The following is a 40,895-nucleotide window of genomic DNA, read 5'->3' on the forward strand; positions in this document are numbered from 1 at the left end:
CCCGCTCCCCGACCTGTCCGCCACGGCGCGGCTGGTCGCCGCCGCCCGCGCCCAAGGCATCCTGCTCGACGACCTGTCCCACCACACGGCGGGCGAGGATCCGCGGCCCGCCGTCGTCCTGGGCTACGGCTCCACGCCGCTGCCCGCGCTCCGCCACGCCTGCCGGACCCTCGCCGCCCTCTACGCGGCGGTCGTTCCGTGAGCCGGCGTCAGCAGCACTGGCCGGTCTTGTAGGAGCCGTCGAAGCCGCCGAGGATCCAGATGTAGGGCCGGTAGGTGGTGCGGTTGCCCGTGTAGTAGAACTTGCCCTGCCCGATGGCGGTGACGGAGGAGACTCCGCTGGAGCCGCCCTTCTCGTTCAGCTTCTTCTCGGCCCAGCCGCGCCAGCGCCACACCCGCTTGTTCGACGTGTAGTACGTGTAGGTGCCCTTGGACGACATGACGCTGATCGCGTCGTACTCGTCGTAGCACCAGTGCAGCCGCACCTTGATCCAGATCAGCCAGCGCCCCTTGGCCCCGTTCCGCTTGATGACGCGCCGCCCCCGCTTGCGCTCCACCCACCGGCACGGATACTTCTTGATCGCCGCCGCCTCCCGAGCGCTGTACCGAACCCCCGCCTTCGCCGCGAACGCCGGCAGCTCGGCCCCCGAGATCGCCCCGCCGACCTCGACCACATCCTCCACCCCGACCTCGGCACTCCTGGCCGAGGCAGGCCCCGCAACAAGCACTTCCGTCACCAACGCACCGCAAAGCGCAGCAGCAAGGACCGTTTTCCGCATCATCACTCCCAGGGGGACGTCCACCGTGATCAGTCACGCAGACACTACCGGCTATAAGTCCGCCTCGCCCGGATTAGTCCACGAATCCAGCGCCGCGCACTGTCCGGTGAGCCGGAAATCCCGCCGTCTGTCGCGCAACCGCCGCCGCGCCTCCTCCAGCAGCGCCTCGTCGCCGGGTCCGACGAGTTCCGCCCTCTTTCAGTCTCGGGTGCCGCGCCAGGTGGCCGACGGGTCGCGTTCCAGGCGGCTGAGGATCTCCACTCGGTCGCCGGGGATGCGTACGACGGTCACTTCGACGGGACGTTCGGTTCTGGCGGAGTAGCCGATCCGCAGGATCTCGAGGACGGGGATTCGGGTCGGAATCTGGAGCGCGTCCGCCTCCTCCTTGGCGGGCATCCGCACCCGCTGCACCTCAAGCCATTGAATCGGCCCGTGCCCGGCCTCCTCGAGCCGGTCGATCCACGCCCCGGGCCCCGCTCCGTTCTCCGCGACCTCGGGGACCTCCGCGACCGCGTCCGGATGAATCCAGGTGTCGCTGAGCTGGAACGGCTGCTCGCCTTCCGGCCCCGTCACCCGCCGTCGCCGAAGCACCGCGGTTCCGGGCAGCACCTTCAGCTTGTTGGCGGGCCGCTCCGGAATCGGCACGAGCTCAGCGCTCGGCTTGATGTGGTGCACCCACACCTCGTCACCGCTCTGCGCCGCCGGAAAGTTGTAGCCCCCGGTGACCCGCCCCCCGTCAGGCGCCACATGCTGGGTGTTGCGCCGCACCAGATTGCCGCGCTGAATCGTCCGCCGCTCCCCGGGCCGCAGCACGACCGTCCCGCGCCGCCGTGTGGCCCACAGCAACCGCTCGTCCTCGAGCAACGCGACGGCCGCCGCCACCGTGTTCCGCGCGGCCCCATAACCCTTCGCCAACTCGGCCATCGCCGGCAGATACTCCCCGGCCCCCCACTCGCCCGCCTGAATCCTCCGCCGAAGATCCTCGGCGATCTCCTCGGAACGCTGCATCACCGCGATACCCTCCACCAATTTGCTTAAGCTTATTGACGCCCCAAGCCTAGCCCGGCACGATGGCATTTGCTTGAGCATATGGCTGGGGCGATGCCGTCTGAAGTCAGGTCATCACTCTTCACCTTGCTCGGGCAAGAAGTCCTCGCATCCGAGTCAGAGGTCAGGAGAAGCCGTCGTGTCCGACCAGGTCCGGGAAGTGGAAGCCTCCTGCGTGACGTCGCGGACGTGGATTCCGCCGCGCGCCGAGTGGGTGCAGTACGGCCGGGTGACGGCCGCGATCGTCCTGGGCGAGGAGTGCCGGGGGAGCGACGACGTGCAGACGGTTCTCTCTGAGCTGTTGGGCAACGCCGTCCGGTATGGCGGCGACGGCATGGTCTATGTCGAACTGGCGCACCGTGGCGGCGTCGTCACGGGAATGGTCCTCCAGATCGGGGCGGACGGGGCTGGCGCGGTGGAGATTCCCGCGGTGAACCTGGCAGAGCTGGCGCGGCTGGACGCCGATGGCCTGGAGGACCTGTCGGAGCTACTGGAAGGCGGCCGGGGACTGCTGGTCCTCGATGCCCTCGCGCCCGGATGGCAGGCGGTGCGGCTGCGGATCGGGCTGGCCGTCAGCTGGATGATCACTTGTGGGTGTGGGGTGGGTTAGAGGTCCAGGACGCACATGGTGAAGGTGCAGGGGGTGGGGGAGGTGTTGGCGTAGCCGTGGGGGCGGTCGCCTAGGAGGACGGCGGCGGAAGGGGAGGGGACGGGGTGGGGGTGGCCGTCGACGCGGACGGTGAGGGTGCCCGTGGTGACGTGGACGATCTCGCGGGTGCCGGGAGGGTGGGGGTCGCTTTCGCGGGACTCGCCGGGCAGGAGATGCCAGGTCCACAGTTCGATGGTGGGTTTGCCGTCGCTGCCGGCCAGGAGGGTGCCGGAGCCGCCGTGCGGGCCGTGCCAGAGGGTCGGCTGACGGGCCTGGGGGAAGAGTTTGACGGCCGGTTCGTCCTCCGTGGACACCAGGCGCGTCAAAGGGACGCCGAGGGCCTCGGAGATTTTGATCAAGGTGCTGAGGCTGGGATTACCGCGGGCCTGTTCGAGGTTGACCAGGACGCCCTTGCTCACGCCCGACCGGGCCGCCAGCAGGTCAAGGCTCCAGCCGTGCGCGGCCCGCGCGGTCCGGACCGTGCGGGCCACCGCCTCGGCCACCGCGTCATCGTTCATGGGAGCCCAGCCTATCCGGCCACCCCGGTCGTTCTAGTGCACCACGGAGTTCGGTAGAATGACCGTCATGTCCGCCCCCATCATCCCTTCCGCGTCATGGTGACCCTGCTGGCGCTCAGCGCCGCCCTCGTCTTCGGAGTGGCCGACTTCCTCGGCGGCGCCGCGTCCCGGCGCGCGTCGGCCCTGTCGGTGCTGCTGGTCAGCATCCCGATCGGGCTGACCGTGCTGGCCGTCGGCGCGCTGCTCCTCGGCGACGGGCCGACCGTCCAGGGCGTCGCCTGGGGCCTGGGTTCCGGGCTGCTGAGCGGGCTGGGGTTCCTCTGCTTCTACCGCGCGCTCGCCAAGGGGCCGATGAGCGTGGTCGCACCGGTGTCGGCGCTGGCCGGGGCGCTCGTCCCGGTGATCGTCGGGGTCGGGCGCGGCGAGCAGCTCGACGGCCGCGTCCTGATCGGCGTGCTGCTCTGCATGGGGGCGATCGGCCTGGTCTCGATGGAGCCGGCCAAGCCCGCCGCCACGGTCCGCGGCCCCTGGTTCACCAGCGGCCCGGCGCTCGCGGCGTTCTCCGGCACGATGTTCGGCCTGTTCTTCGTGCTGATCCGCGAGGCGGGCGACCAGAGCGGGCTGTGGCCGCTGGTGGCGTCCCGGGTGGGCGTCCTGGCGGCGATCCTGGCGGCGGTGCTGCTGCTGGCGGTGCGCGGCGTGCAGCGCGTCGACTTCCGGCCCCTCCGCGACCGGGTGACGATCTGGATGGTGATCGGCGCGGGCGCCCTGGACGTCGTCGCGAACATGGCGTACTTCAAGGCCACCAACGCGGGCCTGCTCAGCGTGGTCGCGGTCCTGACCTCCCTCTACCCGGCGATCACGGTGCTGCTGGCGAGGATCGTGTACGGGGAGCGGCTCCAGGCCGTCCAGCGGATCGGGATGGTCGTCGCGCTGACGGGTGTGGCGCTCGTCACCACGGGCTGACTCCTGCCCCTGCACCGTAAGCGATGATTTACTACGGCGGAGGCGTGCGAAGGAGACTCCCCGGGATGTATCAGTTCGAATTGGACGGCCTGTTCGAGGCCGTCGCGGCCGCCGTGCCGGACCGGACGGCCCTGGTCTGGCGCGGCCTGCGCCGCACCTTCGCCGACGAGGCCGACCGGATCGCCCGGTTCGCCGCCTTCCTGACCGCGCAGGGCCTGGGCAGGCACGGCGAACCCGGCGCCCCCTGGACGTCCAACCACGACCATCTCGCCCTCTACCTGCACAACGGCCCCGCATATCTGGAGGGCCTGATCGGCGCGCACCGCGCCCGCGTCGCCCCGTTCAACGTCAACTACCGGTACGTGGACGACGAACTCGTCGGCCTGTTCCACGACGCCCGCCCCGCCGCGATCCTCTACCACGCGACGTTCGCCCCGACCCTGCGCCGGATCCTCCCCCTCCTCCCCGGCCACCCGCTCCTGATCCAGGTCGCCGACGACTCCGGCCACCCCCTGCTCCCCGGCGCGTTCCCCTACGAATCCGCGACGGCCGGAGCGGCCCCGTCCGCCGCCCACCCCGACGACCTGCACATCCTGTACACCGGCGGCACCACGGGACGGCCGAAGGGAGTCCTGTGGCGGATCGGCGACCTGGTCGCTGGCCCCCTCGGCGTCCGCCATCCGAGCCCTGCGGCGGCCGCCGAAGCCGCCCGCGGAACCGACGCCCGCATCCTGATCCTGCCGCCGATGATGCACGGCTCCGGCACCTGGACGGCTCTGGGCGGCTGGCTCGCCGGCGTGACGGTCGTCCTACCGGACCGGGTCGACGCCCTCGACCCCGCCGGCGTCTGGACGGTCGCCGAACGCGAACGCGTCACCCGCATCCCCCTGGTCGGCGACGCCTTCGCCCGCCCCCTCATGGCCGAACTCGCCGCCCGCCCCTACGACACCTCGTCCGTCCGCCACCTCCTCAACTCGGGCGCCGCGATCAACCCGGCGACCCGCGCCCGGATCGCGGAACTCCTTCCCGACGTCCGGCTGATCGACGTGGTCGGCTCCTCGGAGAGCGGTTTCCAGATCAGCCGTTCGGGCGACGCCCCGTTCCGTCCTGCCGAAGGCGGCGGCGTCCTGTCGGCCGACCGCACCCGCCTCCTGCAGCCCGGCGAGGACGAGCTGGGCTGGCTGATCAAGTCCGACGGCGTCCCGCGCGGCTATCTCGGCGACCCCGCCAAGACCGCTGCCACCTTCGTCACCCTCGACGGACGTCCGTGCGTGATCCCCGGCGACCGCGCCAGGCTCCGCGCCGACGGCACCGTCGAACTCCACGGCCGTGACTCCATGACCATCAACACCGGCGGTGAGAAGGTGTTTGTGGAGGAGGTCGAGGCCGTGGTCCGGGCGCTGCCGGCCGTCGCCGAGGCCCTGGTGGTGGGGCGTCCGAGCGAACGCTGGGGCACCGAGATCGTCGCGGTCGTCCGGCTCGCGCACCCCGCGGACGACGCCGAGCTGCGCGCCGCCTGCGCCGCCCACCTGGCCCGCTACAAGATCCCCAAGGTCTTCGTCCGCACGGCCGAGGACCTGCGCCTGCCCAACGGGAAGGCCGACTACGCGACCGCCCGGCGGCTGGTCGGCGCAGCACTTCGCCCCTGACGGAAAGTCAGGGCCGCGACATCCTGGACAAGCCCCCTCATCCAGGGTTGTACTGCGCCATGGCGTCGGTGGTCCTGGAAGCGGTCAGCAAGATCTATCCCAACGGTCATCTCGCCGTCGAGCACCTCGATCTCCAGGTGGCCGACGGGGAGTTCGTCGTCCTGCTGGGGCCGTCGGGGTGCGGGAAGTCCACGGTCCTGCGGATGGTCGCCGGGCTGGAGGAGGTCACCCGCGGGCAGGTCCTGCTCGACGGGCGGCCCGCGAACGATCTGACGCCCGCGCAACGCGACATCGCCATGGTGTTCCAGCACGGCGCGCTCTACCCGCACTTCTCGGTGCGCGAGAACCTCGCCTTCCCGCTGCGGATCGCCAGGGAGGACCACGGCGAGATCCGCGCGAAGGTCACCGAGCTGGCCCGCGCGCTCGGCATCGACCAGACCCTCGACCGCAGGCCGCAGACCCTCTCCGGCGGGCAGCGGCAGCGCGTCGCGATGGGCCGGGCGATCATCCGCAGGCCGTCGGTGTTCCTGATGGACGAGCCGCTGTCCAGCCTCGACGCCGCCCTGCGCACCGAACTCCGGCTGGAGATCGGCGCGATGACCCGCGAACTCGGCATCACCACCCTGTACGTCACCCACGACCAGGTCGAGGCGCTGACGCTCGCCGACCGCGTCGCCCTGCTCCGCGACGGGGTCCTCGAAGATCTCGGCACCCCGAAACGGCTCTACGACGATCCGGCGACCGCGTTCGCCGCCGGGTTCCTCGGCACCACCCAGCTCAACCTGGTCGTCGCGGTCGTCGAACGCTGCCCGGACGGCGTCCTGCTCGACCTCGGCACGCAGCGGCTGCTCGTCCCGTGGACCGACCCGCGCGCCCGTCCGCTGCTCGGCCACTACCAGCAGCACGTCACCGTGGGGATCAGGGTCGACGATCTGGTGCCGACGGACCGTCCGCTGCCCGGCCGGTTCATCGACGGACGGATCATCACGCTGGAGTACCAGGGCTCGGCCTGGACGGCCCTGGTCGACGCCGGGATCACCACGCACGAGTTCGTCGCACGGCCCCGCCCAAGACCGCGCAAACGGGCGGGCGGTTTCTTCCGAAGACCTGGCTTGGAGGGCGCAGCCCCAGCTCAGGAGCATGTCGGCATCCACCGTCGGTCGCATCTGCTGGCGCGGATGCCGTCGGGGATGCGGTGGCAGCGGTCCACTCCCGTCCGGCTCGCGGTCGATCCGTCGCATTTGCTGTTCTTCGGCGGGGACGGCAGGCGTGTCGATCCCGCAATCCGCTGAACTGATCATTACTCATCGTGTACGAATTGCCGCATGACTTACACGCAGCGTCAGCGTTCGAGCCTCGCGTACCAGCTCCGCTACGCGGTGAAGAACCCCGCGAAGATCGGGCCCTACCTCAGCCGGTACGCGCGCGACACCATGCTGCGCGCCGCGTCCACCGACCATGTCGCCTACTACCGCGAGGTCATGCGGTCGGACGTCAAGGAGAAGAGCCCGTACGACGCGGTCGGCAGCCGCAGCCACGACCACTGGCTGAAGAACGGCCAGCGGCAGTTCGAGTACCTGGTCAAGCACGGGCTCCGCCCCCACCACACCGTCCTGGAGATCGGCTGCGGCAATCTGCGCGCCGGCTGGCGGATCATCGACCTGGTCGAGCCCGGCCACTACCACGGCATCGACATCTCGCCCGACATCCTGCTCGCGGCCACCGACACGCTCGTCCAGTACGGGCTCCAGGACAGGCTGCCGCATCTGATGCTCGTCAACGACCTGACCTTCTCGGGCCTGCCCGACGCGCGGTTCGACGTCATCCACGCCCACAGCGTCTTCTCCCACACCCCGCTGGAGGTGATCGAGGAGTGTTTCGCGCACGTCGGACGGATCCTGCGGCCGACCGGCTTCTTCGACCTGACCTTCGACCGGACGGAGCGGGACGAGCACCAGGTGCTCCGCGAGGACTTCTACTACCGCACCGAGACCCTCCAGGAGCTGGCCGCCGCGCACGGTCTTTCGGCGACGTTCATGGAGGACTGGGAGGCGTCGCCCCACAAGCAGTCGAAGCTCCGCCTCTGCCTCTCCTAAGCAGCTTCGGTCTTCCGTCCGGCGGCTTCGAGCCCGCGGATGAAGGCGCCGATCTCGCCGATCGCGGTGAGCCCTTCGGGGCAGGCGTCGGCGAACGCCTGGAAGACGTGCGGCTGCCCTTCCCAGACCGTCACCGTGCAGGGGACTCCCGCCGCGCCGAGCCTGCGCGCCATCAGTTCGGCGTCGCAGCGCAGGATCTCGGTCGAGCCGACCTGGATGAGGACGGGCGGGAACTTGGTGAGGTCGCCGTTGACGGGCGAGTGCAGCGGGTCGATCGCCATGTCCTTGAGCAGGTGCTCGGCGATGATCCCGAGCCGGTGCCCGGGGATATAGGCGTCGATCTTGAGGTTCTCGTGGGCGAGCTTCGCGGCGTCGTCGAGATCGGTGAGCGGCGACAGCGCGACGATCGCACCAGGCGCGGGCAGCCCCTCCTCCAGTGCCTTGAGCGGCGCGGCGAGCGACAGAAAACCCCCCGCCGAGTCACCCGCGACGATGATCTGGTCGGCGCGATATCCCTGCTCCAGCAGCCACCGGTACGCGGTGACACAGTCGGCGATCGACCCGGCGAGATTGGTCTGCGGAATCTGCCGGTAGGCGATCGACAGCGCGGGCACCCCGGCCGCAGCCGAGATCCGAGCGATCATCCGCCGGTGCGTGCGCAGCCCGCACACCATGAACCCCCCACCATGAAAGTAAAGGATCACCCGCTCCGACCCGTCCGCCCCGGCCCCCCGCACCCACTCAGCAGGAAACCCGTCAAACCCCACCTTCTCCACCCGAGTCCCCCGCGGCGCAGGCAGCAAATGCCCCAACCACTCAACAGCCACCAAAAACCTAAACATAACCGGATGAAACGGCCCATACCGCAACCAAGGCCGCACAAAAACCTTCATGAACACCACGAACACCCGCGCCCGAACACTGACCCCAGCCCGCATCTCCATCACCGGCTCCACAGGCCCCTCCTCGCGTGTAACCCCCCGCTTATTCGACTGGACGGACCGTCCCACCAACCACCCCCACCGTCAAGACGCCCCAGCCCAGATTCTCAACAGGCGGAGCAGCAGGCAGGCCGGGCAAGGCTGTGGCGGACCAGGGCGCGGGTCAGCGGCAGCGGTGTCAGATCGATCAGCAGGATCCCGGACGAGTCGGTGATGGCGCCCAACCCAGATCCAAAAACCAAGTTGATGCTCGGCGACCTTCTCGGGCGCAGGAGCAGGCGTTAGGAGGGCAGGGGGAGGCCTGTGGTGCGGTCTACGTAGTAGGTGTATTCGGCGAGTTGGGGGACTAGGTAGGGGTTGAGGTTGGTGGTTGCGGCGAGGTCTTCGGCGGAGTGGAACGGCCCGTGCTGGGTGCGGGCGGCGACGATGGCCGCGCCGATCTCCGGGGTGATGCAGGGGATGGAGACGAGGGCGTGGAGCGGGGCGTGGTTGACGTCGACGAGTCCGCCGTCGTTGTAGGAGCGGGATAGGTCGGGGCGGCCGATGCGCAGTTCGTTCGCCAGTGCCGGGTCGGTGGCCAGGATGTGGCGGGCTTGGGCGCGCAGTTCGCGGCGGGCGGCTACGTCTTGGAGTACCTGGTCGTTCACCGATGGCGGGGCGGTGGGTGTTCTTGGTGCGAACACTTTCCGGCGGATGGCGTAGGCGTGTGCGGTGGCGCCGAACCAGGCCGCGAACAGGCCTGCCGCGGTGATGGCGTCGAGCAGGGTGGATGCTCCTTCGTCCGTGGTCGCGACCAGGACGACGCCTACCAGGTAGACGAGGGTGGCGATCCCCTCCTTGGGGGAGCGCAGACGGACGGCCGCGTACCCGATCACGGGCGGTGCGAGCAGGCCGAGGCTGAACAGTGGGGCGAGCGCCCACAGATGCGTCCACACGGCGGGCTTGTCTGCGGAGGGTTGCGGCTGGTGGTGGACGACCTGGTGCGGCTTGTTCACGGGGCTAGTCCTCCTTGCCTTTGACGCCGTCGGTGATGAGTTCGGCGATCCGTGCGGGGATCCGGTCGGCCGGTTCGGAGATGGCGGTGACGTTGCCGCCGCCCGTGCCGCCCAGGACGACGAAGGACCGGTCGCCGAAGCGGGCGGCGTTGGCGCGGACCGTCGCGGCGGGCAGTTTGCCGGCCGCGATGATGAGGTCGCACTCGAGGCTGATCAGGGTGCCGAGGTAGGGGGTGGCGTTGGCGACCGTCGCGGGCCCGGTGACCGCGAAGTACTGGACTTGGGTCCGGGTCTTCAGCGACGCCTGCTGCATGCCGTCCCACGCCGGCCGGGCCGAGGCGTCGGCGAGTCCCTTGGCACCGGTCAGCAGGCAGGCCTTGCTGGACAGGTACTGCCGGGCGCGGGGTGGTTCGTCCTCGGGATGCAGGACGACTGCCAGGACCGCACCGAGTGCTACTGCGGCGAGCAGGCCCGCCGCGAGGATCTGACGCGGCAGGGGGAGCCGCTTCCACCATGCGGTCATCTGAACGATCCGGGGTGAAAGACGCACGCGACCTCGCCTGGAAGTACCGGAGTGCGCGATCGCATGATCGGCGCAGGTCATCTTAGGTCGCTGTCAGGCGAGCGTGTCAAGAGACCGTTATGGCGGATCGTGGAATAGATGCCGGACGACGGGTAGCACGTGGGATTCGCCTCTAATGTGGCGCAAGTCACAGATGCCGTGACCAGGTAAAAGAAACATAAAGCGATGAATGTGTTATTTGGGTCTTGTTATGCGATCTTGCGGTGATCTATTCATTGCTTGCCTTGGTGCATCACCAGGGTCGTGGTCGCCCCACCCCCAGGGTGTGGCCCAAGCTTCGTAGAGGTCGGGCCAGTGCGCGTAACGCTGTCTCAAGTCGTCGTCGGTCTCCTGGTTCTCCTCCTGGCCTCATGGTTCGGCAGCTGGGTCGCCTCCCGCTCGATAAGCCGCCGTCCCGCCCTCCGGCGGCAACGGCGGTCCATCGTCAAGCGGCGTGTCTCCCTCACCGTCGTCGCGATGCTGGTCGTCACCCTCACCGCGGACCCTGCTTTCGCCGTCGGCGGGCTCGTCACCAACCAGACGCCCGCGCTGACACTGCCGTCCTTCAGTGAGCTGCTGGCCAAGTTCCGCGGTGAGCCCAAGCCTGACTGGGGGAACCTGCCGAAGCAGAAGGACGGCACCGCCGCGGGCAAGGACCCGGAGGTTCCGACAGAGAAGACTCGTGCGGGCAAGGGCAACGGCCACAAGCCGAAGCCGGGCAAAGGGGAACTGCCGGAGGCCGAGCGGCTGGAGTACAAGCCGAAGTCCGGGCCGAGCGCCGCGGGAGTCGTCGGCTTCCAGGAACGCACCAGCAAGCGCAACGCGGTCAAGTCCTCCGCGACGTCCGACTACTACGACAACGCCGACGGCACCCACACCCGGGTGATGAGCCAGACCCCCGTCAACTACAAGGACGGGGACACCTGGAAGAAGATCGACAGCAATCTGAGCGCCACCGCCGACGGTGTCACCAACACCGCGAACAGCCACGACGCGACCTTCGCCAACTCCGCCGCCGACCCCGGCCTCGTCCGCCTGACGACGGAGGGCCACAGCATCTCCTATGGTCTCGCCGGAGCCGCCGCGGTGCCCCCGGCCGTCAAGGGCAGTACCGCCACCTACGGTGCGGTGCTGCCGCAGACCGACCTCCAGCTCGAAGCGACCCCGATCGGTATCAAGGAGACCCTGGTCCTCAACGGTCCGGACGCGCCGAGCGAGTGGGTGTTCCCGCTGGATTCCGGCACGCTCACCCCGGTCCTGGACAGCGACACCGGCGTGCGGTTCGACGACGCGAACGGCAAGACCGTCGTCCGGATTCCGGGTGCCTTCGCCGAGGACTCCAAGATCAACCCAAAGTCGGGCATGCCGGCGATGAATCACGGCATCACCTACCGGCTGGAGGACCGTGACGGCCGCAAGGCCCTCGTCATGGCTCTCGACGAGAAATGGCTGCGCTCACCAGACCGTGTTTTCCCGGTCAAGGTCGACCCCAGCTACACGATCTTCTCGGCGACCACCTATGTCATGACGAACGCCTACGGCGATCACTCCATGGAGCGCTTCATCGCCGTCGGGTCGTGGGATAACGGCCCGCACACAGCACGCTCCTACGTGAAGTTCCCCGACCAGGGCCTGGACGGTTCCGGCGTCACCGTCGCCACCGCGAAGCTTCAGCTGTTCAACACCTGGGCGAGCACCTGCACCGCGCAGCAGGTCGACATGTTCGAGGGCCTGGAGCCGTGGAACTCCTGGGACCAGAAGATGAAGGACTTCAACACCGCTCCCGGGTATACCCAGTGGCTCGGTTATCGTTCCGCGGCCGTCACCATCCCCTGCACCAATACGAGCTTCGACCCGGCCATCGGTGAGTGGATCGACATTCCGGTCGCGACGGCGAACATTCCGATCATTCAGGGCTGGGCCAACGGGACCCGCCCGAACCACGGCGTCGTCCTGGCCGCTCCCGTGAACGACAACGCGCACTGGAAGCAGTTCTCCTCGGCGAACAACTGGACCACCGGCCCGAAGTTCGTCGTCACCTACACCACTGGCAAGATCGCGCCACGGATCCGCAACCAGGCTCCCGCCGACGGTGCCGCTTTCGACACCCTCACCCCGACGCTGTCGGCGACCGGTGAGGTCGACCCGTCGATCCCGAACAACATCCGGATCCGGTTCAAGGTCTACAACGAGAGCAACGCGGTGATCGCCGACTCCGGCAACCTCACCACCACCTTGAACGCGGCCTCCTGGCAGATCCCCGCCAACACGCTGACCTGGGGCAAGTCGTACTACTGGACGGCCGAAACCTGGGACGGCACGTCGTACTCGACGAACACCCAGTGGTACACGCTCTCCACTCAGGTGCCGCAGCCATCGATCACCTCCTCGCTGTCGCAGAACGGTGGCCAGGGCTTCGATGCCTCTAACGGCAACTACACGACTACCGCGACTGACGCCGATGTCGAGACCACCGGTCCCGACCTGGCCGTGATCCGCGACTACAACTCGCGTGACCCGCGTATCTCCGGAGCGTTCGGCGCGGGCTGGTCCAGCGTGTTCGACGCCGAGGTCGCCGAGCAGTACCTGCCCGGTACCACGACGGTGAAGGGCGCCTACGTCACCTATCCCGAAGGCTCCGTCGTCGGGTTCGGCAAGAACCCCGACGGCACGTTCGCCCCGCCATCCGGCCGGTATGTCAGCTTCCGCACCACGACCAGTCCCACCGGATACACGCTGACCGACAAGAACGGAACCGTCTACACCTTCACCCAGTCGCTGGGCGGGGGCCGTTACGGTGTCACCTCAATTGCTGACGCCAACGCTCGTGCGATCACCTTCACCTGGACGTCAGGGAAGATCACCAAGGTGACGTCGGGCCCATCGAACCGGTCTTTGAACTTGGTGTGGACGACACCGTCCGGTGCGCTCAAAGCGCACGTCACGACGGTCACCACCGACCCGGCCGTCGCAGGCAACAACAGCACGATCGAGACGTGGACCTACAACTACACCGGTGACAAGCTGACCGGCGCCTGCTCCTCCGGCTGTATCCAGTACGGCTATGTGTCCGGCTCGAACTACCATTCCCAGGTCCTCGACCAGGGCGCCGACGCCTACTGGCCGCTGGCCGAACCCGCGGGATCGTCGGTCGCCGTCAGCGCGAACCTCGCCACCCAGGCGTCCAATAACGCCCTCTACCGCGACGTCACGCTCGGTACCGCAGGCTCCCTGGCCGGCGGGTCGGCGACCGCGGCGAGCTTCAACGGCACCAGTTCGGCGATCAACCTCCCGAACAACTTCAAGATCGGAACCAAGCGTCCGCAGGCGATCTCCCTGTGGTTCAAGGGCAACACCGCCAACGGCATCCTGTACTCCTACCAGTTCGACAACCCGCTGTACGCGGGCACGACCCCGAGCGACTATACGCCCGCGCTGTACGTCAACAGCGACGGCAAGCTCGCCGGATCGTTCTTCACCAACCAGGCGGCCAACCAGTACGTGCCGATCGTCAGTACGCCGACGGTCACCGACAACGCCTGGCACAACGTCGTGCTGACCGGTGACGGCGGCACCCAGTGGCTCTACCTCGACGGCGCGCTCGTCGGGTCGAAGACCGGCCTGCACGAGGTTCCCGGCCAGTGGATCAACGTGGTCGGCGGCGGCTACTTCGGCTACAAGTGGCCCAAGCAGCCGTATGAGTCGCAGACCGTCAAGACCGGCACCGCGTCGTTCTACAAGGGCTCGATCGCGAACGTCGCGCTGTTCGACAAGACCCTCACCCAAAACGACGTTTCCAGCCTCTATACCGTCGGCAAGACCCCGACCGCGCTGCTCACCTCCACCACCCGCCCGTCGGGCAAGGCGTACGCGGCCGTCACCTACGACGGTGTCTCGGGCACGGTCACCAACGTCACCGACTCCAACGGCGGTGCCTGGAACATCGGAACCCCGCAGATCACCGGTAGCAACGGCCCTTACCGGGGCGCGGTGCTCGGCTCCGCACCGGCCGCCTACTACCGGCTGGCCGACCTGCCTGGCGCCACTGACGCATCCAACGAGGTGAACTCCGGCAAGGGGACCTACGCCAACGCCACACTGCTGGCCCCGGGCCCGCTCGCCGACAGCGCTACCGAGTTCAACGGCACGTCCTCCTACGTCCAGCTGCCCACCAACAACCAGGTGTCGACCGGCCCCGGCACGGTGGAGATGTGGTTCAAGACGGAAGCGGGCAGCACCGCCGGTGGTGTGCTGTTCGGCCAGCAGGACCACACCCTCGTCGGCGCGTCCGGCGCGGACTGGGGATATGTACCCGCCCTGTACGTCGGCACCGACGGCAAGCTGCACGGCAAGTTCTGGGACGCCAACGGCACCGGCAACGGCCTGGTATCCACCAACAAGGTCAACGACGGCAATTGGCACCACGTCATGCTGTCGGCCACCACGAACTCCCAGAGCCTGTATGTTGACGGTGCCCCGAACGGCACCGTCAACGGCGCGCTTCAGACGTCGTCCACAAACTTCGTCTACGTCGGCGCGGGCATGGCCGGCGGAGCCTGGCCCGCCCACCCGGTCAACACCCTCGGCTACTTCAAGGGCTCCATCGCCCATGTCGCCTACTACCGGACCGCGCTGACCACGCAGGACGCCGACGCCCACGTCGCCGCGGCCCGCGACGCCAGCGGCCCGGCGCCGACCAAGACCGTGGCCGTCCGTGATCCCGGCAACAAGTACATCGTCAACGAGTACGAGCTGGCGTCGGGCCGTCAGATCGCCCAGTCCAACCCGGTCGATGCCGTCCCGAGCCCGCCGACGTCGGTGCCGTCCGGCCAGAAGACCAAGTTCGGGTATGACTCGGGCGGCTTCCTCCGCACGATCACCGACCCCAACGGCAACATGGACATCACCGGGCACGACGTGCGCGGCAACGAGGTCTCCAAGACCACCTGCCAGAACCACGCCACGAACAAGTGCTCGACCAGCTACTTCACCTACTGGCCCGACGCCACCACCAAGACCCTCACGCCGAACCCCAAGAACGACGTGATGGACACCGAGCGCGACGGCCGCTCCACCGGCCCCACCGACGACACCTACCTGACCGTCTACGGCACCGACGCCAAGGGCAACCAGACCGACATCGTCACCCCGCCCGTCCCCGGCTTCCCCGGTGGCCGCTTCACCCGCACCTCCTACACCGACGGCACCACCGTCGCCGCCTACGACACCGGCTTCGCTCCACCAGGCCTGCCGTACAAGACGGTGTCGCCGTCCGGGGCGACCACCAACATCCGGTACTTCAAGAACGGCGACGTCGCGGAGGTGACCGACGCGGGCGGCCTCATCACCCGCTTCACCTATGACGGACTCGGCCGCCAGCTCACCAAGACCGTCATCTCCGACAGCTTCCCCAGCGGTGTCACCGAGACCTTCAAGTACGACGCCGTCGGCCAGCTCATCGAAGAGAACGATCCGGCCATCCTCAACCGGGTGACCGGCGCCGTCCACACCGCGAAGACCGTCACGGCCTACGACGCCGACGGCAATCCGACGTCCCAGACCGTCACCGACCTCACCGGCGGCGACGCGCTCCGCACCAGCAGCTCCACCTACAACGCGCAGGGCCTGCTCGCGACGGCCACCGACGCCCGCGGCAAGGTGACGTCCTTCACCTACGACACCTACGGCAACAAGGCCAGCGAGACCGACCCGACCGGCCAGGTCACCACCTACACCTACGACGCCAGCGGCAAGCCCCTCACCCAGACGCTGAAGAACTACGTCGGCGACCCGAACAACCCGGTCACACCGTACGACCTAGTGCAATCGTCCTCGTCCTATGACCCGGGCGGCCGGCTGGCGACCACCGTGGACGCGCTCGGCCGGATCAGCGAGTACTCCTACACCGACAACGACCTCCTGGCGAAGATCGTCAAGAAGGACGCCGCCGGCCAGAACCCGTTCGTCGACCGTGAGACCACCTACGACGCCGCCGGCAACGCGATCAAGCAGGTCACCAACAACGGCGCGACCGTCACCGAGTCGTCGGTGGACACCTCCGGCCGTGTGGTCGCCACGACCGTGGATCCGACCGGCGTGAACCGCACGACGACCGTCTCCTACACGCCCGACGACCAGGTCGCCACCTCCACTCAGACGACCGGCTCCACCGGCACCCGCATCACCTCCTCCTACACCTACGACGCGATGGGCCGGATGACCAGCCAGTCGCTCGGTGGCGACGAGGTGGGCAGCCCGGTCGGCTGGTGGCGTCTCAACCAGACGTCCGGCAGCACCGTCCACGACGCCACGGGCCGTGGCGTCACCGCGGCGGCCGGCTCCGGGGTCACCTGGAGCGATGACGCGGCCGTCTTCAACGGCACCGCCGACGCCAAGATCATGACCAATGGTCCTGTTGTGGACACCTCGCAGAGCTTCTCCGTCTCCGCGTGGACGAAGCCGACGGCACTCACCGGCACCCAGACCATCGTCAGCCAGGACGGCAACCGGATGTCCGGTTTCTTCCTGAAGTACGAGGGCGGCAACGGCAAGTGGTCGTTCATGCGAGTCGATCAGGACTCCGACAACCCGACCGTCTGGGCGTCCGCGCAGAGCACCGGCGCCGCCGTCGCCAACCAGTGGGTCCATCTGACGGCGACGTTCAACGCCGCCGACGGCACCATGAAGCTGTACGTCAACGGCCAGCCGCAGGGCACCGCGGCCCTCCCCAGCGCGTTCAACGCCACCGGCTCGCTCGTGATCGGCCGCGCGAAGTACGCGGGCAACCCCGTGGACTACGCCAACGGTTCCATCGCCAACGTCCAGGCCTACAACCGGCTGCTGTCGGACACCGACGTCACCAAGCTCTACACCAACGGCCGCAACGGCGACACGACCGCGTCGTACACCAAGCAGACCACCAAGTACACCCTCGACAAGCGCGGCCTGCCGACCAAGGTCACCGACCCGAACGGCAACGCCACCGACATCGTCTACGACGAGGCGGGCAACGAGGTCCTCACCACCGGTCCGACCGTCAGCGCCGAGACCGGCGGCGGAACGCCCGTCGCGATGCGCCCCGTCACCACGATGGGATACGACACCTTCGGTTCGGTCACCGAGCAGCAGGACCCCAAGGGCAACGTCACCCGGATGGCGTACGACGCCGAGGGCAACCAGGTGTCGGTCACGCAGCCGAACTACACCGCGCCGGGCACGAGTACACCGATCGTCGCCACCCGCACCTGGGCCTACGACAACGCCGGCAGCGTCACCGACATGACCGACGCCAACAACGACACCACCCACTACGACTTCGACCAGCTCGGCAACGTCTACAAGGTCACCGACGCGGGCGGGAAGATCGCGAAGTCGAAGTACAACGCCAACAGCGAGCTGATCGGCACCACCACGGCGACCGGCGCCCAGACCCAGGCCACCTTCGACCATCTGGGACGCCCGCTCACCGAGACCACGCTCGAGCGCTATCCGTCTCCGGTCACGGCCACGACGACCTACTCCTACACCGCGTCCGCGTCCAACCCCGGCGGTGCGTTCCTCGCCTCGGCGACCAGTGCCGAAGGCAAGATCACCCGCTTCGGTTACAACGCGGTCGGTGAGCAGACCACCCTCACCGACCCCGCCAACGCCGTCACCACGACGCAGTACGACCTGCTCGGCCGCCCCGTCAAGGTGACCGCCGGCGACAACACGTCCACGGCGACGACCTATGACGTCCTGGGCAACCCGTTGACGGTCAAGCAGTACGACACCGATGGCACGACCGTGCTGAAGACGACGTCGGCGAGCTATGACGCGGCCGGCCGCAACCTGACCGTCACCGACGGCCGCGGCAACACCATGATCGTCACCCGCGACTCCGGCGGCCTGGTCACCTCGCAGACCGAACCGGTGGACGCCACCACCTCGATCGTCACCTCCTACGGCTATGACGCCAACGGCAACCGCACCCGGTACACCGACGGCCGCGGCAACGCGTGGATCTACGGCTACAACACGTGGAACATGCTGGAGTCGACCCTCGAACCATCGACCCCCACCCACACCACGACCGCCAACCGGCAGACGACGATCCGCTACGACGCCGAGGGCCAGCCGGTCCTGAAGACCATGCCGGGCGGCGTCACCGTCACCAACGGCTTCGACGACGTCGGCAACCTGACCTCCCAGTCGGGCAGCGGCGCCGACGCGGCCACCGCGTCACGGTCCTTCACCTATGACGCCGACGGGCGCCTGCTCACCGCGGGCACCTCGTCGATCGGCACCACCGTCGCCGCGACCAACCTCACCTACACCTACGACGACCGCGGCCAGCCCCTCACCTCCGCAGGAACGGCCGGCACCGGCAGCTTCGCCTACAACAAGGACGGCCAGCTCACCAGCCGCGTGGACGCGGCGGGCACCACCGCCTACGGCTACGACACCGCGGGCCGCCTGTCCACGATCGACGACCCGCTCACCGGCACCCGCCAGACCTACGGCTACGACGTCATCTCCCAGCCGACGTCGATCGCCTACGGCACCAACGGCAAGAACCGCACCTTCACCTACGACAAGCTGCACCGCCTCAAGACCGACACACTGAAGACCAGCGGCGGTACGACGGTCGCGTCGATCGCCTACGGCTACGACGGCAACAGCAACCTCACCAGCAAGAACACCACCGGTATGACCGGCGCGGCCAACAACACCTACACCTACGACCGCGCGAACCGGATCACCGGCTGGAACAACGGCACCACGAACGTCCCGTATGAGTACGACGCCTCGGGCAACCGCACCCGCGTCGGCGGCGACGTGTTCACCTACGACGCCCGCGACCAGCTCACCTCCGACGGGCACACCACCTACACCTACAGCGCCCGCGGCACCCTGCTGTCGCAGTCCGGCACCCAGAACGGCACCTTCACCACCGACGCCTACAACCAGCAGGTCACTCAGGCCGCCTCCGGTGGCGGGAACCAGACCTACCTGATGGACGCGTTCGGCCGCGTGATGACCGTCTCCGGCGTCACCAACCACACCTTCAAGTACTCCGGCACCGCCAACACCCTCGCGTCCGACGGTTCCAGTACCTACAGCTGGGCGCCCGACGACTCCCTGGTCGGCATCGGAGTCCAGGGCGGCACCACCGCCCAGGCCGTCCTGGCCATGACCGACCAGCACGACGACGTCGTCGGCAACTTCACCACCACCAGCACCGGTCTGACCGGCTCCACCACCTACGACCCCCTGGGCAACATCAAGGCCACCACCGGAACGTCGGGACGGCTCGGCTTCCAGTCCGGCTGGACCGACACCGCCGCCCAGGGCAAGGTCAACATGCTGTCGCGCTGGTACAACCCGGCGACAGGCCAGTTCCAGAACAAGGACACCCTCGACACCACCGCGATCGGCAACAGCGCCAACGGCAACCCCTTCGCCTACGTCGCCGACAACCCGCTCGCCGGAACCGACCCGTCAGGCCACTGCTTCTTCTCCTGCATCAAGAAGGCCGCCTCCAGCGCCTGGAACAACGCCACCACCGCCGTCTCGACGTACACCTCCAACGCCTGGAACTACGCCTCGACGGCCTACAGCTACGCGGCCGACTACACCTCCCGCGCCTGGGACTACACCGTCCGCGCCACGAAAACCGTCACAAAGAAGATCAAAGACGCGAAGAAATCCGTCACCAAACGGGTCAAGCAGTACTACCACAAGGCCGTCAAGAAGGTACGCCAGGTCAAAAAGGCCGTCACCAAGGTCGTGAAGAAAGCGACCAAGGCGGTAGCTAAAAAGGTGAAGAAGGCCGCCAAGAATATAAAGAAGGCGGCTAAAGCGGTAAAGAAGGCAGCGAAAACCGCGGCCAAGAGCACCGTCAAATTCGTCAAGGCCCATGCAGCCGACATCGCGGTGGCGGTGGTCTCCACGGTCGCCTTCGCCGGCTGCGCCGCCGTCCTGGGCGCGGTCACCGCCGGCGTCGGCGCCATCGCCTGCGGTGCGGTCGCGGGTGCGGTAGCCGGTCTGGTCGAACAGGGCTTCAAGTGCGCTGAGGGACAGAAGGGCTCCTGCTCAGTGAGCTCTTTCGTCAAGTCCGGCCTGCTCGGCGGCGCGACCGGTGCGCTCAGCGGCGTGACCGGCGGCCTGGGTGGCGCCCTGGCGAAGAACGCCCTCAAGAAGGGCCTTCCCAAGATCGCTTCCAATGTGCTGGAGGAATCCTTCTCCGGTGCCGCGGACAGCGCCGTCAACTACGGCATGACCTGTGCTTCCTCCGGCGGCGGCTGCTCCTGGAAGGGCGCGGTCAAGTCCACCGCCTCCGGCGCCACCCCCGGCGGAATCCCCAGCCTCCCCCGGGCCCGCAGCCCTATCACCGCCCCCACCAAGAGCTCGACCTGCCACAGCTTCACGGCCTCCACCAAGGTCCTCATGGCCGATGGCACAGCCAAACCCATCTCCAAGCTCAAGGTCGGCGACAAGATCAAGAACGCTGTCGCCGACTCCAAGGGCAAAACCGAGACCAACCGCATCTCCAAAGTGATCGTCACCCCCGACGACCGCGAGTTCGTAGACCTCACCATCACCACGAAGAAGCAGGAACGCGGCCCGCCGCCCACCGGCACCCTCACCACCACGTTCCACCACCCCTTCTACTCCTTCACCCACTCCTCCTGGGTAGAAGCCAAAGACCTCAAACCCGGCGACGAACTCCAACAGCCCAACGGCGACCGCGCCCTCGTCACCAAAACCCAGCACTACCTCACCGACCAAACCACCTACGACCTCACCATCAACACCCTCCACACCTACTATGTGCTGGCAGGTAGCACGCCGGTCCTTGTCCATAACTGCACCAACGTTCTGTCCAACGCGGGCGACATTGACAATGCAGCCACGATGGCGGCCCACGAACCTGGAGCCGCGTTTAGCGGCGTATTCGACCCCGGTAGCGGCGGTATGCGTGCACACCTCAATGTCGAGGCACGAGGCCCTGGGTCGCCCCCGAACGTCGTCAACCGGACCGGTGGACACGGGGAAGTGAACTTCCTGCACTTCGGAGGTTCGCGCGATACGGTCGCGTTCACTGCCTTCAGGGAAGAAGGTGGATTGTCGGTCAGCTGGCTCTCGCGGAGCGTCAATGGCCGGAATCATGGGAGCACCCTTGCTCCAGAGCACATGAGGCAGCAAGTAATGGATTCGCTCATGGAGGCCACGGGATGGCCTGTGTGGTCAAGGTAGGAGGCACGGACATGTTGGTTGGAAGCATGCTCCTTCCCGAGGCGCTGGTGGCAGCCATCACGGATGGGACGTGGCTGGCACCAGCAGACAGACAGCTGTTGTCGGACGTCTTCGCTTCCGAGGTCGTGGATCCCCGCTTCTACTCGCTTGAGGGGATCGTGAGCGAGACGACAAGGTGGCACGGCGAGCATGACCTTGAAGTGCTCGCGGAGTACCTGGGCGAGCCTGATCCTGCCGAGCCGCCCGGAGATATCGTGCAAGATCGATCGGTCTTCATTGGAGACCTTGGTCCGGACATGCCCTTCGCGTTGGACTATCGCGATGGGCAAAGCCCGGCCGTGATCTTCCTTACGATTTCCGGCGGGTGGAGGCAAATCGCACCTGACTTCGAGACATTTCTGAGGGCCGTCGGAATCGGTGGATCGGACCAATAGCTGCCGCGCTGGGTGAGGCTCCTCGGAGAGCGTCGTCGACGCTAAGTCCGTCTGTTCTATCGAGCGGAACCTGCGCGGTGGTGGACTGCCGGGACGGCTGCTGGGGGGGGTGAAGGCCGCCCGTGTTGCCGTCAGCGTTGCCGTCACGCTGAGAGGTCGGTTGTAGGACTCCTACAACCGACCTCTTGCGTCCTCGTGCCGGGCAGCTGTGCCGGGTCGGCCCCGGAGGGGCCGGAGCCCGGCGCGGGCCGCGCGGCTGTCGGCGGCCCGCGGAGCGGGTCGCCCTTGAAGACGTACAGAAAGTCCTCATCGGGGAAGATCGTCTGCCTGCGGGTTTCCTGTCGGTCTTGGCCTGACGTGGTCGGGTTCTGAGCCGTAGCCTGGGGGTAGCGACTTCAGGATGCGGAGGCGGGCCGATGGGCGGTGGGGCGGCGGCGGAGCCGGTGGGTGTCCGGGTGGCGCGGCAGCGGAAGCGTCGCGGGTTGACGCAGCAGGGTTTGGCGCAGAAGACGTCGTATTCGCGGTCGCATATCGCGCAGGTGGAGAAGGGACATAAGGTCGCGACGCCGGCGTTCGTTGCTGCGGTGGCGGCTGCGCTGGGAGTGGATCCGGCCGATGTTTACGGGCAGCCGTTCCCGGGTCGGACGAGGGCTGAGGACGGGGCGCACGCGGCGATTTCGGATCTGCGGCGGGCGATGGCGTACGGAGAGGTCGGGCCGGATCTGTTCGGTCCGCCCCGGTCGCTGGATGAGCTGGCCGCCGCGCTGGGAGAGGCGCTGACGTTGCGGCACAAGGCCCGGCATCTGCAGCTTGCGGCGCGGTTGCCGGGGCTGGTGGAGGAGCTGTCGTGGCACGCACACGAGGGCGGCGGTGAGCGGGTGTGGGCGCTGCTGACATTGGCGTTGAACCAGCTCGCGGCGTCGTTGACACGCAGGCTCGGCTACAACGACCTGTCAGGGCTGATCATGGAACGGGCGGCGGTGGCGGCTTCTCGATCGGGGGATCGGCATCTTCCGTTGATGGTGACCTACCGGCGGGCGCTGCTGATGATGGGCGTGGCCGCGTACGGTCCGGCGGTGCGGCTGCTGGACCGGTCGATCGGATCCGTGGACGCGGCTTTGCCGGACGCTGTGGAGGTGGCGGGGTCGTTGCATCTGCGGGCGGCGGTGGTGTGTGCGCGGGGGCAGCGGGCTGGGGAGGCGTGGGACCACTACGGGCAGGCTGCCGAGATCTCCGAGCGGGCCGGTTCGCCGACGCTGGACCGGCACGGCAGTGACTACGGGCCGGGAAACCTGGCGATCCACGGGGCGGCGCTCGCGTTGGAGCTGGGGGATCTGGACGAGGCGGTCCGGCGGGATACGCAGATTCCCGCGCGGGTTCTGGCGGGGATGGCAGTGGAGCGGCACGCGCATCACGAGATCGACATGGCCCGGGTCCGGCTGGAGTTGGGCGATTACGACAGGGCGATGACTCGGGTGCTCGCCGCGGAGCGGACGGCCCCGCAGATGACGCGGTTCCATCCCTCGGCTCGGTCGGTGGTGGGTCATCTGGTGGACGTGCGGCGGACAGTCCCTGAGCCCCTTCGGGGCCTGCAGACCCGGATGGGCTTGTAAACCCCTGGGTGGTGACTGTTCCAATCTGGAACAGTACGGGCTGTCATCGCGCTGATCGTGTTCGTCATGGCGACAGACGACAGGGAACAGGTGGAGGCCCGCACCGAGGCGCTCGGGATGCTCGGCATGGCCTTGGACGGCGAGGGATTCGAGACGCGGCTGGTCCGTCCGACGGGAGCGGATCCGTTTCTTCGGGTGGTCAGCAGGCAGGCGGGCGCGCTGGCGGAGAACGTCGGCTGCCGGTCCGACACAGCAGGACGGTTGATCTTCACCTATTCGTGGGGAGACCCGATCTGCCCGGCCACGGATCCTCTGGGAGCAGTGGCCCGGCTCGTTCATGTCCTGGCACCCCAAGGACGGCCTGAGGCGGCGGTTTCGGCTGAGGGCCTACGCGGCCCGAGTGGGGTGGATGCCGGAGGAGCTGACGGGCGCAAGGCGGCACTGGAGGCGTTGGCCGCGCTGCTGGCCGAGCAGGGATACGTGGTGCGGGTTGGGGAGTTCCATCTGGTCGCTTCAGACCGGGTGGGCGAGGGTGCCCGGCTGGTGGAGGTGTGGTGCCAGTCCCGCCCGGATCGGGGCGGCGGTCTCTGTTTCACCTGGGCGGGCGGAGGTCTGGTGTGTGAGGCGGACCGGCCGACGGATGCTCTGGTGGCGGTGAAGACGGCGCTCCTGCCGAGGCCGCGGTGACCGCCTCTGGGCCGACGGCCGGCGGTCGGGGATGGGGCGGATGCCAGGCTGTTGCTGGCTCGGCTGCGGGCGGAGTTCACTCACGTGGGCTTCGTGGCCGATCCACCCGCCGCGCGCTGGTTCGCGGTCGGGCCGCGCGGCCTGTTCTTGTCCGCGCCGTCCCCGGTCGAGCTGCGGGCCAAGGTGCTGGCGGTGATGCCACACCGCCGGAGGGGCTGAATTCGCGGGGTTCAGGGGTTGCGTTTGTCTGGGAGGCCCGGACGGTCCTTGGCGTAGAAGTTCTACGCCTTGGAGGGCAGAGCCATGAAGAACATTCCAGTGGACACCGCGAACCTGACGTTCGTTTGCGTCGCCCAGCCCCGGCCCAAGCTGGCCGACAGGGACACCGGTGAGGTGAAGGTCGACAAGGACGGCCGGACCGTGTTCCAGGTCGGTCTGTCGGCCGTGGACGCGATGGGCAGGGTCGATCTGCTGAACGTGTCTGTGTCCGATGATCCCGGCCTGACGCTCGGGCAGATCGTCACGATGTCGGGTCTGGTGGGCAGCCCCTGGCAGCGGGAGGACCGCGGACGCCACTACACGGGCGTGGCCTACAAGGCCGACCGGATCGTGGCCTTCCCGGTGCCCGAGGCGGCCCCGGCCCGCGCCGCCAAGTCGTCCGGTTGAGAGGCAGCCTCATGCACGGCCTCGGGGACGAGCTCGCTGCGGCTATCGCTGTCGTCGGGGCGGGCTTGTGGGCGTGGAGGCGGTGGCATCCGGTGTCGTTCTGGCTGCTCATCGCCTTCCCGGCCTCCCTGATCGGCCTGTATGCCTCGTGGCGGCGGGTCGCGGGCGGCTGCGGCCTGACCCTTCGTCCGAGGCCGCCCGCCAAAGGGTTGCCCGATCTGGTGCCTGGTCTCGGCCTGGCCCGGCCCACGACTGCGGGTTGGCGGCTCCCGGTCAGGTTGCTGGACGGGCAGGTCCCGGCCGATTACGTGGAGGCGGCGGAGAAGCTCGCCCACGCGTGGCGGGTCCATGCGGTCCGGGTGATCGAGTCCGGTCCCGGCCGGGTGGTGCTGTCGGCCTACCGTCGTGATCCTCTCGATGCGGTCAACGTGCTATCGACCGGCGGCGAGCTGCTGACGGTCGGGGTCGGTGTCCTGGATGACGGCCGCAGGTGGGTGATCGATTTCCGAGTAGTGCCGCATTGGCTGATCGCGGGTGCGACGTTGTCGGGGAAGTCGAATCTGGTGCACGCGATCGTGGCCGGCCTGGCAGGGCAGCCGGTGGTACTGCTGGGCATCGATTTGAAGGGTGGTGTCGAGCTCGGGCCGATCGAGGCCCGGTTGTCGGCGCTGGCGACCGACCGCACCGAAACGGTGCTGCTGCTGGATGAGGTGCTGGCGGAGCTGGCCGCGCGGAAGGCGGTGTGCCGCACGCACGGGGCCCGGGAGATTTGGACGCTGCCCGAGGTGGTCCGGCCGCTGCCGGTGGTGATCGTCGTGGATGAGGTCGCTGAGCTGTTCCTGGCTGCGGACCGGGCGGAGAAGGATCAGGTGGCGCGGGCGGGGACGGCGTTGCAGCGGATCGCCTCGACTGGGCGGGCGTTTGGGATCTATCTGGTGGTGTGCGGGCAGCGGATCGGCTCTGATCTCGGTCCCGGCGTGACCGCGTTGCGCGCCCAGCTCACCGGGAGGGTGTGTCACCGGGTGAACGATCCGGAGACCGCGACCATGGCGCTGGGTGATGTGAGCAAACCGGCCGTGGTCGAAGCGCGGGCGATCCCCGCGATCACGCCGGGCGTCTGTGTCGCGCTCCTGCCCGAGGGCGGCTGGCGGCGCGCCAGGTCCACCGAGGTTCCGGACGCCACGGTGACCGCGATGGCCAAGAGGTACGCGGCGCTGGCTCGGCCCTGGCCGCTCGATACCTCCGGCCAGGACGTTCCCGGAGGCGACAGTCAGGCAGCGTAACCGCAGGTCATCGTCTTGTGGTCGGTGTCCACAGGTTGACGATCGGCGGTGTGGGTGCGGGGGTTGCCGCAGCGAGGTTCGCCCGCACGGTCCCTGACATGAACCTGACACTCACACCGCTGGCCGGACCGGCCGGGTTGATCGCCTCCCTGATCAGCCCGGCCGTCGCCCGACAGATCACCGAACGGACCTCCCGGCCCGACTATGGTCGTTGGGCGGCCCGCACCAAGGCCCTGGGCGGCTGCGCCCAGCCTGTCCACCTGACCGGCCGTGCCGATCACGTCCACGCCGCCACGGGTGAGGTGGTGGGGTTGTTCTCCTCGGAGGGTGAGCCGGACGGGCTGGTGCGGGTGGCGTGTAAGACCCGCCGCGCTTCCCGTTGCCCGGCGTGCGCGGAGGTGTACCGGGCCGACACCTACCAGCTGATCCGCGCCGGCATGGTCGGCGGCAAAGGCGTCCCCGCCACGGTCATCGCCCATCCGGCGGCGTTCGTCACGCTGACCGCGCCGTCATTCGGCCCGGTCCACACCCAACGAACCGGTCGGGCAGGAGCGTGTCATCCCCGGCGCGGAGCCCAGCCTTGCCCGCACGGCCGCGTTCCGTCCTGCACCGCCCGCCACCAGCCGGGGGATGATCGGCTGGGGACGCCGCTGTGCCCGGACTGCTACGACTACACCGGGCAGGTCCTGTTCAACGCCCTGGCGCCGGAGCTGTGGCGGCGATTCACCCTCGCGCTGCGCCGGCGCCTCGCCGACGTGGCCGGTGTCCCGGTCAGCGTGCTGCGGGACGTGGTGACGGTGTCGTTCGCAAAGGTCGCCGAATTCCAGAAGCGCGGCGTCGTCCACCTGCACGCCGTCATCCGCCTCGACGGTCCCGACGGTCCTGCCGACACGCCGCCGACGTGGGCGACGCCAGCGGTGCTGGAAGCTGCGGTGAGGTCCGCTGTCCCGGCCGTCACCGTCTCCTCCCCGGCCTCGCCTGGGATGCCCGCACGTGCGTTCGGGTGGGGCCGTCAGGTCGACGTCCGGCTGATCAAGTCTGGCGGGAAGCTGACAGATCAGGCGGTCGCCGGGTATGTGGCGAAGTACGCGACGAAGGCCGCTGAATCGGTCGGCACGCTGGACCGGCGGCTCCGCGAAAGCGACCTGCCGATCCTCGATCACCTGGTGCTGTCCGACCACGCCCGCACCCTGATCGTCGAATGCGTCCGGCTGGGCAGCTTCCCCGAACTGGAGGGCCTGCGCCTGCGGGCTTGGGCGCACATGCTGGGGTTCCGGGGCCATTTCTCGACCAAGTCCCGCCGCTACTCCACCACCCTCGGAGCGCTCCGCCAGGCCCGCATCGACCACGCCCGCGCCCAGCACGCCGATGCCACCGGCCCGGAGGCGGGGGAGATCCTGGTGGTCGGGGAGTGGGAGTTCGTCGGCCAGGGCCTGACGGCCGCTGACGCGGTGCTCACGGCCGCGCTCACCGGCAAACCGCTTCCCGACATCGTGGTCAGACCGATGCGGCTACGGGACAAGCCGGTCATGGTCGGCGGTGCCCGATGACCAAGACCAGAACCTCTGGGCTGCTGACGGTGCCGGACTTGATGGCCGCCTGGCAGGTGTCGCGGCACAGCGTCTACAAGCTGATCCGGTCCGGTCAGCTCCGCTCCCTGAAGATCGGCCGGCTGCGGCGCATCCCCGTCGAGGCCGCTGCGGAGTGCCTGCGCATGCTGGGCGGTGACCGCTGATGGCCCGGCAGCGTGCGAACGGTGAGGGCACCGTCTACAAGCGGGCCGACGGCCGGTGGGAGGCCGCAGGCTACGTCACGACGACCGATGGCCGGTCTCGGCGGGTGCGGGTGTATGGGGCGACGCGGAAGGAGGCGATGGACAAACTCTTCGGGAAGATCGCCGCGTCCCGGCGGGGTGTGCCGGTGGCGACCGACCCGACCGTGACCGTCGCCGCCTACGTCACTGCCTGGCTGGCCGGGGTCGCCGTGCACAAGCTGCGGCCGACGACGTACGCGACCTACGACCGGTACGTACGGACGTTCATCGTGCCCGGCCTCGGCCACAAGCGCCTCGCCGCACTCACGCCGAAGGACGTCCGGGCCTGGCTGCAGGACACCGCCCTGGTCTGCCAGTGCTGCGCACGCGGCTGGGACGCCCGCCGCGACCCCGAAGCCCGGCACAAGACGTCCCGGCCCCACTGCTGCTCGGTGGGCCGGTGCTGCGGCAAGCGGATCAGTCTCGGGACGCAACGCTATCTGCGGTGCATCCTGTCGGCCGCGCTCGCTCACGCCGTCCGCGAGGACGAACTGCCCCGCAACGCCGCTTCGGCCGTCCGGCTCGGGGAAGTCCGCCCGAGCTTCGAGCCGTTCACCGCCTCCGAAGCGCGCGCGTTCCTGAAGGTCGCTAAGAACGCGCGGCTCGGCCCGCTGTATGAGCTGGCGTTGCGGACCGGGCTGAGGCGTGGCGAGGTCCTCGGGCTGCGGTGGTCCGATCTCGACCTGGCGGCCGGGGACCTGCACGTCCGGCAGACCCTACAGCGCGATCCGGCCACCGGGACGCTGGTCGGGTTCGCGCCCAAGACCGCCAGCAGCCGACGCCGGATCGCGTTGCCCGCCGCGTGCGTCACCTCCCTGAAGGCCCACCGGCTCCGCCAGGACGCCGAACGGGCCACGGCCGGCGCCACCTGGCAGGACCACGACCTGGTGTTCACCCGGCCCGACGGCCGACCACTGGACGGCTCGTCCGTGCACCGGCTGTTCGGCGAGCTGTGCGCCATCGCGGGCGTCCGACGGGTCCGGTTTCATGATCTTCGCCATTCGTGCGCCACGCTCCTGCTGGAACAGGGCGTCGACCTCGTGACGATCAAAGAACTACTTGGGCACAGCCAGATCCACGTCACCGCGAACGTGTACGCCCACGTCCGGCCCCGCCTCCAACGATCGGCCATCGACGCCATGGACGCGATCCTCACCGACCAGGACGACGCCACGACCACGTAGACCCAACCCGCTGATCCACTCCGAGCCCCGCTCGAGCACACACGCTCCGGCGGGGCTCTTCCATGCCCGGCCCGAAGCGCGCCGTAAGATCGCCGCCAAGCGAACGTCTCCCCGTGTTGCCGTCAGCACTGCCGTCGGGAGTCGTAAACGGTCAATAACGCTACGAACAAGGAGCAGCTTAAGGGCATGGTCAGCACCCCATAAGATGGCCTATTTCGAATCCCGCTGCACCCCTACTACGTGCTCGCAGGTAGTACGGCCGTTCTCGTCCACAACTGCGGAAATGGCCATCTTGAGGACCTTCCGATCCATCCCGATCCGAGCCGGTTCCATGTCCGCGCCGGCGAACTTGTGGATAATCGGGTGCCGAGTCACCCATTGACGGATCTACAGATGCACGGCGGCGAAGAGATCGGTCATAACGGTGTGGCCAACCTCTCCAATGACGATCTGATCAGGTTCGGTGGTCCGAATGGTGACGACCCAATTAGCGGATTCCGCGACTGGGGGCCGAACGATTCGATCAACTTCCCTGGTTCACAGATCCACATCACCGGAGGCCATCATCGGACGGCTGAGATCGCCAACCGTGTACTCTCAGGAGCGATGAATCCGGAAACCCTAATCGAGTTCCTGATAGTGAGATGATGAACGCAACGGCTGTCCGGCTCGGCAGCGAGCACCAGCTCACGGCATACATCCTCATTGGGGATGGTGCAGACCCGGCGCGAGCGTGGGTCTGCGTCCAGGCCGATGATCGTATGTCTAGTAGCAGCTGGCTAGGCTGCTGGAGCCGCAAATCAGGACCTGTTTCTGCGCGGGATCTCCGAGTGTTCCTCGCGCTGCTCGACGAGAGGATTCGGGGCGGCGCTGTCGTCGGCCCCTATGGGGTAGCGCTTAGTGGGCACTACTTCTTCGATGGATGGGATTCTTGGGGGCCGGGACTTCCGGCGCCCATGCTGGACCAGCCTCCATCAGCTCTTTCCCCGGCCGAATTCGACTATCAATCGGTAGAGGAATTTGGGATTGACTGAAGGTGGGCGCTGTCCGGATTATTGCCGGTAATTCGGGCGAGGTTCGGCCGTGGTCAGGCCGAGCTCCATCCAGGCGCGGACGTGCATCTGAAACGGTAGAGATGCGTGTCCGTTGTCGGGTAACCCCAGGCGCATTGCTGCGCCCGGGGTCCCCTCAGAACCGTGCGTGCCGGTCGCCCGGCACACGGCTCAAGCGAGTCCTGTGGCTGGTGGGGCTTGCTGGGTTGCCGGGTTGTGCGTGTTGCCGCTGGTTGGGCGGCGGGCGCAGTGTGCGTGTTCGAGTTGGAATGGCCAGGGTGTGTCCGGCGTGCTTGGCGCGGCCCGTGTGGTGATCGCTTTGCGGCGGATCGCCGTGCGGGTCGCGGCGTACCATTGCTCCCATTCTTGGGGGCTGGATGGCTCGTTGTCGGCGTGGAGCAGGAAGTCCTCGCAGGCTGGGCAGCGGCCGGATTGGGCGCGGAGCGCCCGGGTTCCGGCGTATCCCAGCGGTGAGGGGCTGCGGCGACGCCGCCGAGCCCAGTAGTCGGTCAGGGCCGGGTCGTCGGGTGAGGCCCGGTCTTTGGCCATCTGGTGCCGGACGATTTTCGTCCAGGAGAACTTGGTCAGGTAGCGGCCGGTGTCCCGGTCGCCGAAGATCTAGCGGTCCTGTCTGGCCGGGTTGAACGCGCCGAAGTAGCGTGCTGTGATCCAGCGTTTCGGTTTGTTCGGATGCGCCCTGAGGGCCCACCGCCAGGTGAGCCGCCATACGTAGTCGTCCAGGTCGGAGAAGGTCTCCTTGGACACCACGCTCCGGTAGTAGGCCGCCCAGCCCTTGATGATCGGGTTGAGCTTGGAGATCACCGCTTCGGCGTTGGCTCCGTGCAGGGCCTTCACCTCCATGGCGAGCCGTTTCCGGATCCGGCTGATCGCCCCTCTGCTCGGCTTGATCAGGAGCTTGCCGTTGCGGTAGCGGCGGACGTTGAATCCCAGAAAATCGAAGCCCTCCTCGAGGGTGACGATGTGCGTCTTGTCCTCGTTGAAGGCCAGACCCCTGGGTGCCAGCCAAACGGCGAGCGCCGCCTTGACCTGCTCTGCCTGCTCGGGTGAGTGGCAGAGTGCGACCAGGTCGTCGGCGTACCTGATGACCACAGGAGCTCCCGGTACCGTCCATCCGGCGTTCACCGCGCCGGTGTCGGGGTGGTAGCGGGCTCCGGCGGCGTGTTCCAGGCCGTGCAGTGCCACGTTCAGCAGCGCGGGGCTGATCACCCCGCCTTGCGGGGTGCCCTCCTCGGTCGGGGCCAGACGGCCATCATCGACCACACCGGCCTTCAGCCACTGCCGGATGAGTTCCCTGGCGGGGAACGTGCCGAGCTGGGACAGCAGGTGGTCGTGGTCGATCCGGTCGAAGGCCGCTTTCAGGTCGGCGTCGAGGATCCAGCGGCGAGCCGGGTTGTGGCCCTTCACTGTGTTGAAGATCGCTTCGATCGCGTCGTGACAGCCACGGCCGGGCCGAAATCCATAGGATTTCGGTTCGAACCGTGCCTCCCACTCGGGCTCCAGCGCGGCCAGTGTCAGGGCCTGCAGGCACCTGTCGGCGATCACGGGGATTCCGAGTGGGCGCGTGCGTCCGTCGGCTTTGGGGATGTACACCCGCTTGACCGGCAGGGGCCTCCACGGGACGGCTCGCTGCTGGAGCCAGCCGGCCAGATCGGCCTTCTGGGACTCCAGCGGCGCGGTTCGCCCGTCGATACCCGCTGTTGAGCGGCCGGCGTTGACCTCCGTCACCCGGCGGACGCTCAGCAGAGCGTTCGCGTGGGAGCGGAGCATCAGCTTCTGCAGGTTCCTGACCTTCGCCAGGTCCCCCGCCCTACTCGCCGTGAAGATCCGGTGCCGTAGGCGCCGTACGTCGTCGGTGACCTGCCGCCAGTCGATCGACGGCCAGTCGCAGATCTCGCCCTCCGGTCCGTTCGCCACGGCCGCCCCCTGGTCAGCGGCGTGCGCCGTGTCCTGGATGTCCGCCATGGCGTCCAACTTGCCCTTCGGTTCCATTGCCTCGTTCATCGTTTCTCCACAGACTCACCTGGCCACGTCAGCACCCTTTCGGGTCGGGCAACAGCCCGTATCCGGCCGGTTATCCGAGACGAGCGGCGAAGAAACCGCCCTGAGCGTCCCGGTTTCCCGTTGCCTTTCGGCCACCGGCATTGGCTTCTTGGCCATCCTGTTCCCGCCGGGCGATCGGCTCTCCTCACGGTCGGCCCACCAGACAGCCCGAGGCCGCCTGGAACCCGTCGGGGTTTCCACGTTCCACACATGCGAGATGCGACCGGGAAGGGTGCCTCCTATACCCCGGGGACGGTGGTGTCCACCCGGTCGGCGACGGCTCACCGACCGGCACCCGCCGCTTTCACAGGCGGCAAGTCCCTGCACCCCGCTACCGCTTCCGTCTGGCGGGGCTCAACGTGACGAGGCATCATCGAAGGTTCGCTTACGCTCACCCGTCCGGTCTTCCCCTTGCCTGTGGCCCCCGGACGGAACGGGAACCCTTGGGCTTGTACTCCGAGCTTCGCACCCCGCCGTCACCAGCGACGCACGTCGAAGCGGGGACAGGCCCCTGGACACTGGCCTGAGATCACACCTACGACTACGACATCAGCCGAACCTCCATCGGTGTCATCCTCTCGATCATGTGCGACCTCGTGTCGCACGCCGTCACCACTGCCGTCAAAGACCGCAATCGAACGGCCACGCACCGGATAAAGGCCAGGTAGAAGCCATGTAACACGACCCATAAACCGCTCGAATATCGGCACTGCCGCACACCTACTACGTCCTTGCCGGTAACACCCCGGTCCTTGTCCACAACTGCGGTGAGGCGATAGTCCACCTAGACCATGTGAATTACCATGCGCTGATCACGATCAAGAACGGTGATGAAATGCTCAGCACACATCAGTTCGGGGGAGTTGGCCTTCCTCGCAACGGTGTTGAGGTATTCGACCCCGCGACACTGCCATCGACAACGATTAACGTCAGAGTCCCGCTGCCGAACCCAGAGGCGGCTATGGCCTATGCTGAGGTAATGATGGATAAGACCGCTCGCGGTGTATACCCAGCGTATAGCCTGGGGAGGCAGAGTTGTCACCTACTGTGCACAAGCTCTGCGAGCGGGTGGGATTTCAGACATCCCCGACGAACACAAAGCCAGCAACAGATTGGCTCCTGAGAATGCATGGATGAGCAAATGGACCAGTGTGTGGAAATCCCAGAGCGACTGCTTTCTCCCACTCGATATATCGAGCGGAATCTCGCGATAATGATTCTGTCTTGCGAGTTCGCAGATGCTGAAATGATAACCCTGGTGTGCGATTTTGTTTCCGAGTGCGAGCGCTACTCGGCGTGGTTTGTTCGGAATGTCAAGCTATCTGGCAGGGGCCTCGGCGAGGTGTTGCGCCTAACGGAGGTCGCTGAGTCGAGGGCGCTTGATATATATGGTCGATGGGTCGCTCTTGAAGAAGGTGTCGAACGGCGAATTAGTGCAGACGATCTTGACGATCTTCGAGAAATGGTAACCCGCTCTCTGCAGGCTGCGATAGATAAGCTTGTGGCGACTCGGGCTACTTGACGGTCCTTCAGGGTAATCGGATCTTGCTGTATCTGACGATGCCTTCTAGAGGTTTGAGTCTTGGCGAGGCATGGTTTCCTGCATGCGGGGAAATCCGGGTGCTTGCATTGGCACCGTCACGGACACCTTCTATCTATGTACTCGCAGGTACCACCCCGGTCCTCGTTCACAACTGCGACCCTCTTGTCGATTACGCAAATACGGTGCGCAACAAGCCAGGCGTGAAGTTCGCCTCGGAGTACACCTCCCCGTCGGGCGGACGTACTATGGCCATAATCGTCATGGTGAAACTCCCGAGGGCCCGCTGGCAGATGCCATCCAAGAAACTGGTCATCACGGAGGTTGTGCGGAGGCCCATTGCCTGATCCAGGCGCAGGCGGCTGAAGGACCCAGCGCTATTAATGGGGGTACGGTGCGAACAGTGCATTCGCGGAACAACCAGATGCCGACATCAAACACGGACGCACACACATGGGACACCAGCCAGGCTCTGCGGCCGCTGTAATCGGCTATTGGAACATCTCAACATCGGAGGTTCTGAATGATCCGGTGGGAATCTATATCCGATGACTTGCTGGAGGCGCTTAGGTCTTCCGGATGGAGCCCGGAGCGGGCGATAGATACCGGTCCGTGGATCAGCTCCTTGGAAGCCGAGGGGTATCGCGCTCATCCGCTGGCAGTAAAAATTCTCGCCAATATGGGCGGGCTGGTGGTCGACCCACTGGTGGCAGCGGGTCCAAATTTCAACAATGATGAGCCATTCAACATCGACCCAATCGCTGCTGGCTCGGGGCAGCGCCAGATGGCGCTGGAGGTCGAGGAAGCCCTGGGGGGTTCATATTTCCCAATCGGTGAATGGATGAGTTATTCGAGCGTATTCGTTGAGGTCGGCGGAAGAGTGATCGCGACGGGGATGGGGTGGATTTGGGAACTTGGGAATAGTTTCGAGGAGGCTCTGGAGTTGGCAATTAGTGGCAGTCGGCCATTGATATGCTTGCACTCCGATCCTGGTCTCGACCCTTGGCCTGGCTCTGTCGGGTAATCGGAAAGTCTTCTGGCGTGTGAGTGCGCCTGGGTTGCCGTCAGAGTTGCCGTCACCCGCGAGCGGGTCGCCCTTGAAGACGTACAGAAAGTCCTCATCGGGGATGATTATCTGCCTGGGCGGAAGATCTTCCGTTTGTGAGCGGCACAGCTTGACCTCCGGGGCGCTGCGTAGGTGGACGCCCGGCTGGCTGCGGTTTTGGTCGTTACCATGAGATGGGTGCCCTTCTCTTGGAGAGGTCGGCTATGGCGGCGTCGGGTCTTGGTGAGCGGATCGCTTCGGTGCGTAAGCGGCGGGGGTTGAGTCAGCGGGAGCTGGCTGGGCTGTCCGGGGTGTCGGTGTCGCTGCTGCGGAAGTTGGAGCAGGGGGAGCGGTCGGACACCCGGGTAGAGACGTTGCGGAAGCTCGCGGTGGCGTTGCGGGTGCCGACGTCGGCGTTGATCGTCCGTCCGGAGGCGGAGGACACTCCGACGGCCATGGCGGGCCGGTGGGCGCCGGTCCATGACGCGCTGATGGGGCGTGCGGGTGGCGGGTTGGAGGAGCAGCCGACGGCTGAGGGTGTGGGGGCTGCGGTCCGGGCGGCGCAGCCGTTGTTCACGGAGAACCGGTACGCGGATCTCGGGGCGGCGTTGCCGTCGCTGCTACGGGACGCGGACGCGCTGGGTGCGGACGGCCGGCTGGTGCGGGCGCGGTTGCTGCATCTGGCGGCGATGCTGCTGGTGCAGACCCGCCAGTTCGACACGGCGGAGATGGCTTTGGGGCGGGCGTTGGATGACGCGCCGGGCCGGTTGGACGCTGCGGCGATCGTGAACACGCGCTGCTGGCTGCTGGTGCGGCAGGGGCTGATCGGGGAGTCACTGGAGCTTGCGTCGCGGACGGCGGATGAGATCGAGCCGCGGTTCTCGCGGGCGACGATGCCGGAGTTGGCGGCGTGGGGCGGGTTGATGCTGCGGGTGTCGACGGCTGCGGTGCGGAACAACCAGTCGGGTGAGGCGGAGGACGCGCTCAGGTTGGCGCACGCGGCGGGGGCTCGGATGGGGGCGGATATCGCGCCGCCGGAGGATTTCACGCGGACGTTCGGGCCGGTGAAGGTGGTGATGCGGCGGGCGGAGAACGCGTTGATCGAGGATCGGCCGGACAAAGTGCTGGCGTTGGCGGAGACGATTCCGCGGCCCCGGTTCCGCAGGGAGTCCAGCAGCGTCCGCCGGCACCGCCTGGACGTCGCGGACGCACACGCCAGGTTGAAGCAGTATTCGGAGGCGTTGGAGACGCTGGTGGAGATCCGGAACGAGGCACCGGAGTGGATCGTGAACCAGCGGATGGCCCGGGATGTGTTGAAGAAGGTGACGGGGCGTCGGCGGACGTTGACGCCGGAGATGCGGGAGTTGGCGGACTTCATCGCCTTGGAGTACTGACCAGGGGCTGGTGACGCTGATGGGGACTCTCGCGACTGTCAAGCTGAGAGTGCCAATGACACTCCGCAGGTTGCGCTCCTACCGTCGCTGGCATGGTGACCAACGACGTGGAACAGCGGGAACGGCGCGGCGAGGCGCTCAGGATGCTCGGCGAGGCCCTTGACGGCGAGGGTTTCGACGTCAAGGTGGTGGCCCCGGCGGGACGGTGGCCGTTCCTGCGGGTGGCCAGCCGTCAAGCGGGCTGTCTGGTCGAGAACGTCACCTGCGAACCGGATGCGGCGGGGAGGCTGTTCTTCGCGTACTCCTGGGGTGACCCGATCGCGCCGGTCGACGATCTCGTGGTGGCTGCGGCCTGCCTCGCGCACGTCCTCGCACCGCTGGACGCTCCTGTGGCAGTCGCGGTGCGGGCGATACCGGACCACGTCGTCGAGGGCGGGGACGTCTCCGGCAAGCGCAGCGCGGCGTTGAAGGAGCTGGCTGCCCTGCTGACCGAGCAGGGATACGCGGTGCGGGTGGGTGAGTTCCATTTGGTTGCCGCCGATCGGGTGGGCGAGGGCGCTCGGCTGGTGGAGGTGTGGTGCCAATCCCGCCCGGACAAAGCTGGCGGCTTGTACTTCACCTGGGCGGGCGGCGCTGTGGTGTGCGCGGCGGACCGGCCGACCGATGCTCTGGTGGCAGTGAAGACGGCGTTCCTGCCGAGGCTGCGATGACCACCCCCGGGCCGACGGCCCACGTTCCGGGCAAGGCGGATGCCCGGCTGGTGCTGGCCCGGTTGCGGGCCGAGTTCGCCGACGTCGGTTTCGTCGCCGATCCTCCAGCCGGGCACTGGTTCGCGGTCGGACCGCACGGCTTGTTCCTGTCTGCGACGTCCCCGGGCGAACTGCGGGCCAGGGTGCTGGCGGCGATGGCCCAGCGCCGGGCAGGCTGATTTCTCGGGGTTCAGGGGTTGCGTTCATCTGGTCGGCCCGGACGGTCCTTGGCTTAGAGGTTCTACGCCCGTGAACACCACCGGCCTGACGTTCGTGTGCGTCGCGCAGCCCCGCCCGAAGCTGGCCGATCGGGATACCGGTGAGGTGAAGGTCGACAAGGACGGCCGGACGGTGTTCGAGGTCGGTCTGACGGCCGTGGACACCCGCGGCAGGGTCGATCTGCTAAACGTGTCTGCGCCCGATGATCCTGGCCTGACGCTGGGGCAGATCGTCACCGTGGCTGGCCTGGTGGGCAGCCCATGGCAGCCCGAGGACCACGGCCGGCATCACGCGGGGGTTGCCTAAAAAGCCGAGCGGATCGTGCCCCTGGTCGTTGTCGAGGCGCCCCCGGCGCGTGCCTCCAAGTCCGCTTGACGGGCAGCTGGGTCATGCACGGCCTCGGGACCGATCTCGCCATCGTTGTCGCTGTCGTCGGGGCGGCCTTATGGGCGTGGCGGCGGTGGCATCCGGTGTCGTTCCGGGTGCTCATCGCCTTCCCGGCCTCGCTGCTTGGCCTGTATGCCTCGTGGCGGCGGGTCGCGGGCGGCTGCGGCCTCACCCTCCGTCCGAGGCCGCCCGCGAAAGGCCTGCCCGATCTGGTGCCCGGTCTCGGCTTGGCCCGGCCCACGACTGCGGGCTGGCGCCTCCCGGTCCGGCTGTTGGACGGGCAGGTCCCGGCCGACTACGTGGAGGCGGCCGAGAAATTCGCTCACGCATGGCGGGTCCACACGGCCCGGGTGATCGACGCCGGTCCCGGCCGGGTAGTCCTCTCGACCTACCGCCATGACCCCCTTGAAGCGGTCCGGGTGGGGTCGACCGGAGGGGAGCTGCTGACGGTCGGTGTCGGTGTCCCGGACGATGGCCGCCGGTGGGAGGTGCTGGCGGAGCTGGCTGCATGGAAAGCGGTGTGCCGCGCGCACGGCCTGTGAGATTTGGGCGCTTCCTGAATCGGTCCGGCCGCCGCCGGTAGTGATCATTGTGGATGAGGTCGCGGAGCTGTTCCTGGCCGCAGATCGGGCGGAGAAGGATCAGGTGACGCGGGCGGGCACGGCATTGCAGCGGATTGCCTCGACCGGGCGGGCTCGCATTGGCGCCGTCGCGGACACCTATTACGTTCTCGCCGGCCCCACCCCCGTCCTCGTCCACAACTGCACCAGAACTCAGATCGACTAAGCGACGAACTGAGTCGTGCGGCTTTTGCGTGTGCGAATAGTGGCCGTCTCGCCTCGCGGGTGACGATGAAATGACACATCTTTACTCTGAGTGGGAGCGCTGCCCGGACCGTTGTGATGCTCTTCTGGCTAACGATCTTTGCTCTCGACGTGCTGCAATAACATGCTCCTTTTCCATATGCTTCCCCGAGTGCTTCGGATGGGCGTTTGATGAACAAGGCGTGGAGGGGGCGGCACGGTGATATTATCTCGCAGGCTAGGCAGCGCCGAGGAATCTAACTCACAATTCGCTAGCTGTCCCCGTGCCTACTGGTGGGGAGGCGGCCATTTGGAGCTGCAATGCAAGGGTATCCGAGAGTTCCACAAGAGGTAATCGCCGATTTTCAGGCAATTGCGGATAGTGTCTCCGAGGATCTAGAGTTGCTGGGTTTTGCTGTGACGCGTCAGGGTGACTGTTACGACGGTCCCGCTTCTAACCCAAGTGGAGGGGTTCATGTCTTCTATGACTCGTTGATCGATTCAGGGGGTGTTTATGTGACCTGGAAGCCAAGCCGGGATCTCGTCATGAAACTTACCTCGGATGTGGATCGCGACCCGAGCCTCGCCTTCGCGGGTGGAGTTGCGATGGATGCAATCAAAGAGGCTTTGGTGGTATCGCTGAAGTCCCTGAACTGGATTGTAGACTCGGTAAATGTCGGCCCTCATGATTCGTCTTTCAAGGTAAAATCGCAAGCCCTTAGATAAGGCACTGAGGCCGTATGAGCTGACGGGTGCAAGGCGGCACTGGAGGCGTTGTCGTCCTGCTGACCGAACAGGGATACGTGGTGCGGGTTGGGGAGTTCCATCTGGTCGCTTCAGGCCGGGTGGGCGAGGGCGCCTGGCTGGTGGAGGTGTGGTGTCAGGGCCGCCCGGATCGGGGTGGTCGTCTCTGTTTCACCTGGGCGGGTGGCGGGCTGGTGTGTGAGGCGGATCGGCCGACGGATGCGCTGGTGGCGGTGAAGACGGCGCTGTTGTCGAGCGCGCGATGACCGTCCCTGGGCCGGTCGGGGTGGATGTTCGGCTGGCGGTGGCTCGCCTTCGGACGGGCTGATCTCGCGGGGCTTGTTGGCCGGTGCCGGGATTTTTAGCAGGTGGGGTGGTAGCGGATGCCGGGGGCGGCTGCTTGCCAGGATGCACGGTTCAGGCCGTGGCGGACCAGGGTGCAGGCGGCTTGGGTGGGGTTGGTGCGGGCCAGGAGGAGGGGGGTGAGGTCGGTGAGGAGGATTCCGGAGGAGGTGGGGGTGGCGAGGGTGCGGCCGTCGGGGGAGTAGGTGGCGGGGCCTTCGGCCAGGGGGAGGACGGTCAGGCGGGTGGGGTGGGGGTCGGTGGTCCAGAGGGTGGCGGCGCCGAGGGTGCCGAGGAGGAGGGTGCCTTCGGCGGGGCCGGTGCCGTAGGCGAGGGAGGTGATCTGGGTGGAGCGGTTGCCGAAACGGGTGCGCTCCCGTGCGGTGGTGGGGTCCCAGATGATCGCGGTGCCGTCGGGGCCCGGGGTGAGCAGGGAGCGGCCGTCGGGGGACCAGGCGGTGGGGCCCGCCGGGGTGTCGAGGTGGGCGGTGGGGGTCGGGGTGGACGGGTCGGTGAGGTCGAGGAGGAGGACGCCGCCCTGCTCGTCGGGGCTGTGGGAGACGGCCAGGTGGCGGCCGTCGGGGGAGAAGGAGTACAGGTCGGCATCGGTAGGGTGGCCGCCTGCGCGGACGGGCGGGCCTTCGGGCGGGATCGTCCACAAGGTCAGGGATTTCTCGTCGGGGGCGCGGGTGACGAGGAGCCGGCCGTCAGGGGAGTAGACGGGACGGGCGGTGCTCGGCGGGTAGGGCGGCAGCGGGCGGGGGGACGGGCCGGTCAGATCCCAGCGGAGGGGACGGCCCAGCGCGCCCGAGCCGAGAAGGGTGCGGCCGTCGGGCGCGAACACCGGCCAGCCTTCCAAGCCCGCCAGCTCGGCGGGCGGGTCGTGGAAAGTGGTGTCGATGACGGAACGGCCGCCGGGCCCGAACGTGATCTCGGTGCCGGGGCTGGCCGTGGGGGCGGCGCCGAGGACCGGTTTCCAGATCGACAGGCCGCGAGCGGGCTGGTCGGCGAGGAGAAGGCCGCCGGGCAGGACGCGGGTGAGGGCGTCGGCGGGCAGATCGTCGGCCAGAACCGTTCGGACCGGCCGGTCCGGGGAGGTGACGTCCCAGCCTTCGACGACGCTCTGCCCGTACAACAGCCAGAGCGTGCCATTCCCATCGAAACCGGCGTCAAGCGGACGTCCGGACGCCTCGTCCAGAGCGATCCTGGTCCTGCCCCGCCAGAGTTCGGGACGCCCGTTCCGCACCAGGACGAGCAGCGCGCCGTCCGGCGACGCGGCCAGCGCCGTCGTGCCCTTCGCCCACCGCCGGACCTCCCGCCCGGTCAGGGTCAGCCCGCCGCCGTCGACGAGAACGGACGAGCCCGCGAACGTCACCACCCGGCCCGCAGGGAGTTCGGCGACGGGCCGGGAAGGCGCGGTGACGTCGAGGACCAGGCCG

General features: G+C 67.7%; 33 protein-coding genes and 1 pseudogene. 26 read left to right on the forward strand and 8 right to left on the reverse strand.

All coding sequences use genetic code 11. From position 1 onward, the window contains the following. Positions 1-202 (forward strand): annotated as a pseudogene (locus ACYVE7_RS03150) (hypothetical protein); the annotation flags it as partial. A 7-nt stretch (positions 203-209) separates the two neighbouring features. On the opposite strand, the gene ACYVE7_RS03155 reads toward ACYVE7_RS03150, so the two are convergent. Continuing rightward, positions 210-737, reverse strand: coding sequence for a hypothetical protein (locus ACYVE7_RS03155; protein WP_460362984.1), 528 nt, complete (start codon positions 735-737; stop codon positions 210-212). Between the two features lie 240 nt (positions 738-977). Further along, complete coding sequence (locus tag ACYVE7_RS03160; protein ID WP_460363015.1) at positions 978-1,787, reverse strand: GntR family transcriptional regulator; 810 nt, start codon at positions 1,785-1,787, stop codon at positions 978-980. Positions 1,788-1,965: 178 nt separating this feature from the next. Between ACYVE7_RS03160 and ACYVE7_RS03165 the strand changes: the two genes are divergently transcribed. Further along, entirely contained in the window at positions 1,966-2,436 is a 471-nt protein-coding gene (locus tag ACYVE7_RS03165) for a hypothetical protein (RefSeq protein ID WP_460362985.1), read from the forward strand. Here the strand turns inward: ACYVE7_RS03165 and ACYVE7_RS03170 are convergent. After that, complete coding sequence (locus tag ACYVE7_RS03170) at positions 2,433-2,993, reverse strand: helix-turn-helix domain-containing protein (RefSeq protein ID WP_460362986.1); 561 nt, start codon at positions 2,991-2,993, stop codon at positions 2,433-2,435. The genes ACYVE7_RS03165 and ACYVE7_RS03170 overlap by 4 nt on opposite strands. Before the next feature lie 96 nt (positions 2,994-3,089). On the opposite strand from ACYVE7_RS03170, the gene ACYVE7_RS03175 reads away from it, so the two are divergent. From ACYVE7_RS03175 to ACYVE7_RS03190, 4 genes are all read left to right on the forward strand, one after another. Beyond that, positions 3,090-3,959, forward strand: coding sequence for an EamA family transporter (locus ACYVE7_RS03175; protein WP_460362987.1), 870 nt, complete (start codon positions 3,090-3,092; stop codon positions 3,957-3,959). Between the two features lie 65 nt (positions 3,960-4,024). Continuing rightward, positions 4,025-5,608: an AMP-binding protein gene (locus ACYVE7_RS03180; RefSeq protein ID WP_460362988.1), complete on the forward strand. Its 1,584-nt coding sequence runs from the start codon at positions 4,025-4,027 to the stop codon at positions 5,606-5,608. A 59-nt stretch (positions 5,609-5,667) separates the two neighbouring features. After that, positions 5,668-6,900: an ABC transporter ATP-binding protein gene (locus ACYVE7_RS03185; protein ID WP_460362989.1), complete on the forward strand. Its 1,233-nt coding sequence runs from the start codon at positions 5,668-5,670 to the stop codon at positions 6,898-6,900. A 33-nt stretch (positions 6,901-6,933) separates the two neighbouring features. Further along, positions 6,934-7,704, forward strand: coding sequence for a class I SAM-dependent methyltransferase (locus ACYVE7_RS03190; protein WP_460362990.1), 771 nt, complete (start codon positions 6,934-6,936; stop codon positions 7,702-7,704). Here the strand turns inward: ACYVE7_RS03190 and ACYVE7_RS03195 are convergent. The 3 genes from ACYVE7_RS03195 to ACYVE7_RS03205 all read right to left on the reverse strand — a co-directional run bounded on the left by ACYVE7_RS03195 (position 7,701) and on the right by ACYVE7_RS03205 (position 10,163). Next, positions 7,701-8,648 carry an alpha/beta hydrolase gene (locus tag ACYVE7_RS03195; RefSeq protein ID WP_460363016.1) on the reverse strand — a complete coding sequence of 316 codons (948 nt, stop codon included), beginning with the start codon at positions 8,646-8,648 and terminating at the stop codon, positions 7,701-7,703. The two genes, ACYVE7_RS03190 and ACYVE7_RS03195, sit on opposite strands and share 4 nt — an antisense overlap. 278 nt (positions 8,649-8,926) lie before the next feature. Beyond that, positions 8,927-9,640, reverse strand: coding sequence for a ComEA family DNA-binding protein (locus tag ACYVE7_RS03200; protein WP_460362991.1), 714 nt, complete (start codon positions 9,638-9,640; stop codon positions 8,927-8,929). Between the two features lie 4 nt (positions 9,641-9,644). Continuing rightward, entirely contained in the window at positions 9,645-10,163 is a 519-nt protein-coding gene (locus tag ACYVE7_RS03205) for a type 1 periplasmic-binding domain-containing protein (protein WP_460362992.1), read from the reverse strand. Between the two features lie 354 nt (positions 10,164-10,517). Here ACYVE7_RS03205 and ACYVE7_RS03210 point away from each other — a divergent pair, with 354 nt between their 5' ends. The 11 genes from ACYVE7_RS03210 (at position 10,518) to ACYVE7_RS03260 (ending at position 29,768) form a co-directional block, all read left to right on the forward strand. After that, a complete protein-coding gene (locus tag ACYVE7_RS03210) occupies positions 10,518-21,440 on the forward strand; it encodes a LamG-like jellyroll fold domain-containing protein (RefSeq protein WP_460362993.1) in 10,923 nt (3,640 codons plus the stop codon). Positions 21,441-21,451: 11 nt separating this feature from the next. Further along, on the forward strand, positions 21,452-21,874 hold the full coding sequence (locus tag ACYVE7_RS03215) for an SMI1/KNR4 family protein (RefSeq protein ID WP_460362994.1): 423 nt from the start codon (positions 21,452-21,454) through the stop codon (positions 21,872-21,874). Between the two features lie 416 nt (positions 21,875-22,290). After that, positions 22,291-23,487, forward strand: coding sequence for a helix-turn-helix domain-containing protein (locus tag ACYVE7_RS03220; RefSeq protein WP_460362995.1), 1,197 nt, complete (start codon positions 22,291-22,293; stop codon positions 23,485-23,487). A gap of 57 nt (positions 23,488-23,544) precedes the next feature. Beyond that, on the forward strand, positions 23,545-24,174 hold the full coding sequence (locus tag ACYVE7_RS03225) for a hypothetical protein (RefSeq protein WP_460362996.1): 630 nt from the start codon (positions 23,545-23,547) through the stop codon (positions 24,172-24,174). Positions 24,175-24,267: 93 nt separating this feature from the next. After that, positions 24,268-24,393: a hypothetical protein gene (locus tag ACYVE7_RS03230; RefSeq protein ID WP_460362997.1), complete on the forward strand. Its 126-nt coding sequence runs from the start codon at positions 24,268-24,270 to the stop codon at positions 24,391-24,393. Between the two features lie 84 nt (positions 24,394-24,477). Beyond that, on the forward strand, positions 24,478-24,840 hold the full coding sequence (locus ACYVE7_RS03235; protein ID WP_460362998.1) for an SCO3933 family regulatory protein: 363 nt from the start codon (positions 24,478-24,480) through the stop codon (positions 24,838-24,840). Between the two features lie 92 nt (positions 24,841-24,932). Beyond that, positions 24,933-26,123: an FtsK/SpoIIIE domain-containing protein gene (locus ACYVE7_RS03240; protein WP_460362999.1), complete on the forward strand. Its 1,191-nt coding sequence runs from the start codon at positions 24,933-24,935 to the stop codon at positions 26,121-26,123. Positions 26,124-26,221: 98 nt separating this feature from the next. After that, a complete protein-coding gene (locus tag ACYVE7_RS03245) occupies positions 26,222-27,673 on the forward strand; it encodes a replication initiator (RefSeq protein ID WP_460363000.1) in 1,452 nt (483 codons plus the stop codon). After that, complete coding sequence (locus tag ACYVE7_RS03250) at positions 27,670-27,858, forward strand: helix-turn-helix domain-containing protein (protein WP_460363001.1); 189 nt, start codon at positions 27,670-27,672, stop codon at positions 27,856-27,858. Before ACYVE7_RS03245 ends, ACYVE7_RS03250 begins: the two co-directional genes overlap by 4 nt. Continuing rightward, complete coding sequence (locus ACYVE7_RS03255) at positions 27,858-29,120, forward strand: tyrosine-type recombinase/integrase (RefSeq protein WP_460363002.1); 1,263 nt, start codon at positions 27,858-27,860, stop codon at positions 29,118-29,120. The genes ACYVE7_RS03250 and ACYVE7_RS03255 overlap by 1 nt, the downstream gene beginning before the upstream one ends. A gap of 240 nt (positions 29,121-29,360) precedes the next feature. After that, a complete protein-coding gene (locus tag ACYVE7_RS03260; protein ID WP_460363003.1) occupies positions 29,361-29,768 on the forward strand; it encodes a hypothetical protein in 408 nt (135 codons plus the stop codon). Between the two features lie 1,022 nt (positions 29,769-30,790). Here ACYVE7_RS03260 and ltrA read toward each other — a convergent pair. Further along, positions 30,791-32,194 carry a group II intron reverse transcriptase/maturase gene (gene ltrA, locus ACYVE7_RS03265; protein ID WP_460363004.1) on the reverse strand — a complete coding sequence of 468 codons (1,404 nt, stop codon included), beginning with the start codon at positions 32,192-32,194 and terminating at the stop codon, positions 30,791-30,793. 2,102 nt (positions 32,195-34,296) lie between these two features. Between ltrA and ACYVE7_RS03270 the strand changes: the two genes are divergently transcribed. The 9 genes from ACYVE7_RS03270 (at position 34,297) to ACYVE7_RS03310 (ending at position 39,380) form a co-directional block, all read left to right on the forward strand. Continuing rightward, positions 34,297-34,797, forward strand: coding sequence for an SUKH-3 domain-containing protein (locus ACYVE7_RS03270; protein ID WP_460363005.1), 501 nt, complete (start codon positions 34,297-34,299; stop codon positions 34,795-34,797). Positions 34,798-35,042: 245 nt separating this feature from the next. After that, positions 35,043-36,212 carry a helix-turn-helix domain-containing protein gene (locus tag ACYVE7_RS03275; protein ID WP_460363006.1) on the forward strand — a complete coding sequence of 390 codons (1,170 nt, stop codon included), beginning with the start codon at positions 35,043-35,045 and terminating at the stop codon, positions 36,210-36,212. Positions 36,213-36,304: 92 nt separating this feature from the next. After that, entirely contained in the window at positions 36,305-36,922 is a 618-nt protein-coding gene (locus tag ACYVE7_RS03280; protein WP_460363007.1) for a hypothetical protein, read from the forward strand. After that, on the forward strand, positions 36,919-37,140 hold the full coding sequence (locus ACYVE7_RS03285) for a hypothetical protein (RefSeq protein ID WP_460363008.1): 222 nt from the start codon (positions 36,919-36,921) through the stop codon (positions 37,138-37,140). The genes ACYVE7_RS03280 and ACYVE7_RS03285 overlap by 4 nt, the downstream gene beginning before the upstream one ends. 70 nt (positions 37,141-37,210) lie before the next feature. Next, positions 37,211-37,486, forward strand: coding sequence for an SCO3933 family regulatory protein (locus tag ACYVE7_RS03290; RefSeq protein WP_460363009.1), 276 nt, complete (start codon positions 37,211-37,213; stop codon positions 37,484-37,486). 65 nt (positions 37,487-37,551) lie between these two features. Then, complete coding sequence (locus ACYVE7_RS03295) at positions 37,552-38,109, forward strand: hypothetical protein (protein WP_460363010.1); 558 nt, start codon at positions 37,552-37,554, stop codon at positions 38,107-38,109. Between the two features lie 40 nt (positions 38,110-38,149). After that, the gene (locus tag ACYVE7_RS03300) at positions 38,150-38,353 is read left to right on the forward strand and encodes a hypothetical protein (protein WP_460363011.1); all 204 of its coding nucleotides are present in this window, start codon (positions 38,150-38,152) and stop codon (positions 38,351-38,353) included. Positions 38,354-38,691: 338 nt separating this feature from the next. Then, entirely contained in the window at positions 38,692-39,096 is a 405-nt protein-coding gene (locus ACYVE7_RS03305; RefSeq protein ID WP_460363012.1) for a hypothetical protein, read from the forward strand. Positions 39,097-39,122: 26 nt separating this feature from the next. Next, positions 39,123-39,380, forward strand: coding sequence for a hypothetical protein (locus ACYVE7_RS03310; RefSeq protein WP_460363013.1), 258 nt, complete (start codon positions 39,123-39,125; stop codon positions 39,378-39,380). 95 nt (positions 39,381-39,475) lie between these two features. On the opposite strand, the gene ACYVE7_RS03315 is transcribed toward ACYVE7_RS03310, so the two are convergent. After that, on the reverse strand, positions 39,476-40,895 hold a 1,420-nt coding region (locus tag ACYVE7_RS03315), incomplete at its 5' end, for a WD40 repeat domain-containing protein (protein ID WP_460363014.1).

This window comes from Actinocorallia lasiicapitis (assembly GCF_054778695.1).

Bases quoted from the DNA above. Each gene is read 5' to 3' on its own strand.
- ltrA (WP_460363004.1), bottom strand. From the start codon at position 32,194: ATGAACGAGGCAATGGAACCGAAGGGCAAGTTGGACGCCATGGCGGAC.
- ACYVE7_RS03170 (WP_460362986.1), bottom strand. From the start codon at position 2,993: ATGAACGATGACGCGGTGGCCGAGGCGGTGGCCCGCACGGTCCGGACC.
- ACYVE7_RS03215 (WP_460362994.1), top strand. From the start codon at position 21,452: ATGTTGGTTGGAAGCATGCTCCTTCCCGAGGCGCTGGTGGCAGCCATC.
- ACYVE7_RS03235 (WP_460362998.1), top strand. From the start codon at position 24,478: ATGAAGAACATTCCAGTGGACACCGCGAACCTGACGTTCGTTTGCGTC.
- ACYVE7_RS03280 (WP_460363007.1), top strand. From the start codon at position 36,305: ATGGTGACCAACGACGTGGAACAGCGGGAACGGCGCGGCGAGGCGCTC.
- ACYVE7_RS03180 (WP_460362988.1), top strand. From the start codon at position 4,025: ATGTATCAGTTCGAATTGGACGGCCTGTTCGAGGCCGTCGCGGCCGCC.
- ACYVE7_RS03255 (WP_460363002.1), top strand. From the start codon at position 27,858: ATGGCCCGGCAGCGTGCGAACGGTGAGGGCACCGTCTACAAGCGGGCC.
- ACYVE7_RS03195 (WP_460363016.1), bottom strand. From the start codon at position 8,648: ATGGAGATGCGGGCTGGGGTCAGTGTTCGGGCGCGGGTGTTCGTGGTG.
- ACYVE7_RS03205 (WP_460362992.1), bottom strand. From the start codon at position 10,163: ATGACCGCATGGTGGAAGCGGCTCCCCCTGCCGCGTCAGATCCTCGCG.
- ACYVE7_RS03220 (WP_460362995.1), top strand. From the start codon at position 22,291: ATGGGCGGTGGGGCGGCGGCGGAGCCGGTGGGTGTCCGGGTGGCGCGG.
- ACYVE7_RS03160 (WP_460363015.1), bottom strand. From the start codon at position 1,787: ATGCAGCGTTCCGAGGAGATCGCCGAGGATCTTCGGCGGAGGATTCAG.
- ACYVE7_RS03305 (WP_460363012.1), top strand. From the start codon at position 38,692: ATGCAAGGGTATCCGAGAGTTCCACAAGAGGTAATCGCCGATTTTCAG.
- ACYVE7_RS03175 (WP_460362987.1), top strand. From the start codon at position 3,090: ATGGTGACCCTGCTGGCGCTCAGCGCCGCCCTCGTCTTCGGAGTGGCC.
- ACYVE7_RS03185 (WP_460362989.1), top strand. From the start codon at position 5,668: ATGGCGTCGGTGGTCCTGGAAGCGGTCAGCAAGATCTATCCCAACGGT.
- ACYVE7_RS03190 (WP_460362990.1), top strand. From the start codon at position 6,934: ATGACTTACACGCAGCGTCAGCGTTCGAGCCTCGCGTACCAGCTCCGC.
- ACYVE7_RS03250 (WP_460363001.1), top strand. From the start codon at position 27,670: ATGACCAAGACCAGAACCTCTGGGCTGCTGACGGTGCCGGACTTGATG.
- ACYVE7_RS03245 (WP_460363000.1), top strand. From the start codon at position 26,222: ATGAACCTGACACTCACACCGCTGGCCGGACCGGCCGGGTTGATCGCC.
- ACYVE7_RS03270 (WP_460363005.1), top strand. From the start codon at position 34,297: ATGATCCGGTGGGAATCTATATCCGATGACTTGCTGGAGGCGCTTAGG.
- ACYVE7_RS03275 (WP_460363006.1), top strand. From the start codon at position 35,043: ATGGCGGCGTCGGGTCTTGGTGAGCGGATCGCTTCGGTGCGTAAGCGG.
- ACYVE7_RS03285 (WP_460363008.1), top strand. From the start codon at position 36,919: ATGACCACCCCCGGGCCGACGGCCCACGTTCCGGGCAAGGCGGATGCC.